Consider the following 56,109-nt stretch of genomic DNA (forward strand, 5'->3'; position numbering starts at 1 on the left):
GGCCAGGTCCACGCCGTGATCGACGCCGGCTTCGTCGAATACCTTCGCACCGCCCAGATCGCCGCGCTGGCCGAAGCCGCCGCGACCACTTCGGATCTGCTGGGCCCCGGGTCGACCACAATTCTGGCCGGATCGATCCCCGCCGTTCGAACCACCTATGCCACGACAGTGCGCGACCGTCCGGAAGTCACTCTCTGGAACGAAGTCCGCACCGGTGGCGTGGACGAAGTCAACTACGGCGATTACGGCGTGACACACCCGAAGCCGCCCGCCTCCGGGGGCGATGCGCGAAGCCCGTTCCCGTACCTCTGCTACACGGTGCCGCGAAAAACCGTGGTGCTGCGCCGCAAGAAGGAGCAAGGCGACGTGCCGGCCGAGTTGTTCGCCGATCTCGCCGAAGAACTGGTCGAGAGAGACGACTTCGCCGGGCCCGACTACTCCTGGGGCGACCACGAGTTGACGCGGTGCCGGCGCACCGGCGATCGCACTGCGGGATCGGTGCCCAGATGGGTGGCCATGGCCACCTCGCACCACCTTCAACACGTGTCGCGGAGGACCACAGCCGACCTCTGACGGCCGCTGACCGACTGAACCGTTCGAAGCAGCCGCATAACGATACGGGACTCCGGCGCAACTCCCGGACGAACCGGACGTCCCCGTAAACCCAGCGCTGGGACTTCCGTCGGTTCGCTCCAGGAGGTCCACCCATGTCCAGACCCGTCAGACGTGCGCTCGTCGCCGTTGCGCTCCTGCTAGCCGGGACGCTCGCCGCCGCTGTGCCCTCGGATGCCGCCGTTCAAAGCGTTCCCACCCTGACCGCCATCCGGACCGGGAACAACGCCACGTTCGACCGGATCGTGCTCGACCTCGGGCCCGGGAGTGCGCCCACTCCCGGGTACCAGCTGGTCGACGAGCTCACCGCCGATCCGAGCGGCGAAATCGTGTGGCTCACCGGGGAGTACTTCATCAACGTCAGCGTGCCGTACGCCGCCGCGCACGATGACAACGGGAATCCCACCTACACCGGGCCCGCCAAGTTCCGGACGCGGAACCTCTCCAACGTCATGGCCGTCGCCGTCATCGGGGACTGGGAGGCGCATCTGCTGGTCGGGCTCGGGGTGCGGTCGCGGACCGCGGTGAACGTCTTCACGCTCACCTCGCCCAACCGCGTCGTCATCGACGTCGCCCACTGACGGCGGGCGGGGGAGTCACCCGCGTTCGTGCGGGATCTTCTCCCCCGCCTCCACCGCGAACGGCAGGTGGTTGCCCGCCGGCGGGAGCGGGCACGTCGCGAAGTCCGTGAACGCGCACGGCAGGTTCACCGCCCGGTTGAAGTCCAGCGTCACCGATCCGTCCGGCGACGGCGCGGCCACCGGCAGCGAACGGTTCGCCGCGTACGTCGTGACGCCGCTCGTCCCGTCCGTGAACAGGATGCTCAAGCCGCCGTCCTTGCCGTTGAACGCCGTCAACGTGTGCTGCTGCCCGCCAAAGGAAAAGTGGACGACGCCCGGCGCCGTGTAGACGTGGCTCAGGCCCTCCACCACCGCACCCACCGTGGTCGGGCGCGGCGACTCGAACGGCTCGAAGCGGCCCGAAAGCACCCAGAACGGAGACGGCTCGTACGCCGGGACGCCGTGGAAAGCGCGCAGGACCTCGGCCTTCGGGTCGTGCACGCGGATCAGGTACCCCGAGCGGCGGGCGACCTCGATCTCGACGTCGCCGGCCAGCACCCGCGTGCCCGCGCCGCTGTTGACCAGCTCGAACCGGCGGGTCTCGGCGATCGGCGAACCCTCGTGTGTCAGGGACGCGCCGGCCGGGTCGACGTACGCCGCGTCCGCGTCCTGCCACCAGCGGCCGGGGATGCCGGGGTACTCGCGCGGGGCGTCGGTCAGCCAGTCGAGCGACACCAGCGCCAGCCAGCCGTGCGGCGCCGCGAGGTCCTCCTCGCGCCGCGTCTTCCAGTCCTGCCACTCGCTCGTGAACGTGCTCATCGCGGGCCCCTTTTCCGTCGGCTACGACGGTGCCAACCCACCGCCGGTGGCGGTATTCCGCGTCCCAGTATCCGGACCGGTCCGCAGCCACGCGATTTCGCGCTCGCCGCCGGCGGGGACGACGACGCGCCGGAACCCCGGGCCGTCCACGAGCGCCTCGTGGAACCGGTCGGAGACGATCAGCAGCTGGTCCAGCTCGGGCGCCGCGGCCAGCGCCGCCTTGAGCACCTCGGCTTCGCACAGCCAGACCGCCAGCGCGACCGCGGCACCGCCGAAGTTCGGCGGCCGCAGCACGACGTCGCCGTGGTCGGCCGCGAGCCGCAGCCGCAGCCGGCCGAACTCGTTTAGGTGGCGGTTGCGGCGCCGCAGCGCGGCGGCCAGCTCGCCGGCGAACTCGCCCGCCACCCACGGCCGCGGCACGGTCGGCGGGATGACCAGCGTCGTGTTGTCCCCCTCCGGCCGGCGGTACCACGTCGGGGTGCGGTACGGCTCCGGGACGCGGTCGAACACCTCGTCCAGCACCCCGTCGAGGGTGGTGCCGAGGTGCACCGCGCGGGCGGTGCCGCCGCGGCTCGGGGAGACGATCCCGATCCGGACGACGGTCGCGGCCACCGGGACGGTGCGCATGACCCGCTCAGTCCTCCCGGGGGTCGAAGGACCACTGCAGGCCGTAGCTCAGTCCCTGGTGCAGGTCGTGGAACTCGAGCCCCACCTCGCCGACCCGGTTGACCGTCAGCGCGTCCCCGGAGTCGACGCCGTCGTCGATGACGCGGCCGGGCACGCCGTTGAGCCGCCACACGCGCGACGGCGGCGCCGCGCGGTCGAACCGCACCCGCACCGAGAACTCTTCGCACCGGCGCAGGGGCGTCATGACGTAGTACGGGCGCAGCGACGTGCGCCGCGGTGCGAACCGGATCCCGTACTCGTGGCGCTGGCCCAGCCGCAACGGGCTGGGCAGCCGCATGATGAACTGCGCGTGGCTGACCGAAACCTGGCGCGCTTCGACGACCTCGCCGCCGAACAGGACGTCGGCGGTGATGTCCGGGACCGGGTCGCTGCCCGGCTCGGCCGGGACGCTGAACGAGAGCACCAGCTCGTCGAGCTCGTCGACCTCCGCGACGATCCGGCGCTCCTCCTCCAGGTCCGGCGGGTCGCGGTCGAGCCGCAGCCGCGCCTTCATCGACTCGACGTACCAGCCGGCCAGCGGGTGCAGGTCGCGCCCGGCCGGGGGCGCGCCCAGCAGCTCGTCGAGCCGGCGGAACGCGAGGTCGATCCGGCGGCGCGCGGTGCGCGGGTCGCGGTCCAGGACGCTGGCCAGCCAGGAGATCCGCCGGTCGAGGAACTCCCCCGCGGCCTCTTCGTGCAGGCCGAGCGCCGCGAGCGCGGCCAGCCGCAGGTCGGCGGGCAGCCGGCCGCACAGCTCGGTGAGCCGCAGCACGAGCTTCTGGCGGGCGGCGGCGGGCTGGTCGGCGGCGGTGATCTCGCACGCTTCGCGCAGGCAGGGGCCGATCCGCTGGTGCAGGTCGGCCGCGTCGAGCCCGCGGCCGCGGCGCAGTTCGTTCAGCTCGCGCACGAACGGGAAGGAGTTCTCCGGCCGCATCCCACCCCCTCCCGTGCCCGGCGGAATCGAACGACCACATTACCAAGCGCGATTCCGCGCGGATATGACAAATCGTGGACACCGCATTCGCGGAATACCCGGCCGGCCGACCCCCCACGAGCCTGCCGGCCGGGCCGCCGCGGGTCAGTTGGCGCCGAAGATCAGCGCCCAGATCGAGTGGCTCTCCATCACACACACCTCCTCATCGCTGCACCCGGGCCGGGACGGAGATCGGAACGGAAGTCGTCTGACGCGTGCGGAACACGCCCCGATCTCGTTCGAATGGGAATTCCGGCTGCCGGCATCCGTTTTTTCCGACCGGTCGGCATCAGTTTCTTTTCCGGCCGGAACCCAGGATGCCGCTGGGAGGGGGTGCGCTCAGATGCCCGTTGTCACGGGTGTTGTGTGCCGTTTGGCTCAGAACGGGCGAAGGCCCGCAGGACGCGCGGCTCGCGGATCAGAATCCGGCGGCGGCCGGTCTCGACGATCCCCCGCTCCCGCAGCACGCGCAACGCTCGTGCGACGGTACGCCGTGCGGCGCCGATCTGCGAGGCGATGTCCTCCTGCGAGAACGCGGCCTCGATGAGCACGCCCTCCGGGACGCGCTTGCCGTGCTCTTCGGCCAGCCTGACCAGGACGACCGCGACGCGGCGGCTGACGTCGAAGGCGGCGGAGTCGACCCGGGCCGACTCGGCGTTGCGCAACCGGGCCGCGACGGTTTTGATCGTCGCGATGGCGATTTCCGGGCGGGCGTGCAGGACGTCGACGAACTCCGCGCCGGTCAGCTGGAAGACGGTGCAGGGTTCGATCGCGCGCACCGACGCCGACCGCGGCCGGCCGGTCACGGCGGCGAGGTCGCCGAGCACCTCGCCGGGACCGCGCAGGCCGAAGAGCACCTCGCGGCCGTCTTCGACGATCGTGGAGACGCGGACCCAGCCGGAGACCAGCACGTGGACGTGGTCGGAGGGGTCGCCCTCCATGAGGACGACGTCGTTCGCGCGGAACCGGCGGCGGGTGCCCCGGCCGAGGAGGTACTCGCGATCGGCATCGGCGAGGTAAGCGAGGAGCGCGCCCTCGCCCGTGTCGTCGTGCCCGTTCATGGTTCCCCTCCGGAGGTTCACCGTAACCCGGCGTGGCGGCTCCGGGCGAGGGTCGCGACCGGTAGGGTCGCCGCGTGGACGTGGAGATCTTCACCGACGGCGCGTGCAGCGGGAACCCGGGACCGGGCGGCTGGGGCGCGGTCCTCCGCTACGGGCGGCACGAGCGCGAGCTGTACGGCGGCGAGGCCACCCCGACGACGAACAACCGGATGGAGCTGACGGCGCCGATCCGCGCGCTGGAGAGCCTGACCCGGCCGTCGCAGGTGCGCGTGTTCACGGACAGCACGTACGTGCGCAACGGGATCACGCAGTGGCTGCCGCGCTGGAAGAAGAACGGCTGGCAGACGGCGGCGCGCGAGCCGGTGAAGAACGCGGACCTGTGGCAGCGCCTGGACGCGGCGGCCGGCGTGCACGAGGTCGAGTGGCTGTGGGTGAAGGGCCACGCGGGGCACCCGGAGAACGAGCGCGCCGACCGGCTCGCGGTGCGCGGGGCCCAGGAGGCGCGGGAGTCCGGGAAGCCGGTCAACGCCGGTTAGTCCTCAGTAGACGGTCGCGGCCGCCGTGGGATGATTCCGGGATGACTTCGTGCCCGTGCGGCCTCGCCGAGTCCTACGCCGCGTGCTGCGGCCGGTTCCACGACGGCGGCCTCGCGGCGCCGACGGCCGAGCTGCTGATGCGCTCGCGGTTCAGCGCGTTCGCCGTCGGGGACACGGCTTACCTGCTGCGCACCTGGCACCCGGACACCCGCCCGCGCCGGCTGGCGCTCGACCCCGGCCAGGAGTGGACGCGGCTGCAGATCCTCGGCCGCACCGGCGGCGGCCTGCTGCACACCGAGGGCACGGTCGAGTTCCGGGCGCACTACCGCCACCACGGCCGCGAGGGCTTCCTGGAGGAGAACAGCCGCTTCCGCCGCACCGACGGCCAGTGGGTCTACCTCGACGCGGAAGCCTGAAACCCGCCCCACGCCAGGCCTCCGCCGAGGAGCCCTACCGGCTGCCGCCCGCGCTCAAAGCCACCGTGCCGCACTCCTCCCCCTGCGGGCCGCGGCCGCCTGCTCTTCAACGGCCCGATCGCGGCATGCGCGGCGACCCGCTCCCGGTCATCAGCGCCGTGGTGTCCCGCTCAGCGAGGCACTTCCGCAGCGGATCCGGGAGGACGGCTCGCTGCCCTCCTGCTGGCCTTGCACGCCGCGGCGGCGTGGCGGACTACGCGGGTCTGACCGATTCGCCCCTGTTCCCGGCGTGACCGGACCGCTACGATCGTCCGCAATTGTTAGGAAAGTTCCCTAACGATGGTCCCGCTGTCCCCACGCCGCCGTGGTGCCTAGGAGGCGCGCTAGTGAGCTATCGGCAGAGAAGAACCCGGACCCTCGTGGCGGCGGCGGTGCTCGCCGTCGCCGTGAGCGGGGCGAGCGTCCCGGCGGCCACCGGGCAAGAGCAGGCGAGAGCGGCCGTCGCGGCCGCGGGCCCGGCCACCGCCGTCCCCGGCTTCCTGATCCAGACGTCGGCGCAGGTCACGGACGACTCGGCCGTGTCCAAGCCGGGGTACAACACGTCCGGCTGGTACCCGGTCGGCCCGCGCTCGACCGTCTACGCCGGCCTGCTGGCCAACGGCAAGTACGCCGACCCGTTCTACTCGACGAACATGAAGAACGTGCCGACCGCGGACTTCCAGGTCCCGTGGTGGTACCGCACCGACCTCACGGTCCCCGACACGACCCAGCGCACCTACCTCGACTTCAGCGGCGTGCTGTCCAAGGCCGACGTCTGGGTCAACGGGACGCGCGTCGCCGACAAGACGCAGGTCACCGGCGCCTACACCCGCCACGACCTCGACATCACCGCGCTGGTGAAGGCCGGCACGAACAGCGTCGCGTTCAAGATCTACCCCAACGACCCGAACAAGGACCTGTCGATGGGCTGGATCGACTGGGCGCAGACCCCGCCGGACCAGAACATGGGCATCGTGCGGGACGTCCTCGTCCGGCGCAGCGGCCCGGTGGCGCTGCGCGGCGGCCACGTCGTCACGAAGCTGACCGGGACCACCCACGCCGACCTGACGGTGAAGGCCGACGTCCGCAACGACTCCGCGGCCGCGGTGAGCACGACGGTCTCCGGCACGGTCGCCGACAAGGCCATCAGCCAGACCGTGAATCTGGCCGCCAAGGAGAAGAAGACCGTCACCTTCGGCGTGGTCGGGATCGACAACCCGCAGGTCTGGTGGCCGGCCGGGATGGGCGGGCAGCCGCTCTACGACCTCGACCTGACCGCCGCTGTCGGCGGGACGGCGTCGGACACCTCGCATTCGAGCTTCGGTGTCCGCCAGGTCACGGCGAACAAGAACTCCAGCGGCGGCCGAGCGTACACGATCAACGGGCGCCCGCTGCTGATCAAGGGCGGCGGCTACTCGCCGGACCTGTTCCTGCGCTGGAACGAGCAGTACGCGGCGGACAAGCTCGCCTACGTCAAGGACCTCGGGCTCAACACCGTACGCCTGGAGGGACACATCGAGCCGGACGAGTTCTTCGACCTCGCCGACCGGATGGGCGTGCTGACGCTGCCCGGCTGGGAGTGCTGCGACAAGTGGGAAGGCCAGGTCAACGGCAGCGAACCGGGTGACACGTGGACGGCCGCGGACTACCCGGTCGCGAAGGCGTCGATGACCGCGGAGGCCGAGCGGCTGCGCGACCACCCGAGCGTCATCTCCTTCCTCATCGGCAGCGACTTCGCCCCCGACGCGACGATCGAGAAGAACTACCTCGACGCGCTGTCCGCCGCGGACTGGCCCACCCCGGTGGTCCCGGCCGCGTCGGCGAAGTCGTCGCCGCAGCTCGGGTCGTCCGGCATGAAGATGAACGGCCCGTACGACTACGTCCCGCCGAACTACTGGTACGACAAGGCGCACAGCGACCTCGGCGGCGCGTGGGGCTTCAACTCCGAGACCAGCGCCGGGCCGGACATCCCGACCATGGACACGCTCAAGCGGATGATGTCGTCCAGTGAGCTGGACACGCTGTGGAAGAACCCGTCGGCCGCGCAGTACCACCGGTCTTCGTCGTCGACGTTCGCCAACCTCAAGCTGTTCGGCAACGCGCTGACCGGCCGGTACGGCAAGCCGGCGAGCCTCGACGACTTCGTCCGCAAGGCGCAGCTGGCGCAGTACGAGAACGTCCGCGCCGAGTTCGAGTCGCACTCGCGCAACTTCAGCGACAGCTCGAACCCGGCCACCGGGATCATCTACTGGATGCTCAACAGCGGCTGGACGTCGCTGCACTGGCAGCTGTTCGACACCTACCTCGACCAGAACGGCTCCTACTTCGGGGCCAAGAAGGCGAACGAGCCGCTGCACATCCAGTACTCGTACGACACGAAGTCCGTTGTGGTGGTCAACCACAACCACGACGCGGCGTCGGGCCTCACGGCGTCCGTGAAGCTCTACAACCTCGACGGGACGGAGAAGTTCACCCAGTCCAAGGCCGTGTCCGTGGGCGGTGACGGCGCCAAGACGACCGCGCTGACCATCGGTTCGGTGAGCGGGCTGTCGACGACGTACCTGGCGAAGCTGGTGCTCACCGACTCGTCGGGCAAAGAGGTCAGCCGGAACGTCTACTGGCTGTCCACCAAGGCCGACACGCTCGACTGGGCCAACAGCGACTGGTACTACACGCCGACGACGTCGTACGCCGACCTGTCCGGGCTGACCGGCCTGGCCCAGGTGTCGCTCGGGTCGACCGCGACGACGACCACCAACGGCGACGGCACCACGACGACCAAGGTGACGCTGACGAACCCGGCGTCCGGCAAGGTGCCGGCGTTCTTCGTCGACGCGCACGTGGTCGGCGCGGCGGGCGCACCGGTGCTGCCGGTGCAGTGGACCGACAACCAGGTCAGCCTCTGGCCGGGCGAGTCGACCACGTTGACGCGACGTACCGGACCGCGGACCTCAAGGGCGCCAAGCCGTCCGTGCGGGTCGCGGGCTGGAACACCGGGACGAAGACGATCCCGGCGGACGGCACGGTCGACCCCGGCCCGGGCAACCCGGCGGACTACCAGGCCGAGGACGCGACGATCACGAACGGTGTCGTGGAGTCCAACCACACCGGCTTCACCGGCACCGGGTTCGTCAACTACGACAACGCGACCGGCAGCGCGGTGGAGTTCACCGTGCCCGCGGCCGCGGCGGGCAGCGCGAACGTCGTCCTGCGGTTCGCCAACGGCACCACGGTGAACCGGCCGATGGACATCACGGTGAACGGTACGAAGGTGGCGTCCGGGGTGGCCTTCGGCGGCACCGGCAGCTGGGACACCTGGCAGACGGTCACGATCCCGGTGACCCTGACCGCCGGAACGAACAAGATCAAGGCGACCGCGACGACCGCCAACGGCGGCCCGAACGTCGACAAGATCACCGTCTAGGCCCGAGCCGGGGCGGTTTCGCGCCGCCCCGGCTCAGTCCCAGAGGAGGCGCTGCTCGCGGTCCGGGTCGGACACCGTCGTCGAGACGTCGTCGAAGAGGCGCGTGACGCGGTCCGCCGTCGTGTAGCGCGGCCAGCCCGGGTCACCGGTGGCCACGAACCGGACCCAGGCCTCGAACATCTCCGTCGCGACCGCCTGCATCCGCTCGGCCGGGAACGTGCGGCCGGCGAAGAGGAACCGCCAGTTGCGGTTGCGGATGTCGTCGAACATCAGCGGCAGGTCGAGGCCGTGCACCGCGCCCAGGCCGCGGCCGCGCGGGGCGATGCGCCAGTCCAAGCGGTACATCCACGCGTTCGGCTGCCGTTCGGCGAAGCGGATCGCCGGGATCCACCAGTCCCCCGCCGTCAGCGCGCGGTTGCGGATCTGGTCCTCTGGCCAGCCGAATAGGTCGTTATACGCCGCGACGGCCTTCTCGACCGCGGACGCGTCCAGCATCGTCGAGCCGACGCCCAGCAGCTTCGCGCCGCCCGACTGCAGCCAGCTGAACAGGTCCTCTTCGTCGGCCGTCGTCCCGATCAGCAGCGGGACCTCGCGCACGCCTTCCAGCGGTGGACGCGGGAGCAGCTCGTCGCCGACGACCACGCGGTAGGTCACTTTGGTCCCCGACACCGCCGAAACCCGTTGCTGCGCTTCGAGAATCCGCTTCACCGGCAGCGTCGCCAAGTCATCCGGCGACGCATCCAGTTCCGACAGGACCGCCGACGCGATCTCCGCGCCTTCGGCCGGGGTGTGCACGACCGAGCCGACGCCGGTGCCGCTCTGCACGATCGCCTGGTGGACCAGCCCGCGCGTGGCGGGCACGGCGAGCAGCGTCCCGACCGTGCGGCCGCCGTTGGACTGCCCGGCCAGAGTGACGCGCCCCGGGTCGCCTCCGAACGCACCGATGTTGTCCCGCACCCACTCGAGGGCGGCGACCTGGTCGCGCAGGGACAGGTTCGAGTCGGCGACGCCCGGCAGGTGCAGCATCCCGAGCACGCCGAGCCGGTAGGCGACGGTCACGACCACGACACCCCGCCGCGCGTACGCCGACGCGTCGAACTGGTGCGGCGCGCCCATCACGCCCCCGCCGCCGTGGATCCACACCAGCACGGGGTACGAACCGGGCGGCTCGGGCGCGTAGACGTTCAGGTAGAGGCAGTCTTCGTCGCCGGTGAAGCCGCGACCGGTCAGCTCGGGCTGCGGCGCGCGGGGCGCCCACTTCGCCGCGTCGCGTTCCCCGGTCCACGGCGGTACCGGCCGGGGCGCGCGGAACCGCAGCTCCCCCACTGGCGGCTCGGCGTAGGGGACGCCCAGGAACGTCCGGACCCCGTCGCGTTCGGACCCGCGCAGCGCACCGGCCGCGATCTCCACCGTCGTCACGCGGCCCAGCCTACGAACTTGCCCTGGAGCGCGCTCCAGCGTGTTGACTACGAGCCATGAGCGCAGCCGAAAACAAGCAACTGCTGAGAACCGCGTTCGACGCCTGGGGCACCGGCGACATCCGGCCCCTGGTCGCCGCGATGGCCGACGACGTCACCTGGACGGTCAGCGGCCACAACAGCTGGTCCGGCAGCTTCCGCGGCAAGGACTCGGTCCGCCGCGACCTGCTGGGCCCGCTCGGCGAGCAGTTCGACGGCACCTACACCAGCACCGCGAGCCGGTTCGTCGCCGAAGACGACGTCGTCGTGGTCGAGACGCGGGGCAGCGTCGCCACCAAGACCGGCGCGCGGTACGACAACGCTTACTGCTTCGTGTTCCGCGTCGAGGACGGCCGGATCCGCGAGATCACCGAGTACATGGACACCCAGCTGGTCGCCGAGGTGCTCACCGAGCTGGCCCGGTGACGCACGCCGCGACCACGGGGTGATGATTACCCCGTGCACATCGCGGCAGAGATAGTGGCGCTGGTCGTGACCGTCCTCGTCGTCAGCGCGGTCGCGCGGCGGCTGGACTGGTCCGCCCCGCTGTGCCTGATCGTCGTCGGCGTCGTCGCCTCCTACATCCCCGGCGTGCCCGAGTACCACCTCGACCCCGAGGTCGTGCTGCTCGGCCTGCTGCCCCCGCTGCTGTACTCGGCGGCCATCCAGACGTCGCTGATCGACTTCCGGAAGAACCGGAGCGCGATCGGGCTGATGTCGGTCGGGCTCGTCGTGTTCACCGCGCTCGGCGTCGGCCTGGTCGCCTGGGCCGTGATCCCCGGCCTTCCGCTGGCCGGCGGCATCGCGCTCGGCGCCGTCGTGGCGCCGCCGGACGCGGTCGCCGCCAGCGTCGTCGCCCGGCGGGTCGGCATGCCGCGCAAGCTGATCCGGCTGCTCGAAGGCGAGAGCCTGTTCAACGACGCCGCCGCGCTGGTCGCCCTCCGCACGGCCATCGCGGCGCTGGCCGGGTCGGTCAGCCTGTGGCAGGTCGGCGCCGACTTCTTCCGCGCGGCCATCGGCGGCGCCGTGGTCGGGCTCGTCGTCGGGTTCGCGGCCGCCTTCGTCCGCGCCCGGTTGAACGAGCCGGTGCTCGACACCGCGCTGTCGTTCGCCGTCCCCTTCATCGCCTACATCCCGGCCGAGGCGATCCACGGCTCGGGCGTGCTCGCGGTCGTCATCGCCGGGCTCATCCTCGGCCACAAGGCCCCGCAGATCCTGTCCGGCTCGACCCGGCTGGCGTCCCGGCTGAACTGGCAGACCATCGCGTTCCTGCTGGAGAACATGGTCTTCCTGCTCATCGGCCTGCAGCTGCGGCGGATCCTGTCGGAGGTCGGCGAGACCGGGCTGTCGCTGGCGATGCTGACCTGGATCTGCGTCGCCGTGCTCGGCGCGACCATCCTCACCCGTGTGCTGTGGATGGCCGGCATCGGCACCGTGAAACGGCTGGAGCGGCGCCTGCTGCCGGCGAAACCGCGGGCCAAGATCTGGCCGTGGCGCTACTCGGCCGTGATCGCCTGGGCGGGCATGCGCGGTGTGGTCACGCTCGCGGCGGCGTTCGTGCTGCCCGCGGACACCCCGCAGCGGGCCGTGCTGGTGCTGGCCGCGTTCGTCGTCGTGGCCGGCACCCTGGCCGTGCAGGGCATGACGCTGCCGCCGCTGATCCGGAAGCTGCGCCTGCCGCGGCCGGACCCGGCGGAGGACGCCCTGCAGGAGGCGGCCGTCCTGCACGACATGACCAGCGCGGCGCTGGCCAAGCTCGAGGAGATCCGGACGGACGACGACCCGCCGGAGATCATCCAGCGCCTGCGCGACCGGCTGCAGCACCGCGCCGACTCGGCGTGGGAGCAGCTCGGCCGGCAGAGCGCGCTGGCCGAGACGCCGAGCGACGCCTACCGCCGCCTGCGGCTCGAGCTGCTCGACGTCGAGCGCCGCCAGTTCCTCAAGGCCCGCGACAGCGGCAGCGCCGACGACGAAGTCCTGCGCAAAGTCCTGGAGCGGCTCGACATCGAAGAGTCCATGCTGGACCGCGACGAGGAAGAACCCGAGGTCGAAGGGCGCGAGCTGCGCACCCCGGCCGCGACGGCGGGGTCGTGCAAGCACCTGGCCCACGAGTGGGTCGAAAAGGAGCCGAGCTCGCCCGACGCGTGCACCGCGTGCATCGAAGAGGGCACGACCTGGGTGCACCTGCGCATGTGCCTGAAGTGCGGCAACGTCGCCTGCTGCGACTCTTCGCCGCGGCGCCACGCGACCCGGCACTTCCACGAATCCCGCCACCCGGTGATGCGCAGCTTCGAGCCGGGCGAGACGTGGCGGTGGTGTTTCGTGGACAAGCAGCTCGGCTAGTGTCGGGGCCATGAGCACGCCCGAGCAGGAGATCGAATACCGCCAGCACCGCTTCAGCCCGCCGCCGGGCGCGACGGAGATCTTCCTGGTGCGGCACGGCGAGTCGGCTCCCGCGCGTGGCGAAAACCCGTTCACCCTGGTCGAGGGCCAGGCCGACCCGGAGCTCGCGCCGGACGGCCGCGACCACGCCCGGCGTGTCGGCGACCGGCTGGCCGGCGAGCGGATCGACGCGATCTACGTGACGACGCTGCGGCGCACGGCCGAGACCGCCGCGCCGCTGGCGGAGAAGCTCGGGCTGACCCCGGTCGTCGAGCGCGACCTGCGCGAGATCCACCTGGGCGACTGGGAGAACGGGCTCTTCCGCAAGTACACGGCCGAAGGCCATCCCGTCGTCGAGCGGCTGTGGGCCGAACAGCGCTGGGACGTCATCCCGGGCGCGGAGTCCGACGAGGCGTTCGGTGCCCGGCTGCGCGGCGCGTTGACGCGGATCGCCGCGGCCCACCCGGACCAGCGCGTCGCCGTGTTCACCCACGGCGGGGTGATCGGCGAGGTGTTCGCGCAGGCCAGCCGCTCGGTCGAGCGGTTCGCGTTCCTCGGCGCGGACAACGGCTCGATCTCGCACCTGGTGGTCCACGGCGACACCTGGATCATCCGGCGCTTCAACGACACCGCCCACCTGGCTACGCCGCTCGGCTGAGCTTCCCGGCCGCGACGAACTGCACGGTCACCAGGATCGAGACGGCTTCCGCGGCCAGCAGCCCGATCAGCACGAGCACCTGCGTCAGCCCCGCTTGGAGCGGTCCGGCGCCGCCGAGCAGCACGCCGACGTACGCGCCCGGGAGCGTCACCAGGCCGACCGTGCGGGTCTGGTCCAGCGCCGGGATCAGCGCGTGGCCGGCCGACGGGCGGCAGATCTCCAGCGCGGCGGGCCGGGGCAGGAAGCCGAGGGCAAGCGCGGCTTCGTACTCGCCGTAGCGGGCCTTGAGCTCGTCGAGCGCGCGGCGGGCGGCCTGCGACGTCGCGGTCATCGCGCCGCCGATGACGATGCCGGCGATCGGCACGACGGCGATCGGCTTCGGCGGCACCACCCCGGCGCCGAGGACCAGCGCGAGCACCGGCACGACGCCGGCCGCGATCGCCAGCGCCGTCCACGGCAGGTTCGCCCAGCGGCCGGCGCGGCGCGCCGACGTCACCGCGGCGATGCCGAACATCAGCAGCACGAACAGGCCGGTCAGCGGCACCGAGCGCAGCACGGCGGTGATCACGAACGACACGAGGGCCAGCTGCGCGACCGCCCGGACGGCGGCGATCAGCACGTCGCGGCCCCGCCCGAGGCCCCCGGCCTGGACGACCGCGGTGGCGGCGAGGGCGAGCAGGACCAGCACCACCACGAGGGCGGGCCCGAATTTGATGGCGGCGTCGTTCACGCCGCTCATAGTGCCGTCAGACGGCGCAGGTGAACTGGCGGCCCGGCTCAGTGACGGTCTTCTCGGCGACGACGACCCCGTCGACGACGATCCGGCAGCGCAGCTCGCCGGGTCCGGTGTTGCGCGCGGCGACGCTGTAGAACTCGGTGCGGCCGACCGGGCCGACGCGGGTGAACCCGGCCGACCACGGCGTCGCCACCTCGGCGTGCTGGGTCAGCACCGAGCCGGCGCCGGAGTAGGTGACGTCCTGGGCGCCGTGCGCGCCGAGCAGTTCGTAGACGACGGAGTGGCTCACGGTGGCGACGGCGGCCGGCACGACCGGCGCGGCGACCGGCTCCACCTTGGCCGGCCCGCGAGCCGACCGCGGCACGACGAACGACGTCACCGCGAAGGCCGCGGCGAGCACACCCAGGACGACCACGACGCTGCCGGCCGACCGGACGCGGCCCTGGTCGCGGTTCGCGGTGTGAGCACCCATGAAGAGGTCTTCTCTCGTCGGGCGCACCCTCGTCGGGTGCGTCGACCTCTATCTCGCCGTGACCTCACCGCGCGTTAGCCGTTACCCACCGGGATTCACCCGAACGGGTGCCGCCCGGTTTTTGTCGGTGCCCGGGTGCATGATCGGGGTGTGTACGAGGAGGCGGCACCACCCCGGCGGCTGGCGGGCATTGCGCGCTGCGTGTGGCGATCGGCTTCGACGGGCCCGAAGCGGATCGTCCCCGACGGCTGCCTGGACCTGGTCGCCGGCGACGGCGGGGTGTTCATCGCGGGCCCGGACACGGCGGCGTGGTCGTCGGTGACCCGGCCGGGCGCGGTGCTGCGGGGTGTCCGGTTCAAGCCGGGGCACGCGCCGGCGGTGCTCGGCGTGGCGGCCGACGAGCTGCGGGACCGGCGGGTGTCGTTGGGTGAGCTGTGGGGGCGGGCCGGGGAGGTGCTTTCGGAGCGGTTGCTGGCGGGTGAGCTGTCGCCGGCGGAGGCGGTGGAGTCGCGGCTCGCGGAGGCCTGCTCGGCCGACTGGGCGGTGGCGGAGCTGATCGAGCGGCTGGACACGGGGGCCGCGCGGGTCGCGGAAGCGGCGGCGCTGATGGCTCGATGCGTGGCCGACCGGGCCCGGACCGCCGCGAGACCCGCCGAGGCGGCGGCGCTTCTGGCCCGACACGAGGTCGACCCGGCCCGGACCGCGACGAAACGAGGCCACGCCGAGGCGGCCGTCCATCTGGCCCGACACGAGGTCGACCCGGCCCGGATCGCCGCGAAACCCGGCCGCGGCCTCGCCGAGGCGGCTGCCCTTCTGGCCCGAGGCGAAGCACCCGATGTCGCGGCCTCGCGGGTCGAAGAACCCTCCGCCGTCAGCGAGCGCCGGCTGCGGCGGCGGTTCGTCCAGGCCGTCGGGTACGGGCCGGCCACCTACCTGCGCGTCGCCCGGTTCCAGCGTGCCGTCGCGCTTGCTCCGCGCGTTGCCGGGCTGGCCGCGCTCGCCGCCGCCGCGGGGTACTCCGACCAGGCGCACCTCAGCCGGGACTGCCGGGCCCTCACCGGGCTGACCCCGCGCGGCTACTTCCGGCCACCCTCCACTGTGGACGTGGCGGAGCGTGACCGGCTCCGTTCGGCGTAACCCCCGCGGTCAACCGGAAGTGGGGCGGCACCCGGGAAGGTAAGCGGACGGTAAACGCCCACCAGGAGCGCTATCCTCCCCCTCGACCGGTGATCAGGGAGGGCGTGTGGCCACCATCAGCGACGTCGCGGCGAGGGCCGGCGTCTCCACGGCGACCGTGTCGCGCGCGCTCAACGGCAAGTCCACTGTGGACCCGACGCTGGCCGCGCGCGTGCAGGAGGCGGCCGCCGAGCTCGGCTACCACCCGAACGGGCTGGCCCGGAACCTGCGCCGGCAGGAGACCGCGGTCCTCGCGCTGATCATCTCCGACGTCGAAAACCCGTTCTTCACGGCCATCGCGCGCGGCGTCGAGGACCTCGCGCAGCGGTCGGGCTACTCGGTGGTGCTCTGCAACTCCGACGAGAACGAGGACAAGGAGCGCCGCTACATCGAGGTCGCGCTGCAGGAGCGGGTCGCCGGGGTGGTGCTGTCGCCGACCGGCCGCTCGACGAACGTCGAGGGGCTGCGCCGCCAGGGCACGCCGCTGGTGGCGGTCGACCGCCCGCTGCCGGCCGCCTCGGGCGACCAGGTCCTGGTCGACACGCGCCACGCGGCCGCCGAAGCGACGCGGCACCTGCTGGCGGGCGGCTACCGCCGCGTCGGCTGCCTGACCGGGCCGGCGGGCGTCCGCACGGCCGACGACCGTCTGGCCGGGTACGCCGACGTCGTCGGCGAAGCGAACGTCGTGTCCCGGCGGGCGGAGTACCGCGCCGAGGGCGCCCGGCTGGCGGCGCTGGAGCTGCTGGACGAGCCGCAGCCGCCGGACGCGCTGCTGGTCGCGAACAGCACGATGGCGATCGGCGTGCTGGAGGCGCTGTCGTCGCGTGGGCTGCGCTCGGGACGCGACATCGGCATCGTCTCGTTCGACGACGCCCCGTGGACGACGCTCATCGAGCCGCCCCTGACGGTGGTCGCCCAGCCGGCGTACGAGGTCGGCCGCGTGGCGGCGCAGTTGCTGCTGGCCCGGATCTCCGACAGCAGCCGCGAAGCCACGACCACGACCCTCGAGGCGACGCTGATCGAGCGGAAGAGCTCGCGCCGCTGACGAGCGGATCGGCTCACGTGCGCGGGAGCGGAGCGACGTGCCCGGGGGGCCGGCTCGTGCCGGGCCCCCCAGGCACGCCCCACCCCCTGTGTCCCCCATGACCGGCGCGAACCCGCCGGATCCTGTGAGCACGGAGCGGAAATCGTTTACTCATCCGGAACGTAAGGCTCCGCAAGCACCCTGTCAAGCCTGGACAACGTCGTCCGATGCCGTCACACTGACCGGAAGTTGCCTACTCAACGTGTTGACTGATGTGCGGTAAGTGTCGATCTCTGGTGAATTCACCCACAGATAGGGCAAGAAACCGCACGAACCCGCACACCCGCGCTGTTTCGGGTTAGTCTGAACCCCATGTCTGTAGCGCTGGAGAACATCCTCGCCAAGGCGGGCCTGAAGGTCGACGCGAACGAGTTCCTCACGCTCGTCGAAGACGCGGCGCGCAGACTGTCACCACCGAACCCCGATCCCTCGCACTACTTCTCCGCCGACCAGCGCGCCGCGCTCACCGACGTCGGCTTGGACCTTTCGCCGCGCCGGGAGGGCGAACCGGACTTCCGGGCGCGCACCGTGGCCGCGCACGCCGTCCTCGCGGAAGGCGCGCTCAGTGTCAACGAAGCGGCCCGAACCCTCGGCGTCGACGACAGCCGCATCCGGCACCGCCTCAAGGAAGGCAGGCTGACCGGCTGGAAAGACGGCGGCTGGCGGCTCCCGGCGTGGCAGTTCGCCGGCTCGGGCGTGCTCCCCGGACTCGAAGTCGTGCTGAAGGCCCTTCCCGAAGACCAGCCCGCGCTCGTCGTCGCCGCGTTCATGAGCACGCCGCAGCCGGACCTCGTCATCAACGAGCACCCCGCGACGCCGCGGCAGTGGCTCCTGTCCGGGGGTGACCCGGACCACATCGCCCGCCTCATCGCCACGCTCGGCTCGCCGTTCTAGGCTGGAGCGTCCCCGAGCAAGATCACCGACAAGGACGGACCACCCCCGACCCATGGCCCGGCTACCGCTGCCGCCCGCCCGATCCGTCCTGGTCCGGCAGCTGAACCGCGCCAACGACGTGGTGACGGTCCAGCCCGCGACCAGGCTGGTGCGGATCTTCACCGCGCACGGCAACCACCCCCAGCAGTGGAATTCGTTCCGCTACACCGGTCCGCTCCCGCACGGCCGGTTCGACCAGCAGTCGCCCGGACGCGGCGGCGCACCGGTCACCGACCCCGCGAACGGGGTCCTCTACTTCGGCCTCACGGTCCGCACCTCGGTCGCCGAGGTCTTCCAGACCAGCTCGACGGTCGACCGCCGCACGCGCGGGCCCCGCCTGGTCGTCGTCCGCCCGACGCGCACGCTGCGCCTGCTCGACCTGACCAGCCTGTGGCCGACGCGGGTGGGCGCGTCCCAGGAGATCTCGAGCGGCCCGAAGAAGCTGACGCAGGCGTGGGCGCGCGCGATCCGCGGCGCGTTCAGCGACCTGGACGGCCTCTGGTACCGGTCCTCGATGGATTCGGGCGACCCGGCGATCTGCCTGTGGGACCCCCCGGCGGGCGCGGCCCTGCCGATCGCGCCGGACGTGCTGCTGCCGCTGGACCACCCGGGTCTGGACGTCCCGCTCGGCCGGGTCTGCGAAGAGCTGAACTACACGCTGCTGAACTGAGCGTCCAGCAGCGGGATGATCGCCCGCAGGTCACCACCGTCGACGAGGTGCGTCGCGACGGCACGGGCGTCAGGCCTCGCGTTGAAGCCGATGCTCATCCCGACGGCGGCGAAGAGCGGCAGGTCCGACCGGCTGTCCCCCACCGCGACGCACCGCTCCGGCGCGAAGCCCTGGGCCAGCGCGAAGTCCCGCTTGCCGTACTCGTCCAGGTGCTCGGCGACGTCGCCGGTGTAGCGGCCGTCGGCCACCGCGGGGACCGGGCCGCAGTACGCGGCGAACCCGAACCGCCCGGCGAGCATCCGTCCCACCGGCGTCCACGCGAGCGTCGTCAGGATCGGGCGCAGGCCGCGTTCCCGGCACCACGCCACCGTCTCCGCGATCCCGTCGACCAGCGGCAGCGTTTCCAGCCGGGCCGCGATCTCGGCTTCGGTGTGCCCGGCCCAGCCGCGGGCGTCGATCACCGACGCTTCCTGGTTCGTCATCCGGCCGGCGCCGTACGCGGCCTCGGCCGCGACGAGCTCGGCTTCGTGGCCCAGCACCGCGGCCACCCAGGCGCACGAGCTCGTGCCGGGGACCAGCGTCCCGTCGACGTCGAAGCAGACCAGCCCGTCAGCCAAGCGTGCCCCGCGGGCACACGAACCCGACGATCTCCGACGCGATCAACCCCGCCTGCTCCGCCGGATCGGCGTCCAGGATCGCCCGCGTCTCCGCCTCCGACGTCCGGAAGAACGCCACCCCCGTCACCGGCAGCGCCGACGACAGCTCCGGCACCGCCCCGGCGAACAGCAGCGTTCCCGCCTCCTGCTGCTGCCGCGCGGACGACAGGTGCCGGGCCCGCAGCTCCCGCGCCATCTCCTCGGAGATCTCGCCGGCGCGGGGACCCGCCCGGAACAGCACCATCCGCCAGGTCTCGAGCTCGAAGTCCACCTCGGGCACGGTCACAGGTGCCGGCCCCACCACTCGAGGATCGCTTCGAAGCGCTTGACGCGGTGCCGCGGACGCCCGGACCGGGACAGCTCATGGCCTTCGCCGGGGAACAGCAGCATCTCCGCCGGCGCGCCCGCCCGCCGCAGCGCGACGAACATCCGCTGCGCCTGCTCCAGCGGGCAGCGCCAGTCCTGCTCCGAATGCACCACCGCGAACGGGATCTTGATCTGCGCCGCATACGAAAGCGGCGACTTCTCGCGCTGCACCTCCGGCGAAGTACCGATGTACGCGTCGACGAAGAAGTAGCCGATGTCGGAGCTGCCCACCATCGAGTCCCACGCGTTGACCGCGCGCTCGCTCCACGCCGCCTTGAAGCGCTCGCCGTGGTGGGCCGCCAGCCAGCTCGTCATGAACCCGCCGTACGAGCCGCCCATGATGCCGACGCGGGAGGCGTCCAGATCCGGCCGCTCGAGGGCCTTGTCCAGCAGCGCCAGGACGTCGTCGACGTCGACCGTGCCGAAGGCCTCCGTGATCGCGTGGCCGTGGGTCTGGCCGTAGCCCGCCGACCCGCGCGGGTTGCCCAGCACCACCGCGTACCCCGCGGCCGCGTACACCTGCGCCTCGTCGAACACCGCCCAGTCCTGCTGGGTGAACGGGCCGCCGTGCACCACGCGCAGCACCGGGTGCGGGCCGTCGCCCTCGGGCAGCACCAGCCAGCCGTGCACCGGGTAGCCGTCCGGCGCCGTGGTCTCCAGCTCGACCATCGGCCGGATTCCCTTGTCCCGCAACGGCTTCGAGTAGTCGGTGAGCACCCGCGGCTCGCCGTCGCCGAGCAGCACGACCTCGCCCGAGGTCGACGGCGTGGCGATCACCGCCGCCAGCACCGGGCCGTCGAGCGCGAACGACCGCACGGCCGTGCGGTCCGCGTAGACCACCGGCAGGTCGGCCAGCGGGGCGTCCGCGGCGGCGAAGGGCACCGCGCGCAGCTCCACCGCGCCGCGGTTGCGGACGGCCACCAGCACGTCGCCCTCGCGAGGCGCCGGCGCCCCCACCGACGCCTCGCAGTCCACCGTCTCGATGTCGGTGAGCCGGCGCGCCTTCACCGGGCCGGCGCCGAACTCGGGCGTCGCCGCGTACAGCCCGGTCATCGCGGCTTCGCGGTGCTCGTCGAAGGACTGCCCGAAGTAGAACAGCGTGCCGTCGGCGCCGAACGCCGGCCGCTCGGAGAAACCCGCGCCCCGCACGAGGACCTCGGGTTCGCCGCCCGACGCGGAGATCGCGCAGACGTCGCGGTGGTCGCTCTCGGCCGCGCCCCAGTCCGGCGGCGCGGTGAAGACCACGCGGGTGCCGTCCGGCGTCCAGACCGGGCCGGTCACGTCGAAGCCGTCGCCGGTCAGCGGCTCCGGGTCCGGCGCGTCCTCGTCCAGCGCGTCGACGACGAACAGCCGCTGCACGCGGTCGCGCAGGAAGCCGATGTCGTCGATGCGGTAGTCCATGCGTGTGATCCGGCGCGGGGCCTCGGCGGCCGGCTCCGGCGTCTCGCCGTCGGCGTCTTCGGTTCCGTACCGGCCGGGTTCGGGCACGCGCGCGGTGAAGGCGATCCGCCGCGAGTCCGGCGCCCACACCGGCTCGCCGGCGCCGAGGTGCAGCGACGTCACCCGGCGCGCGTCACCGCCGTCGGCCGGCATGACGTGCAGCTGCGGGCTGCCGTCGGCCCCCTTGCCTTCTCCCGCGCGGAGGAACGCCACCCAGCGCCCGTCCGGGGAGATCGCGGGCGCCGAGTCGCGCGGACCGTGCGTCCACGCGGTTTCCCCGCCGTCGAGCGAGACGCGCCGCAGCGCGCTGTGCGCGGCGTTCGTCTCGAGATCGGGCTTCTTCAGCGCGGTGAGCAGCAGGTTCCCGCGCAGCGCGGGACGGCCGGGGGCGACGAGGGCTTCGATGTCGGCTGGACGCACGTCCCCGACCGTACCGGAATTCCTTAGCGCTGCGAACGACCTAACGTCGGGACTTACGCGGTGACCTGCTTGCGTTCGTCGCGCCGGGCCTTCGCCAGGCTCGCCAGGGTGGTCACGGTCAGCACGACGACGATCACCCCGAGGGAGACCCAGTTGTTGATGTCCAGCCAGTCCGGCACGACGTGGTACTCGTGCAGGGCGTGCAGGAACAGCTTCGCGCCGATGAAGGCCAGGATCACCGCGAGGCCGTAGGTGAGGTAGACCAGCTTCGTCACGAGGCCGCCGAGCAGGAAGTACAGCTGCCGCAGGCCCATCAGCGCGAACGCGTTGGCAGTGAAGACGAGGAACGCCTCCTGCGTGATGCCGAAGATCGCCGGGATCGAGTCGACCGCGAAGAGCAGGTCCGCCGAGCCGATGGCCACGATCACGAGCAGCATCGGCGTGATCATCCGCTTGCCGTCGATCTTCACCGTGTAGCGGTGGCCGTGGTAGTCGCCGGTCACCGGCGCGATCTTGCGGACCTGCCGGGTGAGGGCGTTCTCGTGGTACTCCTCGTCCTCGCCCTTGCCGCGCAGCATGCTGATCGCCGTCCAGACGAGCACCGCGCCGAAGAGGAAGAACACCCAGACGAACTGCTCGATGAGCGCGGCGCCGATCGCGATGAAGACGCTGCGCATGGCCAGCGCGAGCAGGATGCCGACCAGCAGCACGCGGTGCTGGTGGATGGCGGGCACCTTGAACGACGCCATGATGATCATGAAGATGAACAGGTTGTCGACGCTCAGCGAGTACTCGGTGATGTAGCCGGTGAAGAACTCGACGCCCGGCTCGTGCCCGGCGAAGAACCACACGCCGGCGCCGAAGAGGATCGCGCAGGAGATGTAGAAGATCACCCAGCGAGCGGCTTCCCCCGTGGTCACTTCGTGCGGCTTGCGATCGACGATGACCAGGTCCAGCGCGATCAGCGCGAGCAGGCCACCGATCGTGGCGATCCACAGCCACAGGGGGACAGTCATGGAACCAGAACCTCCGGATAGTGCGCATGAGCAACTAACCGGAGGTCTCTCCCGCCGGTGAAAACACCGGCCGACGGTGCCGGGGGCGCAGGGCCACCGTGCTGACGACACCGCCGCGAAGGAATACTCCCCTCACAGCGCGTCCAGTTTGCCGGTTCTCCCCTCCTGAGCGCCAGCCGGAATCGCGCACGTCACCGGGTTGGTCCTGTAATTCCGGTCACTTCGGTCCACCAGGTGGTCCCGAGGGTGTGATCGACGTGAGCCGGTGAGGACACTCTCAGGAAACTTCACATACGGTCACCCCGTGCCCCGACTCACGCTCCCGCGCACCCGCGGAGCCCGCCTCACCGCGCTCGCCGCCGTCGTCGTGGTCCTGGCCGCCGGCGCGGTCTTCTGGATCACGCGGCCCGCCGCGCCCGCGCCGGTGCCCACGCAGGACGCCATGATCGACATGCCCGCGGCCCCCGGCTCGGCGGAGCAGGTCAAGATCGACACGACCACCTACCTGCCCGCCACCGTGCCCGCGCCCGCGGTGCTGCTCGCGCACGGGTTCGGCGGGGACAAGAACAGCGTCGCCGACGACGCACGCGAGCTGGCGCGGAAGGGCTTCGTCGTCATGACGTGGTCCGCGCGCGGGTTCGGCAAGAGCACCGGCAAGATCGGGCTCAACGACCCGGACGGCGAGGTCGCCGACGCGAGCCGCCTGATCGACCGGCTCGTCGCGCAGCACCAGGTGACCACCGACGCGAGCGGCGACCCGAAGGTGGCCGTCACCGGCGCGTCCTACGGCGGCGCGCTCTCGCTGCTGCTGGCCGGCACGGACAAGCGCGTCGACGCGATCGCCCCGGTGATCACCTACAACGACCTCGCGCAGGGCCTGGTCCCGAACGCGGCCACGCCCGCGCTGACGGCGCCGGGCACCCCGGCCGCCGGCGCGTTCGCCACCGACGGAGTGTTCAAGAAGAGCTGGGCCGGCATCTTCTTCTCGGCGGGCTCGGGTGCGGCGGCGAGCGGTTCGCCGTCGGCCGAAGCCCCCGAGGCCGGCCAGGCGACCGACGCCGGGTCGACCGGCGCCGCCGGTGGCGCCGCCGGCGCTGCTGTCCCCGCCGCGCCCCCGGGTGCGGGCGGCGGGCGGCAGAGCGGGCCAGCCGACCCGTGCGGCCGGTTCACCGCCGCCGTCTGCCGCGCCTACACCGAGCTCGGCACCACCGGGCAGGCGAGCCAGGCGAGCGTCGACCTGCTGCGCCGCGTCTCCCCCGCGTCGGTGACGAGCAAGATCACCGTGCCGACGCTGCTGGTCCAGGGTGAAAGCGACACTCTCTTCGGGCTCGACCAGTCCGACGCCACCGCGCGGCAGATCACCGCGGCGGGCGGCAAGGTCAGGACGATCTGGTACACCGGCGGCCACGACGGCGGCAAGCCCGGGCCGCAGCTGCGCGCCAAGATCGGCGACTTCCTGTGGAACGCGGTCAGCGGCGGCAACCCCGGCACCGGGTTCAGCTACGACGTCCAGGGCACGCTGCGCGCCAACGGGACGCCGTCGGTCCGCACGGTCACCGCGGACACCTACCCCGGCCTGACCGGCCCGGCCACCGAGCGGCGGATGCTGGCGATGACCGGTCCCGCGCAGCCGATCGTCCGCCCCGCCGGGGCGAACCCGTCGGCGGTGAGCGGCATCCCCGGGCTCAACGGCGTCGCGAGCAGCTCGTCGCGGCTGGGCGCGCTGTTCAGCAACGACCCGCCGGGCCAGGCCGCGCAGTTCACGACCGCGCCGGTGGACGGGCAGATCATCGTCAGCGGCTCGTCGACCGTGCGGCTGCAGGTCGCCGCGGACCCGGCGCACCCGCAGCCGGACGCGGTGCTGTTCGCCAAGCTCTACGACGTCGGCCAGGACGGCTCGCGCGTGCTGCCGGCGAACGCGATCGCGCCCTTCCGGGTGAGCGGGCTGCCCGCCGACGGGACGCCGGTCGAGGTCACCGTGACGCTGCCCGGCATCGTCCGCCCGATCGAGGGCGGCCACTCGCTGCGGCTGGTCGTCGGCACGACCGACCAGGCGTTCGCCAGCCCGGCCGCGCCCGCGGTGTTCCGGGTCGCGCTGGCCGGCGGCACGGCGCTGGCCGTGCCGATCGTCCCCGGGACGTCCGTCGGCTCGCCGGCGCCGGTCGGGCAGCTGGTCGGCATCGGCGTGACGCTGGCGATCGCCCTGGCCGCGGTGCTGTTCGCGGCGCTTCGCCGCCGTCGCGCCACCGACGTCGACCCGGAGCTTTCGTCGACGCCACTGGTCATCGAAGGCTTGCGCAAGCAGTACCCGGGCGGGTTCGTCGCGGTGAAGGACCTCTCCTTCCGCGTCGAGCCGGGCCAGGTGCTCGGCCTGCTCGGGCCGAACGGCGCGGGCAAGACGACCACGCTCCGGATGCTGATGGGCCTGATCACCCCGACCGAAGGCACCATCCGGGTCTTCGGTCACAAGATCGCCCCCGGCGCGCCGGTGCTCTCGCGGATCGGCTCGTTCGTCGAGGGGTCCGGGTTCCTGCCGCACCTGTCCGGCCGGGCGAACCTCGAGCTTTACTGGGCCGCGACCGGGCGTCCGGCCGAGAAGGCGCACTTCGCGGAGGCGCTGGAGATCGCCGGGCTCGGCACGGCCATCGACCGCCGGGTGCGGACCTACAGCCAGGGCATGCGGCAGCGGCTGGCCATCGCGCAGGCGATGCTCGGCCTGCCGGAGCTCATGGTGCTCGACGAGCCGACCAACGGGCTCGACCCGCCCCAGATCCACCAGATGCGCGAGGTGCTGAAGCGGTACGCCGCGACCGGCCGCACGGTGGTGGTATCCAGCCACCTGCTGGCCGAGGTCGAGCAGACCTGCACGCACGTCGTGGTCATGCACCGCGGTTCGCTGGTCGCCTCGGGCGAGGTCGGCGAGCTGGCCGCGGCGGGCGGCGAGGCGACGTTCCGGGTCGACGACCCGGAGGCCGCCGCCGCGGCGCTCAAGGCGGAGGCCGGGGTCACCTCGGTCGACGTCGAGGGCGACCTCGTGCACGCCGATCTCGACGGGCTGCCGCGCGCCGACGCGGTCGCCGCGCTGGTCCGCGCCGGCGTCGCGGTGGAGCAGGCCGGCCCTCGGCGCCGGCTGGAAGACGCGTTCCTGCAACTGGTCGGAGAAGAGTCGTGAGTGAGGGTGTCCACACCGATCCGCACGCGCTCGACGAGCTGAGCGACGTCGCTTCGGCCGAACACGCCGGCGTCGGAGCGGACGGCGCCGTCGAGGGCTACAGCGCCCGGCGGACGCTGCGGCTCGGCGTCGAGCTGCGGCGCCAGCTCAAGCGGCGGCGCACGCAGTTCCTGCTCGGGTTCGTCGCGATCCTGCCGTTCATCCTGGTGATCGCGTTCGAGCTCGGGCAGTCGAACCCGAACCGGCGCAGCGGCGGGTTCGTCGACCTGGCCACGGCGTCGGCGCCGAACTTCGTCGTGCTGGCGCTGTTCGTGTCCGGGACGTTCCTGCTGCCGATGATCGTGGCGCTGTTCTTCGGCGACACGATCGCGAGCGAGGCGTCGTGGTCGAGCCTGAAGTACCTGCTGGCCGTGCCGGTGCCGAGGCAGCGGGTGCTGCGGCAGAAGGCGATCGTGTCCGGGCTGCTGTCGGCGTTCGCGCTCGTCCTGCTGCCGGTGATGTCCCTGATCGTCGGGCTGATCTGGTACGGCGCGGGCGACGCGATCAGCCCGACCGGCGACGCGGTGTCCTTCGGCGACAGCATGGTGGCCATCGCACTGTCCACTGTGTACATCATCCTGCAGCTGGCCTGGGTGGCCGGGCTGGCGCTCGCGCTGAGCGTGTCGACCGACGCCCCGCTCGGCGCGGTCGGCGGGGCGGTGCTGGTGGCGATCCTGTCGCAGATCCTGGACCAGATCACGGCGCTGGAAGGGCTCCGCAACTACCTGCCGACGCACTACGCGTTCTCGTGGATGGACCTGATCTCGACCGACGTCGACTGGACCAACCTCGCGAGCGGCATGCTCTCGGCGGTGATCTACGGGACGGTGTTCTTCCTCTACGCCGGGCGGCGGTTCGCGCGGAAGGACATCACGAGCTGAAGCCGGTACGGTCGGGCTCGTGCCGATCACGCTGGAGAGCCACCAGGACATCGCCGTGCTACGGATCGACCACGGCGGCGGGAACACGCTCGACACCTCGTCGTGCCGCGAGCTCGTAGTGCGGCTCGACGAGGTCGCCGACGCCCGGGCCGTCGTGCTCACCGGCACCGGCCGGATCTTCTCCGCGGGCGTCGACCTCAAGCGGATCCACGACGGCGGCGCGGCGTACGTGTCGGAGTTCCTGCCGCTGCTGTCCGACGCCCTGCTGGCCGTGTTCGGCTGCCCGCGTCCGGTGGTCGCCGCGCTGAACGGGCACGCGATCGCCGGCGGCGCGGTGCTCGCCGCGGCGTGCGACCACCGCGTGCTCGGCGCGGGCACCATCGGCGTCACCGAGCTGCTCGTCGGGGTGCCGTTCCCGCTGGCCGCGCTGGAAATCCTGCGCTGCGCGTACGGCACCGCGCCGCTGCCGTCGCTCACCTATTCGGGTTCGACGTACGGCGGCGAGGACGCCCTCGCCCGCGGCCTGGTCGACGAGCTGGCAGCGCCGGAGGCCGTGCTCGAGCGGGCGCTGGCCGTCGCGACCCGGCTCGGCGAGCTGCCCGCCGAGCCGTTCGCGCACACCAAGGCCCAGATCCGCCAGCCGTTCCACGAACGCATCGCCGAGTACCGCCACACGGACGACCCGGAGGTCGAGCGGCTGTGGCGGTCCCCCGCGGCGCTCGCCGCCGTCAAGTCCTCTGTGGACGGAATGCTCGGCTAGGCGGCGCGGACGCCGCTTTCGGCGAGGGACTTGATGCCCTCCACCGTCTTCTGCATGTTGCCCTGCAGCTCGCCGAGGCGCATCGCGACGATCTCCTCCTCGTGCTCGGGCATCGAGCCGATGATCGCCGTCAGGTTGGACGGACCGGGGCCGATCTGGGCCCCCTGGCGCAGGATCGTGCCGTCGCCGTCGGGGACGAGCTCGAACTTCCACGACGCGGCCGGGTTCGTCACGTCCATCACGGCCCAGGCGAACAGCCGCTCGGGCTCGTAGCCGGTCACGGTCGAGACCGTCTCCCACTCCCCCGCGACCGGGTGGGAGTTGCGGCCGCGGAACTGCGCGCCCAGACCGGGCTCGGAGCCCTCGACCCAGCCGCCGCCCTGGAACTCGTTCGAGAACCGGGCCGGCAGGTCGACGTCCAGCAGCCAGGACCAGACCTCGGCCGGCCGCGCGGCGATGCGGACTTCGACCTGCGTCGTAGGGCAGTCGGAAACCTTCATGGCGGACCCCTCGCTCGATGCCGGTGCCTACGGCTTCGGACCGTAACGTGGCGCTGATCACCCGGACAACTCGCACGATGCCCGCGGCTGCGCACGGATGAGGACGCGCGCGCCACCCGCCGAAAGTCGGAACCTGACCGATTCTGCGCCCGGACAGCCGATTGCCGACCGCGCCCGGTTCTGTGAGGGTCCCACGTGGGATCGAGCCGGGGAGGGTGCTCCATGCGCAGACTGTTCACCGCCGTGGCGGCCGTGCTGATGGCGGTGGGCCTGGCGCCCGCCGCGAGCGCGGCGACCGACATCGAGACCGCGCTGGCGCGGATCCCGGGGCTGACGGTCGTCAAGGAGGACCCGGCACCGGCCGGCTACCGGTTCTTCGAGCTGACCTTCACCCAGCCCGCCGACCACCGCCACCCCGGCGCGGGCACGTTCCAGCAGCGGTTCACCTTGCTGCACCGCGACTTCGCCGCGCCGACGGTCGCCTTCACCAGCGGCTACAACGTCAGCACCGCGCCGAACCGGTCGGAGCCGACGCAGATCGTCGACGGCAACCAGCTGTCGATGGAGTACCGGTACTTCACGCCGTCGCGGCCCCAGCCGGAGAACTGGGCGCAGCAGCTGACGATCTGGCAGGCCGCCGCGGACGAGCACCGCGCGGTGCAGGCGTTCAAGGCGATCTACCCGGGCAAGTGGCTGGCCACCGGCGGCAGCAAGGGCGGCATGACCGCGACGTACTTCCGGCGCTTCTTCCCCGACGACGTCGACGCGACGATCCCCTACGTCGCGCCGAACGACGTGATCGACCCGGTCGACGTCTACAACCGGTTCCTTTCCCGCGTCGGCAACGACCCGGGGTGCCGTGCCGCCCTGAAGGCGATCCAGCGGGACGCGCTGAAGCGGCGTGCCGAGCTGGGCGTGATCGCCGCGGCGGACGCGGCTCGCCGGGGGTTGACGTTCTCGATCGTCGGCTCGGCCGACAAGTCCCTCGAGATCTCGGTGATCGACTCGTACTTCGCGTTCTGGCAGTACCAGAAGCAGGCGGACTGCGCGACGGTGCCGGCGCCGGGCGCGCCCGCGGCCGACGTCTACGCCTGGTACGAGAAGGTCGAGAGCCTCAACACGTACTCCGACCAGGACCTGGCGCCGTTCATCCCGTACTACTACCAGGCGGCGGTCCAGCTGGGCTCGCCCGAGGCGTACGACGACTACTTGCGCGACCTGCTGCGCTATCCGGGCGCGGACCAGCCGAAGACGTTCGTGCCGGCGTCGATCCGCCTGCCGCGCTTCGACTACCTGGCGATGCCGGACATCGACTTCTGGGTGAAGTCCCGCGGCACGCGGCTGCTGTTCGTGTACGGCTCGAACGACCCGTGGGGTGCCGAGCCGTTCGAGCTGGGCTTCGGCAGCCGCGATTCGTACCGCTACTACGTACCGGGCGGCAACCACGGGTCGAAGATCGCCCAGCTGCCCCCGGCCGACGCGGCCGCGGCGACGGCGACGGTCCGGCGCTGGGCGGGCCTGGCCGCAGTCTCTGCGCTGACGGCTCGAAGCGCCCCGGCCGGGTTCCCGGACTTCGACGCGGACCTCACCCTTTCGGCGCGGCCACCGCTGTGAGTTTCCCCGGGCCGGGCGTAGTCTCACGGCACCTGTTGCCGGCCCGGCCCGAGGAGGCGCACATGCCTCGTCCCGTCCACTTCGAGATCCACGCGAGCGAACCCGAACGCGCGGTGGCGTTCTACACGGCGGTGTTCGGCTGGAAGTTCGAGCGCTGGGGCGAGGCGCCCTACTGGGTGATTTCCACGGGCGAGGGAGGCGGCATCGACGGCGGGCTGGTGCCCCGCGTCGGCCCACCGCCTGAGGATTCGGCCCCGGTCCACGGGTACGTGAACACGATCGCGGTGACCGACCTCGACGCGTCACTGGCGGCGGTGAGCGAGGCGGGCGGATCGCTGGCGCTGCCGAAGAACCCGGTGCCGGGCGTGGGGTGGCTGGCGTACGCCAAGGACACCGAGGGCAACATCTTCGGCATGCTGCAGCCGGACTCCGAAGCCCCGGCACCCTAGGGTCGCTTGGCTTTCGGCAGCCGGCGCACGAGCGCGACCCGGTTCCAGCCGGAGCGGCCGAGGTAGTCCATGACGGTGACGGACTCCGGGTAGCGCTCCCGGATCTCGGCGGCTTCCTCGCGGGTGGCGCCGCACTTGACGGCGACGCTGCCGGGTTCGTCCTGTCCGATGAAGGCGAAACCCTTGCCGCCGACCTTGGCGACGGGGACGTGGTCGCCGAACGGGTAGGTCTCCTCGGCCCCGGGCTTCCCGAGGCAGTAGGCGACGACGGCTTCGACGTTCACGGCTTCAGATTCCCCCTCGCGGTCGCTTATCCCGGGTAGCGCGCCGAGGCAGGACCACCGGGACGAGGACCGGAGCCTGCCCCGCCCGTCGACCCTGGCCTGGCTCGCCTTTCCGCCGAATCCCCGGCCGGCGCGAGCTCTCAGGGGCTCGCTCGCCCCCGGACCTCCACGCCTCGGTTTCCCTACCCAGACTCGGCCCTGCCCGGCTCGCCCGACGGCCCAGCTCGCCCGGCACCGGCCCCGTTCCGCCCTACCGGCTCGCCCGGCACAAGGCCCGTCCCGCGCTGCCCGGCTCGTCCGGCCCCGGACCATGCCGAGCCGCCTACTTGATGCCCGCCGCGTCCATGCCCCTCAGCTCCTTCTTCAAGTCCGAGATCTCGTCGCGCAACCGCGCGGCCAGTTCGAACTGCAGGTCGCGGGCCGCCTGCATCATCTGGTCCGTCATCTGCTGGATCAGGTCCGCCAGCTGGGCTCGCGGCATCGCCGAGACGTTCTTGTCCACCAGCATTCCCGAGCTGCGCACCCGGTCGCCCTGCTCGGGCTTTTTGCCGCGCGAGGAGTTGCGGCCCGAGCCGCCCACCGAGACCTGCTCGGTGTCCTCCGCCTCGCTGTACACCCGGTCGAGGATGTCCGCGATCTTCTTCCGCAGCGGCTGCGGGTCGACTCCGCGTTCCTTGTTGTAGGCGACCTGCTTCTCGCGGCGGCGGTCCGTCTCGTCGATCGCGTGCCGCATCGAGTCGGTGATCTTGTCCGCGTACATGTGGACCTCGCCCGAGACGTTTCGCGCCGCACGGCCGATCGTCTGGATCAGCGACGTCCCGCTGCGGAGGAAGCCCTCCTTGTCCGCGTCGAGGATCGCCACCAGCGACACCTCCGGCAGGTCGAGGCCCTCGCGCAGCAGGTTGATGCCGACCAGGACGTCGAAGTCGCCCGCCCGCAGCTGCCGCAGCAGCTCGACCCGGCGCAGCGTGTCGACCTCCGAGTGCAGGTAGCGCACCCGGATGCCCAGCTCCAGCAGGTAGTCGGTGAGGTCCTCGGACATTTTCTTCGTCAGCGTGGTGACCAGGACCCGCTCGTCCTTGGCCGCCCGCTCCCGGATCTCGTGCACCAGGTCGTCGATCTGGCCCTCGGTCGGCTTCACGACGACCTTCGGGTCGACCAGGCCGGTCGGCCGGATGACCTGCTCGACGAACTCGCCCGCCGCCTGGCCCATCTCGTAGGGCCCCGGCGTCGCCGACAGGTACACCGTCTGCCCGATCCGGTCGGAGAACTCCTCCCAGGTCAGCGGCCGGTTGTCCACCGCGCTCGGCAGCCGGAAGCCGTACTCCACCAGGTTCCGCTTCCGGGACATGTCACCCTCGTACATGCCGCCGATCTGCGGGACCGTCTGGTGCGACTCGTCGATCACCAGCAGGAAGTCGTCCGGGAAGTAGTCGATCAGCGTCGCCGGCGCGGTGCCCGGCCCGCGGCCGTCGATGTGGCGCGAGTAGTTCTCGATGCCGGAGCAGAACCCGACCTGCCGCATCATCTCGATGTCGTAGGCCGTGCGCATCCGCAGCCGCTGCGCCTCCAGCAGCTTGCCCTGCTTCTCCAGCTCCGCGAGCCGCGCCTCGAGCTCCTCCTCGATGCCCTTGATCGCTTTTTCCATCCGCTCCGGGCCCGCGACGTAGTGCGTCGCCGGGAAGATCCGGACCTCGTCGACCTCCTTGACGATGTCCCCGGTCAGCGGGTGGAGGTAGTACAGCTTCTCGACCTCGTCGCCGAAGAACTCGACGCGGATCGCCAGCTCCTCGTACGCCGGGATGATTTCGACCGTGTCGCCCCGCGCGCGGAACGTGCCACGCGCGAACGCGATGTCGTTGCGCGTGTACTGCACGTCCACCAGCGCGCGCAGGAAGACGTCCCGGTCGAGCTGCATGCCGACCTTCAGCTTCGACGACCGGTCGAGGTACGACTGCGGCGTGCCCAGGCCGTAGATGCAGGACACACTCGCGACCACGATGACGTCCCGCCGCGACAGCAGGTTCATCGTCGCCGAGTGCCGCAGCCGCTCGACGTCGTCGTTGATCGACGAGTCCTTCTCGATGTAGGTGTCCGTCTGCGCGATGTACGCCTCGGGCTGGTAGTAGTCGTAGTAGCTGACGAAGTACTCGACCGCGTTGTTCGGGAACAGCTCGCGCAGCTCGTTGGCCAGCTGCGCGGCGAGGGTCTTGTTCGGCGCCATCACCAGCGTCGGCCGCTGGACGCGCTCGATCAGCCACGCCGTGGTCGCCGACTTGCCGGTACCGGTGGCGCCCAGCAGCACGACGTCCTTCTCGCCCGCCTTGATCCGGCGTTCGAGCTCGTCGATGGCCGCCGGCTGGTCACCGGCGGGCTGGTAGTCACTGACCACCTCGAAGCGGCCGCCGGTCCGCGGGATCTCCGAGACGGGCCGGAAGTCGGACTGGGCGAGCACGGGGTGTTCGGTTGCGAAAGCCACGTCGACCAGAGTACGACGCACCACCGACAATTTCCGTCGGCCCTGGTCAGCGGGGTCGGAACACCGTCACGGACGTGACTGCGGCGCCGCTCACCGAGCAGTGCAGGACGGCGCCGGGCACCGGGTCGTCCCCGAAGCACGAGACCAGCACCCGGTCGGGTCCGGTCGCCTGGACCTCGGTGCGCGGAAACTCGGCGAGCACCGCCGCGACGTCCGCCGCGGGCTCCGCAAGGTAGGCCAGCACCACCTCGCGCGGGGCCGGCGGCGGCGGGATCGGGAGGCCGTGCCCCTCGAAGAGGCGGTTCAGCTGGTCGGCCGCCGAAACCGCGCGCGGGAAGCCGGCGAACGCGGCCGTCTGGACGACGACTTCGCAGACCTCGGCCGGCGACAGCCCCGAAGCGAGGCCGGTGCGGAGGTGGACGCTCAGCGGCGGCCCCACCATCCCGGCCGCGACGATCGCGGCCAGCGTCGCGGCTTCGCGGGTCCGGCTGTCGAGCGCGGGACGTTCGTGCAGGTGGCCGTAGACGGTGCCGACCGCCAGCTCACCCAAGGCGGGCACGGTGGCGAACAGGGCGTCGAGCCGCTTCGCGCCGTCTTCGACGAGTTCGGCGAAGTTCTCGCGGCCCCGGTCGTGCAGGTCTTCCATCGTCATTCCCGCTCCCCCTCAGCAGTTGCAGTCGCAACAGGAGCAGCAGTCGCAACACCCGTCACAACCGCCACAGTCGCAGCCGCCGCAGTCACAGCCACTGCAGGTCTGCGGTTTCCCGCTCCACGGCCCAGGATAGGGATCGCGGCAGCAGAACTGGCACGTGCAGCACATGTACGGCGTGAGCGCGCAGCCGAGGAAGAAGTTGCGCTTCTTCGGCGGGACGGCGAACTTCGGGTACCAGAGACCGCCGCCCTTGCCGTCGAGCGGCTCCGGGCCGGGGGAATCGCCGGGGCCTCCCGGGCCGCCGGGTCCGCCCGGGCCACCCGGACCTCCTGGGCCACCAGGTCCACCGGGACCGCCCGGCCCGCCGGGACCACCAGGTCCACGGCCACCCGGCCCACCCGGGCCGCGGCCGTCGGGGCCACCCGGACCGGGAGCGCCGGGCGGGGGTACCGGGCCGGGCGGCGGAAAGCCTTGCGGCCGCTGCGAACCCCAGCCCGGCGGGACTTGCTGCGGAGCCGGGCCGGGCCCGATCCACCCCGGCGGCGGCTGCTGGTGCGGATGCTGCTGCGGGGTCGGCCCGGGCCCGATCCACCCTGGCGGCGGCTGCTGCCCGGCAAGACCGCCCGGCAACCGGTCGCCCGGGGCGAGCATCGAGCCGGCCTCGAACTCCAGCCCGCTCGCGGTCGCCGGACCGCCGCCGGGGGTCGAGCCATGGCCGCGCGCCGAGTCATTGCCGCGCGCCGGGCCGTGCCCGAAATCGGCGCCACCGTGCGCCGAGTCGAGGCCGTGCGCTGGGCCGTGACCGGAATCCGCGCCACCGTGCGCCGAGTCGTTGCCGCGCGCCGGGCCGTGACCGAAGCCCTCGCCGTGGCCGTGCGCCGAACCGTGGCCGAACGCCCGGCGCACCGCCTGACGCAGCTCGTGCACCAGCAACGCGTGCACCAGTCCCGGCTTCGCGAACTCGGCCTCCCGCAACGCCAGTTCGACCCCGAGCACCGCGTCGTCGCACAGCCGCCGGGCCTCGGCCCACGACGTCCCCGTCACCCGCAACGGGTTCCACGCCCCCGCCGACGCATCCTCCGCGTAGTCCTCGACGGCGTCCAGCAAGTGCGCCACCCGCCCGAACAACCGGCCCGCCTCGGCCAGCGGGGCCACGTTGCCCGGCCGTCCCGCCAGCTCCGCCGTCCGCGCGAACGCCGCCGACGTCGCCAGTTCCGCGGGCTCCGTCGCGAGCAACGCCGAGTCCCCCAGCCCGACCGAACGCTCCAGCGACCCCTGCCGCGCAACGGCCTCCGTCAGCACCGAAGTGTCGAACCCGACCCGGCCACCGGTGCTGCTCCCCTGCGACGCCCACCGGGCCGCGACGCGGCGCGCGGCGAGCGCCACCGAGCGCCGGCCGAACGCGCCGTCGCCGTCCTCTACGTGGTCGCCGACCTTCGCCGCCGCCAGCACCAAGGACACCGCCGCCGCCAGCTGGGCTCCCTCGCCTCGCGCCACCGACGCCGGCCGCATGCCCCGCAGCGGGCACGGGCCCGCGTCGCGGCGCAGGTCGCCGCGCGGGGTCTGCGCCTCGACCAGCACCGAGATGATCAGCCCGTCGTAGTTCGTGACGACGCGGGCGAACTGCCCGTGCTCGTCACGCAGCGTCAGGCACAGCCCGCACAGGTGCGCCAGCCAATCCGCGTGCAACCCTTCGGACAGCCGGTGCCGGCACGGTCTGATGATCCCGAACATCCCCGGTTCCCCTCACTCACAGTCGGCGCACCTTAGCCCGAACGTGTGGCGCGCGTGGCGAGTCTGCGTGATTCGTGACCCGCCGGGCAGGATGAGCGCCATGGCCGCACTGCACCCCCCGAAGGTCGAGGTCTTCGACCCCGCCGCGCGCGCGAACATCGACCCGAAGGGCATCCTGCGGGAGGTCGAGGAGTACCGCGAGGAACCCTTCGGCCTGTACCTGGCCCGCCCGGCGCCGGGCCGCGCCCAGTTCCACTACCTCGAGTCGTGGCTGGTGCCCCGCCTCGGCCTGCGGTTCACCGACTTCTGGTTCTCCCCCGGCCACGAACGCGACCAGGACTTCTACCTCGACGTCGTCCGCGTCCGCCGCGACGGCCCGCGCTGGGTCGCCACCGACCTCTACGTCGACATCGTGCTCAAGGACAAGCTCTCGCTGCAGGTGATCGACACCGACGAGCTCCTCGACGCCCACGCCGCCGGCCTCGTCACCGCCGAAGACGCGCAGTACGCCCTGGAATCCACCTACGCGGCGGTCGAAGGGCTGGCCGCGCACGGCTACGACCTCGCTGCCTGGCTGTCCACGAAGGACATCGCCCTCACCTGGCGGCGCCACCCCTAGGGGCCGCCATCCGCCGATCGGTGGATGCGGGTTCGAACCGTCCTGACGATCCGCCCGGGAACCCTCGCGCGCGATTCTCGATCCGTCGGAAACGGATCGAGAAGGGGGACGGCGGCATGCCGGTCATCGAGGTCGAACACCTCCGGAAGCGCTACGGGGACAAAGTCGCGGTCGACGACGTCTCGTTCACCGTCGAACGCGGCGAGATCTTCGGGATCCTGGGCCCGAACGGCGCGGGCAAGACCACGACCGTCGAATGCCTGGAGGGCCTCCGCACGCCCGACGGCGGCGAGCTCTCCGTGCTGGGCCTCGACCCGCGCCGCGACCGGGCCGAGCTGCGCCAGCGCGTCGGCGTCCAGCTCCAGGAGGGCCGGCTGCAGGACAAGCTGCGGGTCGGCGAGCTGCTCGACCTCTACGCCGCCTTCTACCGGACGCCGGCGGATCCGGACGAGCTGCTCGCCACGCTCGGCCTGACCGAGCACCGGAACACCGCGTACAAGAAGCTTTCCGGCGGGCAGCAGCAGCGGCTGTCCATCGCGCTCGCGCTGATCGGGCGCCCCGAGGTCGCGGTGCTCGACGAGCTCACCACCGGCCTCGACCCGCAGGCCCGCCGCGACACGTGGGACCTCATCGAGGCCGTGCGCGACCAGGGCGTGACGATCCTGCTGGTCACGCACTTCATGGCGGAAGCGGAACGGCTCTGCGACCGGATCGCGGTGATCGACGCCGGCCGCGTCGTCGCGCTCGACTCGCCCGCCGGGCTGGTCGCGCGGGTCACCGACGAGCAGGTCGTGCGGTTCCGGGCGTCGGCGCCCCTGGACCCCGGCGTGCTCGAAGCCCTGCCCGAGGTCCGCGCGGTCGAGCGCCGCGGCGACCGCGTCGTCGTCCGCGGCGACGGGAACGTGCTCCACGCGGTGACGTCGTTGTTCGCCCGGCTCGGCGTGCTCGCCGCCGACCTGCGCGTCGAACAGGCCGGCCTCGACGACGCCTTCGTCGCGCTGACCGGCCACCGGCCGGGCTGAAGGGGGAAACCATGACCGTCCTGACCAAGCTGACCGCCGCCGAGGCCAAGGTCTTCCTGCGCGACCCGGGCGCGCCGGCCGTCGTCGTCGGCATCCCGCTCGCGCTGCTGCTCGTGTTCGGGCTGATGCCCGGCGCGAACGAGCCGGACCCGAAGTACGGCGGGCACAGCGCGCTGGCCACGGTGATCGCGCCGATGGCCGTCACGATCCTGCTGGCCATGCTGGCCCTGACGCTGTTCCCGAACGCGCTGGCCACCTACCGCGAAAAGGGCCTCCTGAAACGGCTTTCCGCGAGCCCGGTGCCGCCGAGCCGGCTACTCGCCGCGCAGCTGCTGGTGAACCTGGCGGCCGCGGTCGTCGTGGTCCTGCTGATCGCGGGGGTCGGCGGGATCGCCCTCGGCATCCCCTTGCCGGGCAACCCCGGCGGCTTCCTGCTCTCGATCGTGTTAGGCGCGCTCGCGCTGTTCTCCGTCGGCCTGCTGGTGGCGGCGCTCGCGCCGACCGGGCGCGCGGCCAGCGGCATCGGCAGTGCCCTGCTGTTCCCGATGCTGGCCCTCGGCGGGGTCTGGGTGCCGAAGGAGAAGCTGCCGGTCTTCCTGCAGCACGTCGCCGACGTCCTGCCGCTCGGCGCGACGCTCAACGCCCTGCGCGCGACCTGGGCCGGCGACGCCCCCGAGCTGCTGCAGCTCGGCGCGATGGCGGTCTTCGCCGTCGTCGGCACGACGATCGCGGCGCGGGTGTTCCGATGGGAGTGACGACCGCGCCCGCCCCGGCCGTCGTCCGGCCGCTCGCCGTGAAGCCGGTGGCGGTCGTGACGGCGCTGATGGCGGTCCCGTTGCTGCTGACGGCGAACCGCTACGGCTACTTCGGCGACGAGCTGTACTTCCTCGCCGCCGGGCGCCACCTCGCGTGGGGATATGTCGACCAGCCCCCGCTGCTTCCCCTGCTGGCCCACGCGATGGACGCGCTCGGGCACTCGCCGTTCGTGCTGCGGATCCCGGCGATGCTGGCGGTGCTCGCCGGGGTCGCGCTCACCGCGCTGATCGCCCGGGAGCTGGGCGGCGGCGCCAAAGCCCAGACCCTCGCCGCCGCCACCTACGCCGTGTCGACGGAGTTCCTGGCGGGCGGGCACTACCTGGCGACGTCCACAGTGGACCCGTTCCTGTGGACGCTGGTGCTGTGGCTGCTGGTCTGCTGGTTGCGCACCCGCGCCGACGTCCTGCTCGTCTGGACGGGGGTGGTGACGGCGATCGCGTTGTACGCGAAGTTCCTCATCGGCGGCTTCTGGCTCGCCGCCGCGATCGCGATCCTCGCCTGCGGGCCCCGTGAGCTGCTGCGCCGGCCCGCGTTGTGGCTCGGCGCGGCGATCGCCGTGGCGGCACTGGTGCCGACGCTGCTCTGGCAGGCCGCGCACGGCTGGCCGCAGCTGGGCATGGGCGCGGCGATCTCGGCGGAGGTCGGCGGGACCTGGGGCGGCCGGCTGACGTTCCTGCCGACGGCGCTGCTCGTCGCCGGGCTCCCGGTCGGCGCGGTCCTGCTGGGCCACGGCCTGTGGCGGCTCCTGCGCAGCCGCGAACTCCGCTTCCTCGGCTGGACGACCGTGCTGCTGACCGTCGTGTTCCTGCTGGTGAACGGGCGGTTCTACTACGTCGCCGGGATGTACCCGGTGTGCTGGGCGGTGGCCGCCGTCGCGCTCGAACGCCGGGAACCGGCGCGCTGGTGGCGGTGGGTCGCGACCTGGCCGTGCTACGCGCTGGCCGCGGTGCTCGTCCTGCCCAACGCGCTGCCGGTCTGGCCCCGGGTGTGGCTGACCGAACACCCGTCGCTGCCGGCCCCGCTGTTCGCCTTCGCCGAGATCGGCTGGCCGGAAGGGACGCGCTCGGTGGCCGGCGCGTTCGCCCGGCTGCCCGCGCGGGACCGGACCGCGGTGGTGACCGAGACGTACTGGGAAGCGAGTGCGCTCGATCGCTACGGCCGCGGCCTGGGCCTGCCCGAGCCGGCCAGCGGCAACCGCGGCTACGCGACCCTGGTCGTCCCGCCGGAAAGCACGACCGACGTCCTGTACGTCGGCGCAGATCCGCGGCCGCTGCTCGGGCACTTCGCCGACCTGCGGCCGGTCGGGAAGGTGGACACGGGGGCGGCCAAGCCGAGCTACTTCGACGGCGTGCCGCTGTGGCTGGCGACCGGCCGCGTCGAACCGTGGTCCGCGCTGTGGCCGAAGCTGGTGAACACGCACACGTGAGCCCGGCGTCACCATCCGCGCGGTGGCCGGGAGGGCCCCCACGTAGGGTGCGGGAAGGACCGGCGCCGACCACGGACAAGGAGCACGATGGACGCCGTAGCCACGGCCCCCGACCAGGCGAAAGCCGATCTCGCCCCCTTCGCCCGGCTCCCGGTCGCGCTACTGGCCCTGGGCACGGCCACCGCGCTGCTGCTGACCGCGGGCCGCTACGGCTACTTCGGCGACGAGCTGTACTTCCTCGCCGCCGGGAAGCACCTGGCCTGGGGCTACGCCGACCAGCCGCCGCTCGTTCCCTTCCTCGCGTGGGCGATGAACTCCCTGGCGCCCGGCTCGCTCGTCGTCTTCCGGCTGCCCGCGATCGCGGCGACCGCGGCCGGGGTGGTCGTCACCGCGCTGATCGCGCGCGAGCTGGGCGGGCGGCGCAAGGCGCAGGCGCGTGCCGCGGCGGCGTACGCGATCTGCGGGCAGTTCGTCGGCAGCGGCCACTACCTGGCGACGTCGACGATCGACCCGCTGCTGTGGACGCTCGTGCTGTGGCTGCTCGTCCGCTGGGTCCGCACTCGCGACGACAAGCTGCTCGCGTGGCTCGGCGTCGTGACGGCGGTGGCGCTCAACGACAAGCTGCTCATCGGCGCGTTCTGGGTGGTGGCCGGCATCGCGGTGCTCGTCTTCGGCCCGCGGGAGCTGCTGCGGCGGCCGAAACTCTGGCTGGGCGCGCTGATCGCCGCCGGCTCGCTGGTGCCGACGCTGCTGTGGCAGCGCGCGAACGGCTGGCCGCAGCTCGGCATGGGTGACGCGGTCGGCGCCGAGGTCGACACGGCGGGCGGCCGCGGGAGCTTCGTCCCGCAGCTGCTCGCCGGGGCCGGCTGGGTGATCGGCGCGCTCGGCGTCCTCTACGGCGTCGCCGTGCTGCTCGGGAGCAAGCGGTTGCGGCCGTACCGGTTCCTCGGCTGGACGGCGCTGGGCGTCGTCGCGGTCTTCCTCGTCGCCAACGGTCGGTACTACTACGCGGCCGGGATGTTCGGCGTGCTGTGGGCCGCGGCCGCCGTGCACGTCGAGGGTCTCGAACCGGCCCGCTGGTGGCGGTGGGTGCCGACGTGGCCGGTGTTCGTGCTGTCGGCGCTGTTCAGCCTGCCGTTCACGCTGCCGGTCTGGCCGGCGCACTGGCTGGTCGACCACCCCGCCGCGCCGCGGCCCGCGTACGCGGTCGAAGAGATCGGCTGGCCGGACCTCGCGGACGACGTCGCCGAGCTGTACCGCGGCGCGCCGCCGGGCACGGCCGTCGTGACCGGCGGCTACTGGCAGGCGGGCGCGCTCGGCCGGTACGGGCCCGAGCGCGGGCTGCCCGAGGCGTACAGCCCGAGCCGCGGCTTCTGGTATTTCGGCCGTCCGGCCGACAACGCCGGCACCGTGCTCTTCGTCGGCTACGACCCGTCGAAACTCGCGAAGTACTTCGGGGACGCGCGCATCGTCGGCCAGGTCGGCAACCGGCTCGGCGTCCGCAACGCGAGCGAGCACATGCCCGTCTGGCAGCTCACCGGCCGGACCGCGAGCTGGGCCGAGATCTGGCCCCGGCTCAAGGACATGAGAGCGTGAGCCTCGACGTCGACTGGGCCCGGCCGATGTGGCCGCCGGAGTCCGCACGGACCCCGGACGGCTGGCAGCCGTGGCTGTTCCGGGTCGAACGGATCCTGCCCGGCGTGCTGCTCGCCGTCGCGACCGTGGTCACCCTCGGCGCCGGCGGGCACGACGCCCGCTGGTGGGCGATCACCGGCGCCTGGGTCGCCGCGGCCGGGCTCTGGGTGCTCGGCACGGTGGTCCTCGCGCCGCCGCGGCTGCGCGAACAGCCGGCCTTCGCCCTGCTCACGTTCCTCGGCGTCATCGGGCTGGGCAGCGTGCTCGAGGTCAGGGACATCACGTTCCTCATCTTCATGATCTTCGCGTTCCTGGCCGCCATGCGGCTGCGGCCCACGTGGCTCGCCTTCGCCGCGCTGGCGGTGACGTCGCTGCTGATCAACACCCTCGGCAACGGCGGCCCCGTGCACGCCCTGCGGGAACGGCCGGCCATCTGGATCACGATCATCGTCGTGCAGACCGCGGCCATCGGGGGCGGCGGCCTGCTCTCGACGGCCATCGCCCGGCAGAACGAGGAACGCCGGCGCATGCTCGACGACCTCGCCGCGGCGCACGCGGAAAACGAAGGCCTGCAACAACAACTGCTCAGCCAGGCCCGCGAAGCCGGGATCCTCGACGAGCGGCAGCGGCTGGCGCTGGAGATACACGACACCCTGGCGCAGGGCTTCACCGGCATCATCACCCAGCTCGAAGCCGCCGCGCTGGCCAAGGACGACCCCGCGGAGTGGCAGCGGCACCTGGACTCCGCGAACGCGCTCGCGCGCGAGAACCTCACCGCCGCCCGGCGTTCGGTGCGCGCGCTGCACCCGGAAGCTCTCGACGCCGCGACGCTGCCCGAGGCACTCGCCGGCGTCGCGGCCCGCTGGAGCGAGCGGACCGGCGTGCCCGCCGTGGTCACCGCCACCGGCGACCCGCGGCGGCTGCACCCCGAGATCGAGTCGACGATCCTGCGGGTCACCCAGGAAGCGCTGTCCAATGTGGACAAACACGCCGCGGCGGGCCGCGTCGGCCTCACGCTGTCCTACATGGACGACGAAGTGACGCTCGACGTCCGCGACGACGGCGCCGGGTTCACCCCCGGACCCGGCCCCGGTTTCGGGCTGCCCGGGATGCGGCGCCGCGTCGAGCGGCTCGCCGGTACGCTGCACGTCGAGTCCGAACCCGGCGGCGGCACCGCGATTTCGGCCGTCCTGCCCGCCGTCCCGTCCCCGCCGGAGGCCGCCCCATGACGATCACCGTGCTCATCGCGGACGACCACCCGGTCGTCCGCGACGGCCTGCGCGGCATCTTCACCGGCCGCGGCTTCGAGGTCGTCGGCGAGGCCGCGAACGGTGCCGAAGCCGTCGCGATGGCCGAGCGGCTGCGCCCCGACGTCGTGCTGATGGACCTGCGGATGCCGGGCACCGACGGCGTCGCGGCCATCACCGAGCTGGCCCGGCTGGGCAACCCGGCGCGGGTCCTGGTGCTCACGACCTACGACACGGACTCCGACGTCCTGCCCGCGGTCGAGGCGGGCGCGACGGGCTACCTGCTCAAGGACGCGCCGCGCGAGGACTTGTTCCGCGCGGTCGAGGCCGCCGCGCGCGGCGAGGCGGTGCTCTCCCCCGCCGTCGCGAGCCGGCTGCTGGGGCGGATGCGCGAGCCGGCGCGGGAACCGCTGTCCCAGCGCGAGCTCGAGGTGCTCACGCTGGTCGCCCGCGGCTCGACGAACAAGGAAGCGGCGAAGAAGCTGTTCATCAGCGAGGCGACGGTCAAGACGCACCTGATCCACGTCTACGCGAAGCTCGGCGTGAACGACCGCGCGGCCGCGGTGGCGGTCGCCTTCGAACGCGGGCTGCTCGGTTCCTAGGGCGTCCAGCCGGTCGTCGCGGCCCACTTCTCCGCACGGGCGAACACGCCGTTGACGAACTCCTGCTTCTCGTCGGCGTAGGCGGCGATAGTGCCGTCCTCGGCGTGCGCGTCGGCCAGCCGCAGCTTGACGTCGCGGTAGTCGTCGCGCTCGCCCGCGTTCGCCCGCAGGTAGTCGCGGAAGAGCAGCGCGAGCCGCCACGCGGGCGTCTCCTCGGACCGGACGTGCAGGTTCACCGCCCGCTTCGGGTCGGCGCCGACGTGCAGGCGCTTGGGCCACGTCCCGGCGCCGTCCTGGGCGTCGTCGGCCCAGTCGCCTTCCAGCCGCGGGAACCCCGCGTCGGACAACAGTTCCGCCAGCGTGTCCGCGTCGTCCAAAGTGGACACCGTGAGCTGCAGGTCGAGGACGTCCTTGGCGGGCAGGCCGGGCACGGCGGTCGAGCCGATGTGGTCGGCGCGGCGCGCGAGCTCCCCCGCGACGGCGCGGACCCGGGCGAGCACCCGCTCGGCCTGCGCGGGCCAGGTGAGGTCGTACTCGGCGATCTTCGGGGAGACCGGCGGGCGCGGCTTGCGCAGCCGGAGGTTCGCCTCGAACGGCACGAGCCGGTCGGCCCACAGCGCGTCGACGTCGAGGAGCACGGCGTCTTCGGGACCGCCGTTGTCCAGCCAGACGTCGGCCACAGCGCGGCGCTGCTCGTCGCTCGCCTGCGCCCGGATCCGCGCCCGAGCGTCGTCCTCGGCCATTCCGCGTGCCGTCACCAGGCGCCGGACCCGGACCTCGACCGGCGCGTCGACGACCACGACCAGGTGGTAAGCCGTCGCGAGGCCGTTTTCGACGAGGAGCGGGATGTCGTGGACGATGACGGCGTCCGGCGCGGCGGCGGCCATCAGCTCCCCGGTGCGGGCGCCGACCAGCGGGTGCACGATCGCGTTCAGCCGGCGGCGCGAGTCGTCGTCGGCGAAGGCCTTGGCGGCGAGGGCCGGCCGGTCGAGCGAGCCGTCCGCGGCCAGGATCTCCGCACCGAACTCCTCGACGAGCCGGGTGAGCCCCTCGGTACCGGGCGCGACCACCTCGCGGGCGATCCGATCCGAGTCGATCAGCACGGCGCCGTGCTCGGCGAGCCGGTTCGCCACGGTCGACTTGCCTGCCCCGATTCCACCCGTCAACCCCACACGCAGCATGCCGATCACCCTAGCCGGGCCGTTCGGACGGACGGTCCGTGCGCCCATTCGTGTGACAGCGTCGGCGGACCCGTAACACGGGTAATCGATTTCCGATGGCGGTGTCAGCGGGTCGCCAGGCCCGCCGCATGGAGGGGGAGCCATGAGGATGAGGATCGGCGGGCCGGCGGCCGTCGTGCTGTGCGCGGGCGGCCTCGCGGTCGCGGTGCCGGACGTGGTGACGGCGGCACCCGCGCCGTGCGTGTCCGGGGTGTACCGGGTGCAGGCGTGGTTCCGCTACACGCCGTCCGCGCCGGTGTACACGCTGGAGCGGACGTGGATGCCGTTCGAGACGGTGACCTGCGGCGGCGCACCCGAGCCCGGCTGAGACACACGGACGGGTGAGCCGCAAGGCGAACGTGACGCGTGACTCAACCGATATCCGGACACGCCGCGTTGCTTACCCACGTCCACCGGTGTGCTTGCGTACCGTGCGCGCGACAGGGTCGCCCACACGGAGGAACGATGGCGGACAGCAAGCACGTCGGGAGGCACCGGCTCGGCACGCCGGGGCTGGTCCACTGCGTTCTTCACCGCTCCGTGGCCGAAGCGCTGGCGGACTACCGCCGGACCTGGCTGAGCGCGCTGCTGGTCCCGGCGAAGCACAGCTTCGCGGGCCTGCGCCGCAAGGCCCGCGCGGCGGCGCTCGAACGCATCTGGGTCCCGGCCGTCGTCACGCGGGCCCCGGTCGCGGTCACCGCGCGCGCCGCCTGACACAGCCTCGGCTCAGCCGCCGGCCTCGCGGGTCTCGATCGCGATCTCCGCCGACAGCGTCCGGTGCACCGGGCACTTGTCCGCGATCAGCATCAGCTTCGCGCGCTGGTCGTCGTCCAGGTCGCCCTCGAGCGAGATCTCGCGCGTGATCCGGCTCAGCATGCCGCGCTCGGTCTCGCACTTCGCGCAGTCCTCGGCGTGGATGCGGTCGTGGCGCAGCCGGATCGTCGCGCGGGTCAGCGGGATGCCCTTGCGGTCGGCGTACATCCGCAGCGTCATCGCCGTGCACGAACCCAGCGACGCCAGGAGCAGCTCGTACGGGTTCGGTCCGGCGTCCGCTCCCCCGACCGCGACCGGCTCGTCGACCAGCAGCTCGTGCGTCGCCGTCGTCACCTGCTGCGTGTACGTGCCGTCGCCGCTCGCGGTGACGACCACCGTGCCGGGCTCGGGGTGCTCCATGCGGTCAGTCCTCCCAGGGTGAGTCCAAGATCGTGGTCACGAAGTCCGTGCGCTCGAAGCCTGGCACGAACCGGGCCAGGACGTCGGCTTTGACGTTCCCGAACGCCGTGTCGGGCCGGTCACGGATGCCCTCGGTGAACGCCGCAAGGATGCGCCGCTTGAAGTCCGGCCGCGGGTGCGCGGCCACGACCGCGGCCCGGGCGCCGGCGGGGAGGTCGTGGTAGCCGATGCCCAGGACGTCGTACTCGACGCCCGCCGTCACCAGCGCGACCTCGGGTTCCATGTGCTCGGGGATGCCCGGGGTGGTGTGCAGCGCGATGGCCGTCCAGGCGACGCGGGCGCGTTCGGCGTCGACGTCGCGGTCGAGCAGGAACCGCCGGGCCTCGTCCGCGCCGTCGAGCTCGAAGCGCCGGTCGGTGCGGTGGCCGGCGACCAGCCCGAGGTCGTGGAACAGCGCCGCGACGTAGAGCAGTTCGGCGTCGAAGACGAGGCCGCGCCGGCGGCCTTGGAGGGCGCCGAACTGGAAGACGCGGGCGGAATGGTCGTACAGGAGCGGGCCGGCGGTGTCGCGGACGTACTCGGTGGCTTCGCGAGCGAGGGCGGTGTCGGGGACTTCGATCGTCATGACGCCGACGATGCCCGCACGCGCGGTGCTCGGACATGCGTCCAACGGACAGGAATCCTGCACATCCGGACATTCAGCGCATTCCCAAGACGCGCCGGATATCGTATCTTCTGCTGCGGGTGGGTCACCCGGACGTCGTCGTGCGCGAAGGGGGTGCGCCGTGGCCACCAGGCACCTGTCGATGCGCCCCGCCGAGCAGGGCAACCGCGAACGCTTCCTGGACGCGGCGCTGTCGGTGCTGTTCGACCGCGGTGTCTCGGCGCTGACCGTGCGCGGAGTGGCCGAGGCCGCCGGCGCGTCGACGCTCTCGGTGTACGCCCGCTTCGGCGGCCGCGCGGGCCTGCTCGACGCGCTGTACGAGCGCACGTTCGACTCGCTGCGGGAACTGCTGGAAGGCCTGCCGCCGTCGAGCCCCGACGGCGTCGCGGACCTGCTGCACCTCGCACTCGAGTACCGGCTGTTCGCCCGCGAAAGCCCGGTCCGCTACGCGCTGATGTTCGAGCGCCCGGTGCCGGGGTTCGACCCGGACCCGGCGTTGCGGTCGGCGGTGCTGCGGACGACGTTCACGTTGTTCATCGCCCGGGTCGAGCGGGTGTGCCCGCCCGGAACGGACGCGCGCGCCGCGGCCTACCAGCTGTGGACGGCGATGCACGGCCTGGTCGGGGCGGAGCTGATGCTGGCGTCGCGGACGCCGCTGCCGGACTGGTTCATCCCGCCGACCGACGAGGCGAACGAAGAGATGTACCGGCGCGGGGTGGTAGCGATGATGGCCGGCTTGGACCTGCGCAACCGCTGATCCCCGGACACGAGCGAACCCCCGGTCCGAAGTGGACCGGGGGTTCGCCGTCAGCTCAGAGCGCTACTGCTCACGCACCGCCGGAGAGCTTCTCGCGGAGCGCCGCGAGCTGCTCGTCGGAGGCGAGGGTGCCGCCGCTGCTCTTCGTGTCGGTCGAGGTCGAGCCCGAGGTGTAGCTCTCCGAGCCACCCTCGACACCGGTCGCCGCGTCGGCCGCGGCCTCCGCGTCGGCCTCGACGGCCTTCACGACCTGCTTCATGTGGGCCTCGTAACGAGTGTGCGCCTCGGCGTACTGGCGCTCCCACTCCTCACGCTGCTTGTCGAAGCCTTCCTGCCACTCCTGGGTGTCCGGGTCGAAGCCTTCGGGGTAGATGTAGTTGCCCTCGGCGTCGTACTCGGCGGCCATGCCGTACTGGGTCGGGTCGAACTCGGTGTCCGGCGTGACACCCTCGTTCGCCTGCTTCAGCGACAGCGAGATGCGACGGCGCTCGAGGTCGATGTCGATGACCTTGACCATGACGTCGCCGTTGACCTGGACGACCTGCTCCGGGATCTCGACGTGGCGCTCGGCCAGCTCGGAGATGTGGACCAGACCCTCGATGCCCTCTTCGACGCGCACGAACGCACCGAACGGAACCAGCTTGGTGACCTTGCCCGGCACGATCTGGCCGATCGCGTGGGTGCGGGCGAACTGGCGCCACGGGTCTTCCTGCGTCGCCTTCAGCGACAGCGAGACGCGCTCGCGGTCCATGTCGACGTCCAGGACCTCGACCGTGACCTCCTGGCCGACCTCGACGACCTCGGACGGGTGGTCGATGTGCTTCCAGGACAGCTCGGAGACGTGCACCAGGCCGTCGACGCCACCCAGGTCCACGAAGGCACCGAAGTTGACGATGGACGACACGACGCCCTTGCGGACCTGGCCCTTGGCGAGCGCGTTGAGGAACTCGCTGCGCACCTCGGACTGGGTCTGCTCGAGGTAGGCGCGGCGGGACAGGACCACGTTGTTGCGGTTCTTGTCCAGCTCGATGATCTTCGCCTCGAGCTCGCGGCCGACGTACGGCTGCAGGTCGCGCACGCGGCGCATCTCGACCAGGGACGCGGGGAGGAAGCCGCGCAGGCCGATGTCCAGGATGAGGCCGCCCTTGACGACCTCGATGACGGTGCCCTTGACGGGCTCGTCCTTCTCCTTGAGCTCCTCGATCGTGCCCCAGGCGCGCTCGTACTGCGCGCGCTTCTTGGACAGGATCAGACGGCCTTCCTTGTCCTCCTTCTGGAGAACGAGGGCTTCGACCTCATCGCCGACGGTGACAACCTCAGCCGGGTCGACATCGTGCTTGATGGAGAGCTCACGCGAGGGGATGACACCCTCGGTCTTGTAGCCGATGTCGAGCAGGACCTCGTCGCGGTCGACCTTGACGATCGTGCCTTCGACGATGTCGCCATCGTTGAAGTACTTGATCGTCTTGTCGATCGCCGCGAGGAAGTCTTCCTCCGACCCGATGTCGTTGATGGCGACCTGCTGGGGCCCGGTGGGGGCGGTCGGGGCGGTGGCGGTGTCGGTGGTCATTAGGCGGGTTGCTCCGGTGGATGGGAATCGAGGGTTGGCAGTTGTCGGCGCGATGGGCTACTGCGACATGCGATGACCCTGCGAGCAAACGTCCACCAGTGAACGACCGCGGCATGACCCGCATAACGGTGCGCGACCCGAGCCCGACCAAGAAGCTGAGCGGAAGGCAGCGCGAACCCACTGCGCTAACACTTATCGTACGCGGCGGCCGCTAGGGGGCACAATCAGGGTCCCCCTCGATCGCTAAGGTCCTCGCGGAAGCAAACACGCACCGGACCGGAGACCACCATCATGCCACCGGAGGAGCCGCCCGCGCCGGGGCGCCACGACGCGGCCGAGCACCGGCTGGGCACCGCGGCCGTCGCCTATCGCAAGGTCGGGGGCGCCGAAGCCGCCGCCGCGAACCTCGCCTGGTGGGACGCCGACGCCGACGACTACCAGGCCGAGCACGGCGGGTTCCTCGGCGACGCCGACTTCGTCTGGTGCCCGGAGGGCGTGCGGGAGGCGGACGCGCGGCTGCTCGGCGACGTCCGCGGCAAGCGCGTGCTGGAGATCGGGTGCGGGCAGGCCGCCTGCGCGCGCTGGCTGACGGCGCAAGGCGCGCGGGCCGTCGCGACCGACCTCTCCGCAGGCATGCTGCGCCACGCCCGCGACGGCAACGCCCGCACCGGGCTCGACGTCCCGCTGGTGCAGGCCAACGCCGAGTACCTGCCGCTGGCGTCCGGCAGCTTCGACGCGGCCTGCTCGGCGTTCGGCGCGATCCCGTTCGTGGCCTCGGTGGACGCCGTCTTCGCCGAGGTGCACCGGGTGCTGCGGCCGGGCGCGCCGTGGGTGTTCTCGGTGACTCACCCGATGCGGTGGATCTTCCCGGACGACCCGGGCCCGCAGGGACTCACCGTCACCCAGCCGTACTTCGACCGCACGCCGTACGTCGAGGTCGACGACGAGGGCACCGCCACCTACGTCGAGTACCACCACACCCTCGGCGACTACGTGCGCGCGCTGGCCGCGGCCGGGTTCGCCCTGACCGACCTGGTCGAGCCCGAGTGGCCGGCGGGGCACACGCGGGTCTGGGGCCAGTGGAGCCCGCTGCGCGGCCGGCTCTTCCCGGGCACCGCGATCTTCCGCACGCGCCGCTCGTGAACCCCCTCGAAGCCGAGCAGAACGCGCGGTTCGCCGCGCTCGACCCGCTCCTCCCGCCGATCGCGGCCCCGCCCGCGGCGAGCGAGCCGCTGGTGGTGGCGACCGGCGGGCTCCGCGCGGGCGCGCTGCTGACGCACGTCGTGCACGCACCGGGGTCGTGGCCCGCGCTTTGGGGCCCCCTGGGGATCTGGGACCTGACCGCGGTGCCGGGCGACAGCGGCGCGGCGGGCCTGGCCGCGCTGCTCGGCGCGTGGCGCGACCGGCTGCGCGGGACGCGCCCGGAGCCGGACTCGGGCTGTTCGCTGGCCTGGCCGAGCCGCGACGCCGAGGCGTCCGCGGTCCTGCTGGCCCACGGCTTCGCGCCGATGACGCACCTGGCGGTGCGGAAACCCGGACCGCCCGAGGTGGCCGGACCCGCGCGGGTGAGCGTGCGCCGCGCCGGCGAGGGCGACGTCGACGCGCTCACCGACCTGCGGCTGGCGGAGTGGCGCTACACGTCGCTGGTCGGCACCGCGGAGCACCGGCCGGGCGCGCGGGCGCTGCTGCGCGCGGAGGTCGTCCGTTCGCTGCGCTTCAGCGGGCTGGTCTGGCTCGCCGAGGACGACGGCGTGCCGGTCGGCATGGCCGCGTGCGCGCTGGCTTCGCCCACGCCGGGCGACAGCATCCACGGGCGACTGCAGCCGGGGCACTGGGGGTACGTCGACACGCTGTCGGTCGCGCCCGCGGCGCGCGGCGGCGGCGTGGGCCGGGCGCTGATGGCGGTGGCCCATCGCGAGCTGCTGCGGCCGGACGCGCGCGGTACGTTCCTCTTCTACCACCCGGCGAACCCGCTCTCGCCGGTGTTCTGGCACCAGCAGGGCTATCGTCCACTGTGGACGATGTGGATCCGGCGACCCGCCTGGTCCTGACCGACGCACCAGGGGGCCCGATGGACATCGCCGAGCCGCTGCTCGCCGCCCACCGCGCGCGCTTCGCGGCGGTCGACGCGCTGCTGCCGCCCGCCGCGCCGCCGGCCGCGGGGTGGCGGCTGGACGCGGCGACCGCGGACGGCACCCGGGTCGCCGGCGTCCTCCAGCGGCACCGGCTGGGGCACGCCGACGTCCCGATGCTGTGGTCGGCGGCCGACACGTGGCAGCTGTTCCCGTACGTCGGCGACACCGGCACCGAAGGCGTGAGCCTGCTGCTGCGCCGGCTGCGGGACGTGGTGGCCGAGGAGGCGGTCGGCGACGACTCGTCGTGCGTCGTCGTCTGGCCCAGCCGCGACGCCGAGGCGATCCGCGCGTTCCTCGACCACGGCCTGGTGCCGCTGGGCGCGCTGGGCGTGCGGACCGCGCCGCCGCCCGAGGTCCCGCCTTCGGTGGCCGTCCGCCGGGCCGGGCCGGACGACTTCCCCACGGCGCTGGCGCTGGCGGCCGCGACGTTCGACTACACCGGCCTGGTCGCGGCGGCCCGCCGGGCGAACACGGCGGACCTGCTCGCTCCCGCGCTGCGGGACGCGTTGGCCGAGGACGAGCCGCCGGTGTGGCTGGTGGAAGCGGACGGGGAAATCCAGGCGCTGGCGCACTGCGCGTGGGTCGACGCGACCGACGGCAACGAGGCCGGCGAGCTGCTCGCGGCCGGGCGGTGGGGGTACGTGAACAACGTCGTGACCGCGCCGGGACGTCGGGGCGGCGGGCTCGGGCGGGCGTTGATGGCCCGGGTGCACCAGGAGCTGCACCGCGGCGGGGCGACCTGGAGCTACCTCTACTACAACCCGACGAACCCGCTGTCGTCGGTGTTCTGGCACCGGCAGGGCTATCGTCCACTGTGGACGACCTGGGAGGTGCGCCCGGCCTCGGCGCTCCGGTGAGAGCCGTTCGCGCGTCACCCACGGGTGTGACGTGCGTCCGGTGATCTTGCCGCCCGCCCCGGCGGGGACTAGTTTTTGAACTGACCGGTCAGTTCAAAAACGCTGGAGTCCCCCGTGCAGGTCCGAGCCGATCGCGTGTCCCTCGAAGGGCACCACGGCACCTTGTTACCGCCCACCTCGCTGACCTTCGGCGAGGGCGACTTGGCGATCGTGCACGGCGAGCCCGGCGTCGGCGTCACCGCGTTCGGCCTCGCGCTGGCCGGGCGGCTGAAGCCGACCACCGGCACCGTGCACGCCGAAGGCGCCGACGCCGGCCTGCCCGAGCTGGTCGCCGTCGTCGACGCCCCCGGGGTCAGCGAGCCCGACGAAGCCCTTGCCCTGCGCGTGGTCGTCGGCGAGGAGCTGGCGCTCGCCCACCGCCCGGCGGGCAAGGAGGACGTCGCCGCCTGGCTCGCCGCGCACGACGCCGCGCCCTTCGCCGGCACGCGGTTCGAGAACCTCACCCCGGCCCTGCGCACCCGGCTGCTCACCGAGCTGGCCGCCGAGCGCAAGGGCGTGCGCGTGCTCGTCCTCGACACGCCCGACCGGCACACCAGCGACGTCGGCAGCTGGGCGGACCTCGCCCGCGAGCAGGCCGAGCGCGGGCTGGCCGTCGTCGTCCTGACCGCGACGACGCCGTTGTCCGCGCTGCCGTTCCCGCCCGCGCGCCTCGGCGCCGCCGAGCAGCCCGAGCCGCAGCACCACTTCCCCGAACCCGCCCCCACCGAAGAGCTCCCCGAGAGCACCGACGAGGTCACCGAATGAACGCCTTCCGGATCGCGCGCAACGAGCTGCGCCGCCTCTCCACCGGCACGATGCCGAAGCTCGCGCTGGTCGCGCTCGTGCTGGTGCCGCTGCTCTACGCGTCCTTCTACCTCTACGCGAACTACGACCCCTACGGCCGCCTCGACAAGCTGCCGGCCGCCGTCTTCACCAGCGACACCGGCGCGAAGGACGCGGGCGGCCAGCAGCGCAACGTCGGCCGCGAGGTGACCGACGAGCTGGTCAAGTCCGGCACGTTCCAGTGGCACGAGGTGTCCGAGCAGGAGGCGCGCGACGGCGTCCGCGACGACAAGTACTCCTTCGCGATCGGCATCCCCAGCGGCTTCTCCGCGGCGCTGCTGTCGGTCGGCAACTTCCAGCCGCAGCAGGCGACGATCACGCTGACCACCAACGACGCCAACAACTACCTCTCCGGCACCATCGCCAAGCAGGTCGCCGAGCAGGTGCGCAAGACGATCGCGGAGAAGGTGGGCAGCGAGGCCGCGGACCGGTTCCTGGTCGGCTTCTCGACGATCTACGCCAAGATCCAGGAGGCGTCGACCGGCGCGTCGCAGCTCGCCGACGGCGCGAACCAGCTGAAGACCGGCCAGCAGAAGCTCGCCGACGGCGCCGCGAAGCTCGCGGACGGCTCGTCGACGCTGGCGACCGGCCTGGGAACGTTGAAGAACAGCACCGCTTCGCTCCCGTCGCAGACGCAGAAGCTGGCCGACGGCGCTTCGCAGGTCGCCGCCGGGGACCAGAAGGTCGCCGACGCGGCGTCGCTGGCCGCGACGGCCTCGTCCGACATCCAGGGCAAGCTCGACTCCTACCGCGCCCAGCTCCAGACCGACCTGCGCAACGCGGGCGTGCCGGAGAGCGAAGTCCAGGCGATCCTCGCGAAGGCCGACCAGCTGCGCTCCCCCGTCGACCAGGCGAACGGCAAGATCCAGCAGGCCGACAACGACCTCGCGAAGCTGGCCGACGGCGCCCGGCAGGTGTCCGACGGCGCGGCCAAGCTCGCCGCCGCGTCGCCGCAGCTGACCAGCGGCATCGCGCAGGCGTCCGACGGCGCGAACCAGCTGCGTGACGGCGCTTCGCAGCTCAGCGACGGCGAAAAGACGGCCGTCACCGGGACGAACCAGCTGGCGGACGGCGCGGTGAAGCTGCGCGACGGGCTGGCCGCCGGACTCCAGCAGATCCCGAACCCGGACGACCCGACCCGCAACGCGACGGCCAACACGATCGCCGACCCGGTGGCGGTGAACGCCAACGGCGAGGCGTCGGCGGGGACGTACGGCGCGGGCCTGGCACCGTTCTTCATCTCGCTGGCCACGTGGATCGGCGCGTTCGTGCTGTTCCTGCTGCTGCGGCCGCTCTCGACGCGGGCGCTGACCGCGGGCGCGGCGCCGTTCCGGGTCGCCGTCGGCGGCTGGCTGTCCTCGGCGCTGCTGGGCATCGCGCAGGTGATCGTCCTGTTCGGCGCGGTGACGTGGCTGGTCGGCATCCACATCGCGCACCCGCTGGGCGCGATCGGGTTCGCGGTGCTGGTGTCGCTGACGTTCACGTCGGTGGTGCACGCGCTCAACGCGTTCTTCGGCGCGGTCGGCAAGTTCCTCGGGCTGGTGCTGCTGGTGCTGCAGCTGGTCAGCGCGGGCGGCACGTTCCCGTGGCAGACGATCCCGGATGCGCTCTACCCGCTGCACGTGGTGCTGCCGATGGGCTACGCGATCGACGGCTTCCGCCACCTGTTCTACAGCGGCGCCACCGTGCAGATCCTCGGTGACATCGGCGTGCTGCTGGCGTACCTGGTGGGCGGGATCCTGGTGTCGACGCTGGCCGCGCGCAAACGTCGCGTTTGGACGGTGTCCGCGCTCAAGCCCGAGCTGAGCCTGTGAGCGGCGGGACGAAGCAGAAGCTCTTCGAGGCCACATTGCGGCTCTCGAAGAGCCGCGGCCTGGTCGGGCTGACGGTCGACGACATCGCGGCCGAGGCGGGCGTCGCGAAGGGCACGGTCTACTACAACTTCGGTTCGAAGGACGGCCTGGTCGACGGGCTCCTGCGGTACGGGGTGGACATGCTCGCTTCGCGGCTTCGTCTTGCGGTTTCCGAGGCGGATCCCCTGGAAGTGATCGAGGCGCAAGTCGACACGACGTTGGAGTTCATCGCGGCTTACCCGGGGTTTTCGCAGATCCTGGTGAGCGAGCTGTGGCGGACGCCGGGACAGTGGCACGACACGCTTTCCCTGCTGCGCGAGGAGATCATCTCGATCGTGAAGCAGCAGTTGTCGCGGTTGGACTCGGCCGGGCGGCTGCCGGAGGGGGTGGAGATCCCGACGGCGGCGGCGGGGTTGTTCGGGACGATGCTGGTGGTGGCGCTGGACTGGCAGGTGTTCGGGCCGCAGCGGACGCGGAGTGAGGTGCGGGACGCGGTGATGGTGCTGATCCGCGGCCTCGGCCGGCGTTAGCCGCGGTCTTCGAGGCGGGCGCGGACCGCCGCCGCGTACGTGTCGACCGCCGTGGCCGCCGCCGTCAGCTCGCAGGGGCCGTCGATCAGCAGCCTCTTCGCCGGGACGTACGCCTGCTCCAGCTCCGGGTCGCCGTCCAAGCCGTGCTCGCGGGCCAGCTCGTTGTCCGCCGCCAACCTTGCCCGCAGCTCTTCGCGACGAGCTACCAACCCGTCGAGGACCGCTCGCTGGCGGCGGCCGTCCTCGACCGCCGGGGCGACCGCGTGCTCGTGGCCGTCGATGTGCTTCTCGACCCACTCCGCGTCGCCGTCCACCTCGGCCGATCGCAGCTGCTTCAACGCTCCGCGCAGCCGCTGCGCGCGGGCCGGCAGCATCGCGACGCCGGTGAACCGCGTCGCCACCCTCAGCTGGTACGCCTCGATCTCGGCGAGCTCCTCCACCGACTGCGTGAGCACGTCGAGCCGGCCCGCCAGGTCGTCCGGCGCCGGCCGGGCGCCGAGCGTGCCCGCGCGGATCGCCGCCACCCCGGGCGAGGACTCCTCCCGGAAGCCGAGCAGCAGGCGGATGCCGAGCTCGGCCGCTCGGCCGGCGAGCGGTGCCAGCACCTCGCCGACCAGCCGGTCGGGTTCGGCGGAGTCGTCGATCGCGTCCACGACGAGCGTGCGGCCCGCGACCCCGGTCGTGAGCCGGTCGGCGATGCGGTGGCGGACGGCGTCGGCGGTGCGGCCGGTCGCGTCCACGGCGAGGTCGACGCTGCCCGCCGGCGGCATCTCCCCGAGCGCCGGCGGCAGGCCGGCGACGCCGAGCGAGCGTTCGCGGTCGGCGAGGACGATCCCGAACCGCAGCGCGGCGGCGACGGGCGAGCCGGCCTCGCCGGTGTCGACGACCCAGACCGTGCCGGGCTCGGCCTTGGCGAACCAGTCCGCGACGCTCTGCACGAACGAGACGTCGACGGCTTCGCCGACCGGGCGCGAAAAACTGGCGTCGACGGCCGGGCTGCCCGACGTCCAGATGCTCAGCTGCGGCAGGTGCCCGAGCATGGTCTCGACCGGGATCATCCACGTGCCGGTGTCCTTGCCGACGACGACGCCGACGACGTGCCCGGTCGCTTCGTCGATCACCGCCGTGCCGCCGAAGCCGGGGCCGAGCGGCTCGGCTTCGGCCGTGCGGAACAGCCGGACCCACTCGCCGCCGGGACCGCCCGGGTGCTCGGGGCCGCCGAGGCGGGCGTGCGTCCAGCGGCCGACCGAACCCGGCGGGAAACCGAAGGCGCGCACGAGCTGGTGTTCGCCGAGCGGCATGCGGTGCAGGGGCGCGCGGAAGACGCGGGACTCGGGGCGGTCGAGGCGCAGCACGGCGAGATCGCCGCGGCCGCCACCGTCGGACGGCACCCAGCAGCCTTCGACGACGGTCGCCGAGCCGGGCATCGCCTCGGCCAGGCCGACGAAGTCGACGCTCAGCGCGGACCGCTGCCCCCCGGCGGTTTCGACGACGTGCGCGCTCGTGAGGACGTGGTACTCGTCCAGCACCGTGCCCGCACCGCACACCCGGCCGAGTTCGTCGTGCAGCCGGACCCGCCAGCGTCGTCGCTCACGCTCGAACCCCATTCGGCGGACCCTACGCCGTGATCGCTCCCGGGTGGGCGCCGACCTCCCTACCCAGCGGTAATGGCTCACCCGAACGGAGTCCTCCGTTGGTAGGAACGCCGAACGGTGTGGTGTGCCGGTGAGTATTTTCGTCAGAGCCGTCGGAAAAACCCTGTGCTGCTAGACACGGCCGAACACCCAGCTGCCGGCCGCCGCGGGGTCGTCGCCGGCCCAGAACTCGTACCAGTGACCGGTGAACTCGTCGTGGGACAACCGGCCGTCGCCGTCGGTGTCCAACAGCGCGAACACTTCGTCCGTCGGGACGCCGGTGCCGCTCCACGCCTCGATCATGCGCCGGTACTCGGCCGCCGAGATCGCG

Annotated in this window: 53 protein-coding genes and 2 pseudogenes (2 of these 55 running past the window's edge); 33 read left to right on the forward strand and 22 right to left on the reverse strand. The window is 72.4% G+C overall.

Annotation, left to right across the window (positions count from 1 at the left end):
* Window positions 1-573: the 3' portion of a beta family protein gene (locus tag ACZ7OH_RS43600; protein WP_470286287.1), read on the forward strand. Its footprint begins 504 nt before the window's first position; only the last 573 of its 1,077 coding nucleotides appear in the window; the start codon falls outside the window, past its left edge; it ends in the stop codon at window positions 571-573.
* 134 nt (window positions 574-707) lie between these two features.
* A complete protein-coding gene (locus ACZ7OH_RS43605) occupies window positions 708-1,193 on the forward strand; it encodes an AMIN-like domain-containing (lipo)protein (RefSeq protein WP_470286288.1) in 486 nt (161 codons plus the stop codon).
* Window positions 1,194-1,208: 15 nt separating this feature from the next.
* Here ACZ7OH_RS43605 and ACZ7OH_RS43610 read toward each other — a convergent pair whose 3' ends face one another.
* The 4 genes from ACZ7OH_RS43610 to ACZ7OH_RS43625 form a co-directional block, all read right to left on the reverse strand.
* Window positions 1,209-1,991: a DUF1684 domain-containing protein gene (locus ACZ7OH_RS43610; RefSeq protein ID WP_470286289.1), complete on the reverse strand. Its 783-nt coding sequence runs from the start codon at window positions 1,989-1,991 to the stop codon at window positions 1,209-1,211.
* 21 nt (window positions 1,992-2,012) lie between these two features.
* Window positions 2,013-2,618: a hypothetical protein gene (locus ACZ7OH_RS43615; RefSeq protein ID WP_470286290.1), complete on the reverse strand. Its 606-nt coding sequence runs from the start codon at window positions 2,616-2,618 to the stop codon at window positions 2,013-2,015.
* Between the two features lie 7 nt (window positions 2,619-2,625).
* Complete coding sequence (locus ACZ7OH_RS43620; RefSeq protein ID WP_470286291.1) at window positions 2,626-3,591, reverse strand: hypothetical protein; 966 nt, start codon at window positions 3,589-3,591, stop codon at window positions 2,626-2,628.
* Window positions 3,592-3,983: 392 nt separating this feature from the next.
* On the reverse strand, window positions 3,984-4,691 hold the full coding sequence (locus ACZ7OH_RS43625; protein ID WP_470286292.1) for a Crp/Fnr family transcriptional regulator: 708 nt from the start codon (window positions 4,689-4,691) through the stop codon (window positions 3,984-3,986).
* Window positions 4,692-4,765: 74 nt separating this feature from the next.
* On the opposite strand from ACZ7OH_RS43625, the gene rnhA reads away from it, so the two are divergent.
* From rnhA to ACZ7OH_RS43640, 3 genes and pseudogenes are all read left to right on the forward strand, one after another.
* Window positions 4,766-5,227 carry a ribonuclease HI gene (rnhA, locus tag ACZ7OH_RS43630; RefSeq protein ID WP_400905743.1) on the forward strand — a complete coding sequence of 154 codons (462 nt, stop codon included), beginning with the start codon at window positions 4,766-4,768 and terminating at the stop codon, window positions 5,225-5,227.
* Window positions 5,228-5,268: 41 nt separating this feature from the next.
* Complete coding sequence (locus ACZ7OH_RS43635) at window positions 5,269-5,643, forward strand: YchJ family protein (RefSeq protein ID WP_470286293.1); 375 nt, start codon at window positions 5,269-5,271, stop codon at window positions 5,641-5,643.
* Between the two features lie 386 nt (window positions 5,644-6,029).
* Window positions 6,030-9,106: pseudogene (locus ACZ7OH_RS43640) on the forward strand (glycosyl hydrolase 2 galactose-binding domain-containing protein).
* 33 nt (window positions 9,107-9,139) lie between these two features.
* Here ACZ7OH_RS43640 and ACZ7OH_RS43645 read toward each other — a convergent pair.
* The gene (locus ACZ7OH_RS43645) at window positions 9,140-10,525 is read right to left on the reverse strand and encodes a carboxylesterase/lipase family protein (RefSeq protein WP_470286294.1); all 1,386 of its coding nucleotides are present in this window, start codon (window positions 10,523-10,525) and stop codon (window positions 9,140-9,142) included.
* Between the two features lie 56 nt (window positions 10,526-10,581).
* On the opposite strand from ACZ7OH_RS43645, the gene ACZ7OH_RS43650 reads away from it, so the two are divergent.
* Genes ACZ7OH_RS43650 through ACZ7OH_RS43660 form a run of 3 tightly spaced genes read left to right on the forward strand, consistent with a single transcriptional unit; the run spans window position 10,582 to window position 13,603 of the window.
* On the forward strand, window positions 10,582-10,989 hold the full coding sequence (locus ACZ7OH_RS43650) for a nuclear transport factor 2 family protein (protein WP_470286295.1): 408 nt from the start codon (window positions 10,582-10,584) through the stop codon (window positions 10,987-10,989).
* Between the two features lie 33 nt (window positions 10,990-11,022).
* Window positions 11,023-12,906, forward strand: a complete 1,884-nt coding sequence (locus tag ACZ7OH_RS43655; RefSeq protein WP_470286296.1) for a Na+/H+ antiporter — start codon at window positions 11,023-11,025, stop codon at window positions 12,904-12,906.
* Between the two features lie 10 nt (window positions 12,907-12,916).
* A complete protein-coding gene (locus ACZ7OH_RS43660; protein WP_400905726.1) occupies window positions 12,917-13,603 on the forward strand; it encodes a histidine phosphatase family protein in 687 nt (228 codons plus the stop codon).
* Here the strand turns inward: ACZ7OH_RS43660 and ACZ7OH_RS43665 are convergent.
* Window positions 13,587-14,333, reverse strand: coding sequence for an ABC transporter permease (locus ACZ7OH_RS43665; RefSeq protein ID WP_470286297.1), 747 nt, complete (start codon window positions 14,331-14,333; stop codon window positions 13,587-13,589). The two genes, ACZ7OH_RS43660 and ACZ7OH_RS43665, sit on opposite strands and share 17 nt — an antisense overlap.
* 16 nt (window positions 14,334-14,349) lie before the next feature.
* Window positions 14,350-14,811, reverse strand: a complete 462-nt coding sequence (locus ACZ7OH_RS43670; RefSeq protein WP_400905720.1) for an MmpS family transport accessory protein — start codon at window positions 14,809-14,811, stop codon at window positions 14,350-14,352.
* A 150-nt stretch (window positions 14,812-14,961) separates the two neighbouring features.
* Between ACZ7OH_RS43670 and ACZ7OH_RS43675 the strand changes: the two genes are divergently transcribed.
* The 4 genes from ACZ7OH_RS43675 to ACZ7OH_RS43690 all read left to right on the forward strand — a co-directional run bounded on the left by ACZ7OH_RS43675 (window position 14,962) and on the right by ACZ7OH_RS43690 (window position 18,674).
* Entirely contained in the window at window positions 14,962-15,948 is a 987-nt protein-coding gene (locus ACZ7OH_RS43675) for a helix-turn-helix domain-containing protein (RefSeq protein ID WP_470286298.1), read from the forward strand.
* 106 nt (window positions 15,949-16,054) lie between these two features.
* On the forward strand, window positions 16,055-17,032 hold the full coding sequence (locus ACZ7OH_RS43680) for a LacI family DNA-binding transcriptional regulator (protein WP_470286299.1): 978 nt from the start codon (window positions 16,055-16,057) through the stop codon (window positions 17,030-17,032).
* A 351-nt stretch (window positions 17,033-17,383) separates the two neighbouring features.
* Complete coding sequence (locus ACZ7OH_RS43685) at window positions 17,384-17,965, forward strand: MerR family transcriptional regulator (RefSeq protein WP_470286300.1); 582 nt, start codon at window positions 17,384-17,386, stop codon at window positions 17,963-17,965.
* 52 nt (window positions 17,966-18,017) lie between these two features.
* Window positions 18,018-18,674, forward strand: a complete 657-nt coding sequence (locus tag ACZ7OH_RS43690) for an RES family NAD+ phosphorylase (protein ID WP_400905710.1) — start codon at window positions 18,018-18,020, stop codon at window positions 18,672-18,674.
* On the opposite strand, the gene ACZ7OH_RS43695 is transcribed toward ACZ7OH_RS43690, so the two are convergent.
* Genes ACZ7OH_RS43695 through ACZ7OH_RS43710 form a run of 4 tightly spaced genes read right to left on the reverse strand, consistent with a single transcriptional unit; the run spans window position 18,656 to window position 22,572 of the window.
* The gene (locus tag ACZ7OH_RS43695) at window positions 18,656-19,291 is read right to left on the reverse strand and encodes an HAD family hydrolase (protein WP_470286301.1); all 636 of its coding nucleotides are present in this window, start codon (window positions 19,289-19,291) and stop codon (window positions 18,656-18,658) included. The two genes, ACZ7OH_RS43690 and ACZ7OH_RS43695, sit on opposite strands and share 19 nt — an antisense overlap.
* Complete coding sequence (locus tag ACZ7OH_RS43700) at window positions 19,284-19,601, reverse strand: YciI family protein (protein WP_470286302.1); 318 nt, start codon at window positions 19,599-19,601, stop codon at window positions 19,284-19,286. The genes ACZ7OH_RS43695 and ACZ7OH_RS43700 overlap by 8 nt, the downstream gene beginning before the upstream one ends.
* Window positions 19,602-19,612: 11 nt before the next feature.
* Window positions 19,613-21,556 (reverse strand): S9 family peptidase, encoded by a 1,944-nt coding sequence (locus tag ACZ7OH_RS43705; RefSeq protein ID WP_470286303.1) that lies wholly within the window; start codon window positions 21,554-21,556, stop codon window positions 19,613-19,615.
* Between the two features lie 53 nt (window positions 21,557-21,609).
* Window positions 21,610-22,572 (reverse strand): TerC family protein, encoded by a 963-nt coding sequence (locus ACZ7OH_RS43710; protein ID WP_470286304.1) that lies wholly within the window; start codon window positions 22,570-22,572, stop codon window positions 21,610-21,612.
* Window positions 22,573-22,876: 304 nt separating this feature from the next.
* Here ACZ7OH_RS43710 and ACZ7OH_RS43715 point away from each other — a divergent pair, with 304 nt between their 5' ends.
* From ACZ7OH_RS43715 to ACZ7OH_RS43725, 3 genes are read left to right on the forward strand one after another with little or no spacing between them, the layout of a single operon-like run.
* Window positions 22,877-25,744: an alpha/beta fold hydrolase gene (locus tag ACZ7OH_RS43715; RefSeq protein ID WP_470286305.1), complete on the forward strand. Its 2,868-nt coding sequence runs from the start codon at window positions 22,877-22,879 to the stop codon at window positions 25,742-25,744.
* Complete coding sequence (locus tag ACZ7OH_RS43720) at window positions 25,741-26,664, forward strand: ABC transporter permease (RefSeq protein ID WP_400905693.1); 924 nt, start codon at window positions 25,741-25,743, stop codon at window positions 26,662-26,664. The genes ACZ7OH_RS43715 and ACZ7OH_RS43720 overlap by 4 nt, the downstream gene beginning before the upstream one ends.
* A 19-nt stretch (window positions 26,665-26,683) precedes the next feature.
* A complete protein-coding gene (locus ACZ7OH_RS43725; RefSeq protein WP_470286306.1) occupies window positions 26,684-27,424 on the forward strand; it encodes an enoyl-CoA hydratase/isomerase family protein in 741 nt (246 codons plus the stop codon).
* On the opposite strand, the gene ACZ7OH_RS43730 is transcribed toward ACZ7OH_RS43725, so the two are convergent.
* Window positions 27,421-27,924, reverse strand: coding sequence for an SRPBCC family protein (locus ACZ7OH_RS43730; RefSeq protein ID WP_470286307.1), 504 nt, complete (start codon window positions 27,922-27,924; stop codon window positions 27,421-27,423). The genes ACZ7OH_RS43725 and ACZ7OH_RS43730 overlap by 4 nt on opposite strands.
* Window positions 27,925-28,146: 222 nt before the next feature.
* On the opposite strand from ACZ7OH_RS43730, the gene ACZ7OH_RS43735 reads away from it, so the two are divergent.
* Window positions 28,147-29,538, forward strand: coding sequence for a S28 family serine protease (locus ACZ7OH_RS43735; protein WP_470286308.1), 1,392 nt, complete (start codon window positions 28,147-28,149; stop codon window positions 29,536-29,538).
* A gap of 62 nt (window positions 29,539-29,600) precedes the next feature.
* Window positions 29,601-29,987, forward strand: a complete 387-nt coding sequence (locus tag ACZ7OH_RS43740; protein ID WP_470286309.1) for a VOC family protein — start codon at window positions 29,601-29,603, stop codon at window positions 29,985-29,987.
* Here ACZ7OH_RS43740 and ACZ7OH_RS43745 read toward each other — a convergent pair.
* The 4 genes and pseudogenes from ACZ7OH_RS43745 to ACZ7OH_RS43760 all read right to left on the reverse strand — a co-directional run.
* The gene (locus ACZ7OH_RS43745) at window positions 29,984-30,271 is read right to left on the reverse strand and encodes an MmcQ/YjbR family DNA-binding protein (RefSeq protein ID WP_470286310.1); all 288 of its coding nucleotides are present in this window, start codon (window positions 30,269-30,271) and stop codon (window positions 29,984-29,986) included. The two genes, ACZ7OH_RS43740 and ACZ7OH_RS43745, sit on opposite strands and share 4 nt — an antisense overlap.
* Window positions 30,272-30,593: 322 nt before the next feature.
* On the reverse strand, window positions 30,594-32,750 hold the full coding sequence (gene uvrB / locus ACZ7OH_RS43750; RefSeq protein WP_470286311.1) for an excinuclease ABC subunit UvrB: 2,157 nt from the start codon (window positions 32,748-32,750) through the stop codon (window positions 30,594-30,596).
* 46 nt (window positions 32,751-32,796) lie between these two features.
* Entirely contained in the window at window positions 32,797-33,402 is a 606-nt protein-coding gene (locus ACZ7OH_RS43755; protein ID WP_470286312.1) for a carboxymuconolactone decarboxylase family protein, read from the reverse strand.
* Window positions 33,403-34,275: 873 nt separating this feature from the next.
* Window positions 34,276-35,136: pseudogene (locus ACZ7OH_RS43760) on the reverse strand (DUF5685 family protein); the annotation flags it as partial.
* 100 nt (window positions 35,137-35,236) lie between these two features.
* Here ACZ7OH_RS43760 and ACZ7OH_RS43765 point away from each other — a divergent pair.
* The 7 genes from ACZ7OH_RS43765 to ACZ7OH_RS43795 all read left to right on the forward strand — a co-directional run bounded on the left by ACZ7OH_RS43765 (window position 35,237) and on the right by ACZ7OH_RS43795 (window position 42,503).
* Window positions 35,237-35,755, forward strand: coding sequence for a ribonuclease FAU-1 family protein (locus ACZ7OH_RS43765; protein ID WP_470286313.1), 519 nt, complete (start codon window positions 35,237-35,239; stop codon window positions 35,753-35,755).
* 116 nt (window positions 35,756-35,871) lie between these two features.
* Window positions 35,872-36,777 carry an ABC transporter ATP-binding protein gene (locus tag ACZ7OH_RS43770; protein ID WP_470286314.1) on the forward strand — a complete coding sequence of 302 codons (906 nt, stop codon included), beginning with the start codon at window positions 35,872-35,874 and terminating at the stop codon, window positions 36,775-36,777.
* 11 nt (window positions 36,778-36,788) lie between these two features.
* Window positions 36,789-37,532, forward strand: coding sequence for an ABC transporter permease (locus tag ACZ7OH_RS43775; RefSeq protein WP_470286315.1), 744 nt, complete (start codon window positions 36,789-36,791; stop codon window positions 37,530-37,532).
* Entirely contained in the window at window positions 37,523-39,019 is a 1,497-nt protein-coding gene (locus ACZ7OH_RS43780) for an ArnT family glycosyltransferase (protein ID WP_470286316.1), read from the forward strand. The genes ACZ7OH_RS43775 and ACZ7OH_RS43780 overlap by 10 nt, the downstream gene beginning before the upstream one ends.
* 87 nt (window positions 39,020-39,106) lie before the next feature.
* Window positions 39,107-40,615 carry an ArnT family glycosyltransferase gene (locus ACZ7OH_RS43785; protein WP_470286317.1) on the forward strand — a complete coding sequence of 503 codons (1,509 nt, stop codon included), beginning with the start codon at window positions 39,107-39,109 and terminating at the stop codon, window positions 40,613-40,615.
* The gene (locus ACZ7OH_RS43790; RefSeq protein ID WP_470286318.1) at window positions 40,612-41,883 is read left to right on the forward strand and encodes a sensor histidine kinase; all 1,272 of its coding nucleotides are present in this window, start codon (window positions 40,612-40,614) and stop codon (window positions 41,881-41,883) included. Before ACZ7OH_RS43785 ends, ACZ7OH_RS43790 begins: the two co-directional genes overlap by 4 nt.
* Entirely contained in the window at window positions 41,880-42,503 is a 624-nt protein-coding gene (locus tag ACZ7OH_RS43795; RefSeq protein ID WP_400905647.1) for a response regulator, read from the forward strand. Before ACZ7OH_RS43790 ends, ACZ7OH_RS43795 begins: the two co-directional genes overlap by 4 nt.
* Here ACZ7OH_RS43795 and coaE read toward each other — a convergent pair.
* Entirely contained in the window at window positions 42,500-43,684 is a 1,185-nt protein-coding gene (gene coaE / locus ACZ7OH_RS43800) for a dephospho-CoA kinase (RefSeq protein ID WP_470286319.1), read from the reverse strand. The two genes, ACZ7OH_RS43795 and coaE, sit on opposite strands and share 4 nt — an antisense overlap.
* Window positions 43,685-43,826: 142 nt before the next feature.
* Between coaE and ACZ7OH_RS43805 the strand changes: the two genes are divergently transcribed.
* Window positions 43,827-44,051, forward strand: coding sequence for a hypothetical protein (locus ACZ7OH_RS43805; RefSeq protein ID WP_470286320.1), 225 nt, complete (start codon window positions 43,827-43,829; stop codon window positions 44,049-44,051).
* Between the two features lie 137 nt (window positions 44,052-44,188).
* Window positions 44,189-44,437 (forward strand): hypothetical protein, encoded by a 249-nt coding sequence (locus tag ACZ7OH_RS43810; protein ID WP_470286321.1) that lies wholly within the window; start codon window positions 44,189-44,191, stop codon window positions 44,435-44,437.
* 12 nt (window positions 44,438-44,449) lie between these two features.
* Here the strand turns inward: ACZ7OH_RS43810 and ACZ7OH_RS43815 are convergent, their stop codons facing one another.
* Both ACZ7OH_RS43815 and ACZ7OH_RS43820 read right to left on the reverse strand, forming a co-directional pair.
* On the reverse strand, window positions 44,450-44,896 hold the full coding sequence (locus ACZ7OH_RS43815) for an OsmC family protein (protein WP_470286322.1): 447 nt from the start codon (window positions 44,894-44,896) through the stop codon (window positions 44,450-44,452).
* A 4-nt stretch (window positions 44,897-44,900) separates the two neighbouring features.
* Window positions 44,901-45,521 carry an HD domain-containing protein gene (locus ACZ7OH_RS43820; RefSeq protein WP_470286323.1) on the reverse strand — a complete coding sequence of 207 codons (621 nt, stop codon included), beginning with the start codon at window positions 45,519-45,521 and terminating at the stop codon, window positions 44,901-44,903.
* Between the two features lie 181 nt (window positions 45,522-45,702).
* Between ACZ7OH_RS43820 and ACZ7OH_RS43825 the strand changes: the two genes are divergently transcribed.
* Complete coding sequence (locus ACZ7OH_RS43825) at window positions 45,703-46,317, forward strand: TetR/AcrR family transcriptional regulator (RefSeq protein WP_470286340.1); 615 nt, start codon at window positions 45,703-45,705, stop codon at window positions 46,315-46,317.
* 70 nt (window positions 46,318-46,387) lie between these two features.
* On the opposite strand, the gene rpsA is transcribed toward ACZ7OH_RS43825, so the two are convergent.
* A complete protein-coding gene (rpsA, locus tag ACZ7OH_RS43830) occupies window positions 46,388-47,887 on the reverse strand; it encodes a 30S ribosomal protein S1 (RefSeq protein ID WP_470286324.1) in 1,500 nt (499 codons plus the stop codon).
* Window positions 47,888-48,178: 291 nt separating this feature from the next.
* Between rpsA and ACZ7OH_RS43835 the strand changes: the two genes are divergently transcribed.
* The 6 genes from ACZ7OH_RS43835 (at window position 48,179) to ACZ7OH_RS43860 (ending at window position 54,144) form a co-directional block, all read left to right on the forward strand.
* On the forward strand, window positions 48,179-49,030 hold the full coding sequence (locus tag ACZ7OH_RS43835; RefSeq protein WP_470286325.1) for a class I SAM-dependent methyltransferase: 852 nt from the start codon (window positions 48,179-48,181) through the stop codon (window positions 49,028-49,030).
* Window positions 49,027-49,938, forward strand: coding sequence for a GNAT family N-acetyltransferase (locus ACZ7OH_RS43840; protein WP_470286326.1), 912 nt, complete (start codon window positions 49,027-49,029; stop codon window positions 49,936-49,938). Before ACZ7OH_RS43835 ends, ACZ7OH_RS43840 begins: the two co-directional genes overlap by 4 nt.
* A 20-nt stretch (window positions 49,939-49,958) precedes the next feature.
* Window positions 49,959-50,879, forward strand: a complete 921-nt coding sequence (locus ACZ7OH_RS43845) for a GNAT family N-acetyltransferase (RefSeq protein WP_470286341.1) — start codon at window positions 49,959-49,961, stop codon at window positions 50,877-50,879.
* Between the two features lie 114 nt (window positions 50,880-50,993).
* On the forward strand, window positions 50,994-51,683 hold the full coding sequence (locus tag ACZ7OH_RS43850) for an ABC transporter ATP-binding protein (RefSeq protein WP_470286327.1): 690 nt from the start codon (window positions 50,994-50,996) through the stop codon (window positions 51,681-51,683).
* A complete protein-coding gene (locus ACZ7OH_RS43855) occupies window positions 51,680-53,575 on the forward strand; it encodes a YhgE/Pip family protein (RefSeq protein WP_470286328.1) in 1,896 nt (631 codons plus the stop codon). Before ACZ7OH_RS43850 ends, ACZ7OH_RS43855 begins: the two co-directional genes overlap by 4 nt.
* On the forward strand, window positions 53,572-54,144 hold the full coding sequence (locus ACZ7OH_RS43860; protein WP_470286329.1) for a TetR/AcrR family transcriptional regulator: 573 nt from the start codon (window positions 53,572-53,574) through the stop codon (window positions 54,142-54,144). Before ACZ7OH_RS43855 ends, ACZ7OH_RS43860 begins: the two co-directional genes overlap by 4 nt.
* On the opposite strand, the gene ACZ7OH_RS43865 is transcribed toward ACZ7OH_RS43860, so the two are convergent.
* Window positions 54,141-55,751: a trypsin-like peptidase domain-containing protein gene (locus tag ACZ7OH_RS43865; protein ID WP_470286330.1), complete on the reverse strand. Its 1,611-nt coding sequence runs from the start codon at window positions 55,749-55,751 to the stop codon at window positions 54,141-54,143. The genes ACZ7OH_RS43860 and ACZ7OH_RS43865 overlap by 4 nt on opposite strands.
* 159 nt (window positions 55,752-55,910) lie before the next feature.
* Window positions 55,911-56,109 carry the final stretch of an EF-hand domain-containing protein gene (locus ACZ7OH_RS43870; protein WP_470286331.1) on the reverse strand. 335 nt of this gene lie beyond the right edge of the window, so 199 of the gene's 534 nt are visible here — the last part of the coding sequence; its start codon lies off the right edge, out of view; its stop codon occupies window positions 55,911-55,913.

The organism is Amycolatopsis sp. NPDC114478 (assembly GCF_055633805.1).

Bases quoted from the DNA above. Each gene is read 5' to 3' on its own strand.
- ACZ7OH_RS43605 (WP_470286288.1), top strand. From the start codon at position 708: ATGTCCAGACCCGTCAGACGTGCGCTCGTCGCCGTTGCGCTCCTGCTA.
- ACZ7OH_RS43610 (WP_470286289.1), bottom strand. From the start codon at position 1,991: ATGAGCACGTTCACGAGCGAGTGGCAGGACTGGAAGACGCGGCGCGAG.
- ACZ7OH_RS43615 (WP_470286290.1), bottom strand. From the start codon at position 2,618: ATGCGCACCGTCCCGGTGGCCGCGACCGTCGTCCGGATCGGGATCGTC.
- ACZ7OH_RS43620 (WP_470286291.1), bottom strand. From the start codon at position 3,591: ATGCGGCCGGAGAACTCCTTCCCGTTCGTGCGCGAGCTGAACGAACTG.
- ACZ7OH_RS43625 (WP_470286292.1), bottom strand. From the start codon at position 4,691: ATGAACGGGCACGACGACACGGGCGAGGGCGCGCTCCTCGCTTACCTC.
- ACZ7OH_RS43635 (WP_470286293.1), top strand. From the start codon at position 5,269: ATGACTTCGTGCCCGTGCGGCCTCGCCGAGTCCTACGCCGCGTGCTGC.
- ACZ7OH_RS43650 (WP_470286295.1), top strand. From the start codon at position 10,582: ATGAGCGCAGCCGAAAACAAGCAACTGCTGAGAACCGCGTTCGACGCC.
- ACZ7OH_RS43660 (WP_400905726.1), top strand. From the start codon at position 12,917: ATGAGCACGCCCGAGCAGGAGATCGAATACCGCCAGCACCGCTTCAGC.
- ACZ7OH_RS43670 (WP_400905720.1), bottom strand. From the start codon at position 14,811: ATGGGTGCTCACACCGCGAACCGCGACCAGGGCCGCGTCCGGTCGGCC.
- ACZ7OH_RS43685 (WP_470286300.1), top strand. From the start codon at position 17,384: ATGTCTGTAGCGCTGGAGAACATCCTCGCCAAGGCGGGCCTGAAGGTC.
- ACZ7OH_RS43690 (WP_400905710.1), top strand. From the start codon at position 18,018: ATGGCCCGGCTACCGCTGCCGCCCGCCCGATCCGTCCTGGTCCGGCAG.
- ACZ7OH_RS43710 (WP_470286304.1), bottom strand. From the start codon at position 22,572: ATGACTGTCCCCCTGTGGCTGTGGATCGCCACGATCGGTGGCCTGCTC.
- ACZ7OH_RS43730 (WP_470286307.1), bottom strand. From the start codon at position 27,924: ATGAAGGTTTCCGACTGCCCTACGACGCAGGTCGAAGTCCGCATCGCC.
- ACZ7OH_RS43735 (WP_470286308.1), top strand. From the start codon at position 28,147: ATGCGCAGACTGTTCACCGCCGTGGCGGCCGTGCTGATGGCGGTGGGC.
- ACZ7OH_RS43740 (WP_470286309.1), top strand. From the start codon at position 29,601: ATGCCTCGTCCCGTCCACTTCGAGATCCACGCGAGCGAACCCGAACGC.
- ACZ7OH_RS43755 (WP_470286312.1), bottom strand. From the start codon at position 33,402: ATGACGATGGAAGACCTGCACGACCGGGGCCGCGAGAACTTCGCCGAA.
- ACZ7OH_RS43765 (WP_470286313.1), top strand. From the start codon at position 35,237: ATGGCCGCACTGCACCCCCCGAAGGTCGAGGTCTTCGACCCCGCCGCG.
- ACZ7OH_RS43770 (WP_470286314.1), top strand. From the start codon at position 35,872: ATGCCGGTCATCGAGGTCGAACACCTCCGGAAGCGCTACGGGGACAAA.
- ACZ7OH_RS43775 (WP_470286315.1), top strand. From the start codon at position 36,789: ATGACCGTCCTGACCAAGCTGACCGCCGCCGAGGCCAAGGTCTTCCTG.
- ACZ7OH_RS43780 (WP_470286316.1), top strand. From the start codon at position 37,523: ATGGGAGTGACGACCGCGCCCGCCCCGGCCGTCGTCCGGCCGCTCGCC.
- ACZ7OH_RS43785 (WP_470286317.1), top strand. From the start codon at position 39,107: ATGGACGCCGTAGCCACGGCCCCCGACCAGGCGAAAGCCGATCTCGCC.
- ACZ7OH_RS43795 (WP_400905647.1), top strand. From the start codon at position 41,880: ATGACGATCACCGTGCTCATCGCGGACGACCACCCGGTCGTCCGCGAC.
- coaE (WP_470286319.1), bottom strand. From the start codon at position 43,684: ATGCTGCGTGTGGGGTTGACGGGTGGAATCGGGGCAGGCAAGTCGACC.
- ACZ7OH_RS43805 (WP_470286320.1), top strand. From the start codon at position 43,827: ATGAGGATGAGGATCGGCGGGCCGGCGGCCGTCGTGCTGTGCGCGGGC.
- ACZ7OH_RS43810 (WP_470286321.1), top strand. From the start codon at position 44,189: ATGGCGGACAGCAAGCACGTCGGGAGGCACCGGCTCGGCACGCCGGGG.
- ACZ7OH_RS43815 (WP_470286322.1), bottom strand. From the start codon at position 44,896: ATGGAGCACCCCGAGCCCGGCACGGTGGTCGTCACCGCGAGCGGCGAC.
- ACZ7OH_RS43820 (WP_470286323.1), bottom strand. From the start codon at position 45,521: ATGACGATCGAAGTCCCCGACACCGCCCTCGCTCGCGAAGCCACCGAG.
- ACZ7OH_RS43825 (WP_470286340.1), top strand. From the start codon at position 45,703: ATGCGCCCCGCCGAGCAGGGCAACCGCGAACGCTTCCTGGACGCGGCG.
- rpsA (WP_470286324.1), bottom strand. From the start codon at position 47,887: ATGACCACCGACACCGCCACCGCCCCGACCGCCCCCACCGGGCCCCAG.
- ACZ7OH_RS43835 (WP_470286325.1), top strand. From the start codon at position 48,179: ATGCCACCGGAGGAGCCGCCCGCGCCGGGGCGCCACGACGCGGCCGAG.
- ACZ7OH_RS43845 (WP_470286341.1), top strand. From the start codon at position 49,959: ATGGACATCGCCGAGCCGCTGCTCGCCGCCCACCGCGCGCGCTTCGCG.
- ACZ7OH_RS43855 (WP_470286328.1), top strand. From the start codon at position 51,680: ATGAACGCCTTCCGGATCGCGCGCAACGAGCTGCGCCGCCTCTCCACC.
- ACZ7OH_RS43865 (WP_470286330.1), bottom strand. From the start codon at position 55,751: ATGGGGTTCGAGCGTGAGCGACGACGCTGGCGGGTCCGGCTGCACGAC.